This is a genomic window from Paraprevotella sp., assembly GCF_986071375.1.
Genome location: NZ_CFQRNQ010000011.1, coordinates 57,672 through 115,342 on the forward strand (window position 1 = coordinate 57,672; position 57,671 = coordinate 115,342).

General features: G+C 49.2%; 44 protein-coding genes and 1 tRNA gene (2 of these 45 cut by a window edge). 30 read left to right on the forward strand and 15 right to left on the reverse strand.

Annotated elements, in window-relative coordinates; all coding sequences use genetic code 11:
• The 3 genes in view from AC5RDV_RS07515 to AC5RDV_RS07525 are tightly spaced (at most 28 nt apart) and all read right to left on the reverse strand, a layout consistent with a single transcriptional unit that may run on beyond the window.
• Positions 1 to 938: the 5' portion of a hybrid sensor histidine kinase/response regulator transcription factor gene (locus AC5RDV_RS07515; RefSeq protein WP_276787127.1), read on the reverse strand. It extends 1,798 nt beyond the left edge of the window; the window shows 938 of its 2,736 coding nt (coding positions 1–938); its start codon is at positions 936 to 938; its stop codon lies off the left edge, out of view.
• Between the two features lie 28 nt (positions 939 to 966).
• Positions 967 to 2,235, reverse strand: coding sequence for a ligand-binding sensor domain-containing protein (locus AC5RDV_RS07520; RefSeq protein WP_494222150.1), 1,269 nt, complete (start codon positions 2,233 to 2,235; stop codon positions 967 to 969).
• Positions 2,228 to 2,584 (reverse strand): hypothetical protein, encoded by a 357-nt coding sequence (locus AC5RDV_RS07525; protein WP_282747929.1) that lies wholly within the window; start codon positions 2,582 to 2,584, stop codon positions 2,228 to 2,230. The genes AC5RDV_RS07520 and AC5RDV_RS07525 overlap by 8 nt, the downstream gene beginning before the upstream one ends.
• 212 nt (positions 2,585 to 2,796) lie before the next feature.
• On the opposite strand from AC5RDV_RS07525, the gene AC5RDV_RS07530 reads away from it, so the two are divergent.
• The 3 genes from AC5RDV_RS07530 (at position 2,797) to AC5RDV_RS07540 (ending at position 8,518) form a co-directional block, all read left to right on the forward strand.
• Positions 2,797 to 4,239, forward strand: a complete 1,443-nt coding sequence (locus AC5RDV_RS07530) for a carbohydrate-binding protein (RefSeq protein WP_282747928.1) — start codon at positions 2,797 to 2,799, stop codon at positions 4,237 to 4,239.
• A gap of 14 nt (positions 4,240 to 4,253) precedes the next feature.
• On the forward strand, positions 4,254 to 5,687 hold the full coding sequence (locus AC5RDV_RS07535; protein WP_008625877.1) for a family 43 glycosylhydrolase: 1,434 nt from the start codon (positions 4,254 to 4,256) through the stop codon (positions 5,685 to 5,687).
• 122 nt (positions 5,688 to 5,809) lie between these two features.
• The gene (locus tag AC5RDV_RS07540; RefSeq protein WP_345894537.1) at positions 5,810 to 8,518 is read left to right on the forward strand and encodes an FN3 associated domain-containing protein; all 2,709 of its coding nucleotides are present in this window, start codon (positions 5,810 to 5,812) and stop codon (positions 8,516 to 8,518) included.
• 99 nt (positions 8,519 to 8,617) lie between these two features.
• On the opposite strand, the gene bamJ is transcribed toward AC5RDV_RS07540, so the two are convergent.
• The gene (gene bamJ / locus AC5RDV_RS07545) at positions 8,618 to 9,280 is read right to left on the reverse strand and encodes a BamJ family beta-barrel-assembly machinery protein (protein WP_282747927.1); all 663 of its coding nucleotides are present in this window, start codon (positions 9,278 to 9,280) and stop codon (positions 8,618 to 8,620) included.
• A gap of 23 nt (positions 9,281 to 9,303) precedes the next feature.
• Positions 9,304 to 10,845, reverse strand: a complete 1,542-nt coding sequence (locus tag AC5RDV_RS07550) for a glycine--tRNA ligase (protein WP_008625880.1) — start codon at positions 10,843 to 10,845, stop codon at positions 9,304 to 9,306.
• A 99-nt stretch (positions 10,846 to 10,944) separates the two neighbouring features.
• On the opposite strand from AC5RDV_RS07550, the gene AC5RDV_RS07555 reads away from it, so the two are divergent.
• The 4 genes from AC5RDV_RS07555 to AC5RDV_RS07570 all read left to right on the forward strand — a co-directional run bounded on the left by AC5RDV_RS07555 (position 10,945) and on the right by AC5RDV_RS07570 (position 15,740).
• Entirely contained in the window at positions 10,945 to 13,680 is a 2,736-nt protein-coding gene (locus tag AC5RDV_RS07555) for a DNA gyrase/topoisomerase IV subunit A (RefSeq protein ID WP_282747926.1), read from the forward strand.
• Between the two features lies 1 nt (position 13,681).
• On the forward strand, positions 13,682 to 14,584 hold the full coding sequence (locus AC5RDV_RS07560) for a DUF3316 domain-containing protein (RefSeq protein ID WP_282747925.1): 903 nt from the start codon (positions 13,682 to 13,684) through the stop codon (positions 14,582 to 14,584).
• Positions 14,585 to 14,596: 12 nt separating this feature from the next.
• Positions 14,597 to 15,613: a S41 family peptidase gene (locus AC5RDV_RS07565; RefSeq protein ID WP_282747924.1), complete on the forward strand. Its 1,017-nt coding sequence runs from the start codon at positions 14,597 to 14,599 to the stop codon at positions 15,611 to 15,613.
• Positions 15,614 to 15,658: 45 nt separating this feature from the next.
• Positions 15,659 to 15,740 (forward strand) — tRNA-Leu (locus AC5RDV_RS07570).
• A gap of 132 nt (positions 15,741 to 15,872) precedes the next feature.
• Here the strand turns inward: AC5RDV_RS07570 and AC5RDV_RS07575 are convergent.
• The 4 genes from AC5RDV_RS07575 to AC5RDV_RS07590 all read right to left on the reverse strand — a co-directional run bounded on the left by AC5RDV_RS07575 (position 15,873) and on the right by AC5RDV_RS07590 (position 22,709).
• Positions 15,873 to 17,330, reverse strand: coding sequence for a PI-PLC domain-containing protein (locus AC5RDV_RS07575; RefSeq protein ID WP_282747923.1), 1,458 nt, complete (start codon positions 17,328 to 17,330; stop codon positions 15,873 to 15,875).
• Positions 17,331 to 17,483: 153 nt separating this feature from the next.
• Positions 17,484 to 18,764 (reverse strand): Y-family DNA polymerase, encoded by a 1,281-nt coding sequence (locus AC5RDV_RS07580; protein WP_008625890.1) that lies wholly within the window; start codon positions 18,762 to 18,764, stop codon positions 17,484 to 17,486.
• Positions 18,761 to 19,207 (reverse strand): LexA family protein, encoded by a 447-nt coding sequence (locus tag AC5RDV_RS07585; protein WP_040602640.1) that lies wholly within the window; start codon positions 19,205 to 19,207, stop codon positions 18,761 to 18,763. The genes AC5RDV_RS07580 and AC5RDV_RS07585 overlap by 4 nt, the downstream gene beginning before the upstream one ends.
• A gap of 877 nt (positions 19,208 to 20,084) precedes the next feature.
• The gene (locus tag AC5RDV_RS07590; protein WP_282747922.1) at positions 20,085 to 22,709 is read right to left on the reverse strand and encodes an exo-rhamnogalacturonan lyase family protein; all 2,625 of its coding nucleotides are present in this window, start codon (positions 22,707 to 22,709) and stop codon (positions 20,085 to 20,087) included.
• A gap of 192 nt (positions 22,710 to 22,901) precedes the next feature.
• Between AC5RDV_RS07590 and AC5RDV_RS07595 the strand changes: the two genes are divergently transcribed.
• Positions 22,902 to 24,323, forward strand: coding sequence for a glycoside hydrolase family 88/105 protein (locus tag AC5RDV_RS07595; protein ID WP_282747921.1), 1,422 nt, complete (start codon positions 22,902 to 22,904; stop codon positions 24,321 to 24,323).
• A gap of 215 nt (positions 24,324 to 24,538) precedes the next feature.
• On the opposite strand, the gene AC5RDV_RS07600 is transcribed toward AC5RDV_RS07595, so the two are convergent.
• The 3 genes from AC5RDV_RS07600 to AC5RDV_RS07610 form a co-directional block, all read right to left on the reverse strand.
• Positions 24,539 to 25,705: a beta-helix domain-containing protein gene (locus AC5RDV_RS07600; RefSeq protein WP_282747920.1), complete on the reverse strand. Its 1,167-nt coding sequence runs from the start codon at positions 25,703 to 25,705 to the stop codon at positions 24,539 to 24,541.
• Positions 25,706 to 25,757: 52 nt separating this feature from the next.
• Entirely contained in the window at positions 25,758 to 28,451 is a 2,694-nt protein-coding gene (locus tag AC5RDV_RS07605; protein WP_282747919.1) for a TonB-dependent receptor, read from the reverse strand.
• Between the two features lie 162 nt (positions 28,452 to 28,613).
• Positions 28,614 to 30,077, reverse strand: a complete 1,464-nt coding sequence (locus AC5RDV_RS07610; RefSeq protein ID WP_282747918.1) for a hypothetical protein — start codon at positions 30,075 to 30,077, stop codon at positions 28,614 to 28,616.
• Positions 30,078 to 30,167: 90 nt separating this feature from the next.
• Between AC5RDV_RS07610 and AC5RDV_RS07615 the strand changes: the two genes are divergently transcribed.
• The 14 genes from AC5RDV_RS07615 to AC5RDV_RS07680 all read left to right on the forward strand — a co-directional run bounded on the left by AC5RDV_RS07615 (position 30,168) and on the right by AC5RDV_RS07680 (position 43,911).
• Positions 30,168 to 30,989, forward strand: coding sequence for a DUF4595 domain-containing protein (locus tag AC5RDV_RS07615; RefSeq protein WP_130893935.1), 822 nt, complete (start codon positions 30,168 to 30,170; stop codon positions 30,987 to 30,989).
• Between the two features lie 711 nt (positions 30,990 to 31,700).
• A complete protein-coding gene (locus AC5RDV_RS07620; protein WP_008627229.1) occupies positions 31,701 to 32,231 on the forward strand; it encodes an NUDIX domain-containing protein in 531 nt (176 codons plus the stop codon).
• A 124-nt stretch (positions 32,232 to 32,355) separates the two neighbouring features.
• Entirely contained in the window at positions 32,356 to 34,704 is a 2,349-nt protein-coding gene (gene topA / locus AC5RDV_RS07625) for a type I DNA topoisomerase (protein WP_276786705.1), read from the forward strand.
• On the forward strand, positions 34,701 to 35,228 hold the full coding sequence (locus tag AC5RDV_RS07630) for a shikimate kinase (protein WP_008627225.1): 528 nt from the start codon (positions 34,701 to 34,703) through the stop codon (positions 35,226 to 35,228). Before topA ends, AC5RDV_RS07630 begins: the two co-directional genes overlap by 4 nt.
• A gap of 8 nt (positions 35,229 to 35,236) precedes the next feature.
• The gene (gene speA / locus AC5RDV_RS07635; protein WP_282747917.1) at positions 35,237 to 37,129 is read left to right on the forward strand and encodes a biosynthetic arginine decarboxylase; all 1,893 of its coding nucleotides are present in this window, start codon (positions 35,237 to 35,239) and stop codon (positions 37,127 to 37,129) included.
• Positions 37,130 to 37,131: 2 nt separating this feature from the next.
• Entirely contained in the window at positions 37,132 to 37,905 is a 774-nt protein-coding gene (gene argB, locus AC5RDV_RS07640; protein WP_282747916.1) for an acetylglutamate kinase, read from the forward strand.
• 81 nt (positions 37,906 to 37,986) lie between these two features.
• Entirely contained in the window at positions 37,987 to 38,496 is a 510-nt protein-coding gene (locus tag AC5RDV_RS07645; protein WP_282747983.1) for a GFO_1088 family ECF-type sigma factor, read from the forward strand.
• Positions 38,486 to 39,001 carry a PG0215 family putative anti-sigma factor gene (locus AC5RDV_RS07650; protein WP_008627218.1) on the forward strand — a complete coding sequence of 172 codons (516 nt, stop codon included), beginning with the start codon at positions 38,486 to 38,488 and terminating at the stop codon, positions 38,999 to 39,001. Before AC5RDV_RS07645 ends, AC5RDV_RS07650 begins: the two co-directional genes overlap by 11 nt.
• Before the next feature lies 1 nt (position 39,002).
• On the forward strand, positions 39,003 to 39,500 hold the full coding sequence (locus AC5RDV_RS07655; RefSeq protein WP_008627216.1) for a DUF4252 domain-containing protein: 498 nt from the start codon (positions 39,003 to 39,005) through the stop codon (positions 39,498 to 39,500).
• 235 nt (positions 39,501 to 39,735) lie between these two features.
• The gene (locus AC5RDV_RS07660) at positions 39,736 to 40,770 is read left to right on the forward strand and encodes a glycoside hydrolase family 43 protein (RefSeq protein WP_008627214.1); all 1,035 of its coding nucleotides are present in this window, start codon (positions 39,736 to 39,738) and stop codon (positions 40,768 to 40,770) included.
• A gap of 110 nt (positions 40,771 to 40,880) precedes the next feature.
• Positions 40,881 to 41,378, forward strand: coding sequence for a M48 family metallopeptidase (locus AC5RDV_RS07665; protein WP_040602825.1), 498 nt, complete (start codon positions 40,881 to 40,883; stop codon positions 41,376 to 41,378).
• A gap of 147 nt (positions 41,379 to 41,525) precedes the next feature.
• Entirely contained in the window at positions 41,526 to 42,017 is a 492-nt protein-coding gene (locus AC5RDV_RS07670; RefSeq protein ID WP_282747915.1) for a GNAT family N-acetyltransferase, read from the forward strand.
• A gap of 237 nt (positions 42,018 to 42,254) precedes the next feature.
• Entirely contained in the window at positions 42,255 to 43,196 is a 942-nt protein-coding gene (locus AC5RDV_RS07675; protein ID WP_008627205.1) for a CDP-alcohol phosphatidyltransferase family protein, read from the forward strand.
• Entirely contained in the window at positions 43,189 to 43,911 is a 723-nt protein-coding gene (locus AC5RDV_RS07680; RefSeq protein WP_282747914.1) for an IspD/TarI family cytidylyltransferase, read from the forward strand. The genes AC5RDV_RS07675 and AC5RDV_RS07680 overlap by 8 nt, the downstream gene beginning before the upstream one ends.
• Before the next feature lie 19 nt (positions 43,912 to 43,930).
• Here AC5RDV_RS07680 and AC5RDV_RS07685 read toward each other — a convergent pair whose 3' ends face one another.
• A complete protein-coding gene (locus tag AC5RDV_RS07685; protein ID WP_008627202.1) occupies positions 43,931 to 45,052 on the reverse strand; it encodes a nucleotidyltransferase domain-containing protein in 1,122 nt (373 codons plus the stop codon).
• A 409-nt stretch (positions 45,053 to 45,461) separates the two neighbouring features.
• On the opposite strand from AC5RDV_RS07685, the gene AC5RDV_RS07690 reads away from it, so the two are divergent.
• From AC5RDV_RS07690 to AC5RDV_RS07720, 7 genes are all read left to right on the forward strand, one after another.
• Positions 45,462 to 46,229, forward strand: a complete 768-nt coding sequence (locus AC5RDV_RS07690; protein ID WP_253271063.1) for an META domain-containing protein — start codon at positions 45,462 to 45,464, stop codon at positions 46,227 to 46,229.
• A gap of 78 nt (positions 46,230 to 46,307) precedes the next feature.
• Complete coding sequence (locus tag AC5RDV_RS07695; protein ID WP_282747913.1) at positions 46,308 to 48,230, forward strand: TlpA family protein disulfide reductase; 1,923 nt, start codon at positions 46,308 to 46,310, stop codon at positions 48,228 to 48,230.
• 57 nt (positions 48,231 to 48,287) lie between these two features.
• A complete protein-coding gene (locus AC5RDV_RS07700) occupies positions 48,288 to 48,953 on the forward strand; it encodes a DUF5041 domain-containing protein (protein ID WP_472825662.1) in 666 nt (221 codons plus the stop codon).
• A gap of 82 nt (positions 48,954 to 49,035) precedes the next feature.
• Complete coding sequence (locus tag AC5RDV_RS07705; protein ID WP_130893927.1) at positions 49,036 to 50,361, forward strand: TolC family protein; 1,326 nt, start codon at positions 49,036 to 49,038, stop codon at positions 50,359 to 50,361.
• A 23-nt stretch (positions 50,362 to 50,384) separates the two neighbouring features.
• Complete coding sequence (locus AC5RDV_RS07710) at positions 50,385 to 51,476, forward strand: HlyD family secretion protein (protein ID WP_008627193.1); 1,092 nt, start codon at positions 50,385 to 50,387, stop codon at positions 51,474 to 51,476.
• Between the two features lie 4 nt (positions 51,477 to 51,480).
• Positions 51,481 to 53,121: an MFS transporter gene (locus AC5RDV_RS07715; RefSeq protein ID WP_494222151.1), complete on the forward strand. Its 1,641-nt coding sequence runs from the start codon at positions 51,481 to 51,483 to the stop codon at positions 53,119 to 53,121.
• Between the two features lie 22 nt (positions 53,122 to 53,143).
• Positions 53,144 to 54,019 (forward strand): AraC family transcriptional regulator, encoded by an 876-nt coding sequence (locus tag AC5RDV_RS07720; RefSeq protein WP_130893925.1) that lies wholly within the window; start codon positions 53,144 to 53,146, stop codon positions 54,017 to 54,019.
• Here AC5RDV_RS07720 and AC5RDV_RS07725 read toward each other — a convergent pair.
• Entirely contained in the window at positions 54,016 to 54,624 is a 609-nt protein-coding gene (locus AC5RDV_RS07725) for an L-threonylcarbamoyladenylate synthase (protein ID WP_282747912.1), read from the reverse strand. The genes AC5RDV_RS07720 and AC5RDV_RS07725 overlap by 4 nt on opposite strands.
• A gap of 163 nt (positions 54,625 to 54,787) precedes the next feature.
• Between AC5RDV_RS07725 and AC5RDV_RS07730 the strand changes: the two genes are divergently transcribed.
• Positions 54,788 to 57,076: an NADP-dependent malic enzyme gene (locus AC5RDV_RS07730; RefSeq protein WP_130893924.1), complete on the forward strand. Its 2,289-nt coding sequence runs from the start codon at positions 54,788 to 54,790 to the stop codon at positions 57,074 to 57,076.
• 101 nt (positions 57,077 to 57,177) lie between these two features.
• Here AC5RDV_RS07730 and AC5RDV_RS07735 read toward each other — a convergent pair whose 3' ends face one another.
• Positions 57,178 to 57,671: the 3' portion of a CPBP family intramembrane glutamic endopeptidase gene (locus AC5RDV_RS07735; RefSeq protein ID WP_040602831.1), read on the reverse strand. It continues 283 nt past the right edge of the window; only the last 494 of its 777 coding nucleotides appear in the window; the start codon falls outside the window, past its right edge; the stop codon is at positions 57,178 to 57,180.

The window sequence follows — 57,671 nt, forward strand, 5'->3', positions numbered from 1 at the left end:
AGTTCGAGGACATTTTCCCCCTTGGGCAATTTATTATAGTAGGCACGGGGCAGGTCGTTTCCTGTATACACCCAGTCATTATTCACGCCCTTAATCCGGTAAGCATACAATATTTGCCGGGGAGAAGAATAATTCAACGTTGAAAAATCAATTTCAATATCATGGGCATCTGCCCCTAATATGAGTTGATGCGACAAGGCATCCATCCGGCAATTTCCCGGGAAGTCGCCGTCCAAGATTGATTTTCCGGACACCTTCACATCCGTAAGCGCCACATCCACGGAAGAGGCCGTCCCGTCTAACCTGGAAGTTCCCTTGAAACAGGTTATGCCGCCGTCACGCCCGTAATAAAACATACCGTCACGGTAGGAACAGGCATTCCGTTCAAAAGAATGCACTCCCATATTATAAAGCCCGGCATACGATTTCACCACTTCGTTGTCCGGATTGAACTCCAACACATTCTTGGCGGTGGAAATCCATATATGCCCATCCTGGCCTGCCATGATGTCGTTGACCGTTTCATTGATATAGGTATAAAACAAAGAAGAATAGTCCTTGAAGGCATTCGTTTGCGCATCCCAAGCCTGCACGTTACCCTCCATCGTGCCAATCCATACTTTCCGGTGCTTCACATCTGCACAAAGTGCCTCCACATTATTGGACAACAACCCACCGTCCCGTGCCGCGAAATGCCGGACGGCACATTCCACAACCTTTCCGTCCCGGTATGCGGGAACCACACGGTAAAGCCCATGCCCACGGGTTCCCAACCAAAGGTTTCCCCAACCGTCTATCGCCATTGACGAAATATCATGAACGTCTACACGCAATGTCGTCTGGATATCCCCTTCACCGTTGCACACAGCAAGACCATATTCGGTCACAATCCACACATTGCCGTGGGTATCCTCCTTCATCGCCAAAGGTACACCCACGCCTGCCGCCTTTAAGTCTATGACCTTTTTAAGCGTAAAGGATTTTACCCCCCCCCCGCGTTAAAAATACATAAATCTTATGAAAGAATTTCGCGCCGACCCATACCTCGTCCTCTCGTGAGGAAGGAGAAAAGAATGCCGACACATCTCCCAAATCGTTCTGGAATTCCGGTGGAACCATGTCACGATAAAAAGACAAAGAGTTATCTGCCGGATTATACCACCCAAGCCCCAACCGGTCGTAATTGATCCAGAAAAGTCCTGTATTATCCTTAAAAACACCCCGGACGATAGGGCTTATCCCTCCGGTAATACCCTGCAACGGGGGTAAGGACAAGTTAGTGATTTGCGCATCGCTGAATACCAATTGGTAAGCCCCGTTCCCCGATGCAGACAGCCAAATATTGCCGTCACGGTCTCCATAAATACGGTTGAACAGGTTATTGGTCTGGGCTGCCAACTTTTCCGAAGGAATGACGGTCAACCGGCCGTTCTCTGCCCAGGCCACCGTCAGCCCGTAATACCCCAGCATCCACAGACATCCCCAATGCTTGTCCTGATACAGGCAAAAGGCATATTTCAGGTTTTGCATGTCCTTATCCTCTGCCCCGGACAACACATCTCCCACATAACAGACATTTGCCCCGGCATCCAAGTCCATCCGGAACAAGCCTTCACCCCAAGTGGAAAGCCAATACGTCCCGGACTCGTCCTGACAAAGCCGGAAAGGATTGTCCGTCTTGCCCAAACGGGGCATACGCTCAAAGCGGTTAATCGTCCTATTGTAACGGTACAGGCCTTTTTCCCAAAAGCCTACCCATATCGTACCGGCATGGTCCTTGTAGACCATGTTCACGCTCGTGACCGGAAGGCTGGAATCGAACGACTCCACTTCCTTTAAATCCGGACTGACCCGGACCAGTTTCTTATAAGAACCCACCCAGATATACCCCTCGTCATCGGTCACGATGGAACGGATTTCATAGTCTGTCAACAAAGAGTCTGTGAAAGAAATGAAGTGATTGGCCTTCTTGTCCCACGCACACATCCCTTTTTGCGTACCAATAAGGAGTTTTCCGTCCTTCGTCTCGGCAATATCCTTAATATCGTTGTGGGGCAACAATGCCGGGTACATGGGAGAAGAACGAAAGACATGAAGCCCGTAACCGTCGTAACGGCACAGTCCGTCGGTAGTGCCCAACCAAAGCACGCCTTCCCGGTCCTGATGCAAGCAATAGACCTTATTGGAGGGCAACTGCCCCAACAACGGAAACGGTTTCACTGAAATCTTATCCAAAAGGCCGGCGCAAGCCCAAGCCGCATACAATGAAAATAAAAGGAAAAAAACTATACTTCTTTTTTTCATGGTGCCCAATCGCTTTTTCGGTTGCAAAAATAATAAAATATATGTCTACATGCCATATTTCTGCGTTCATTTTTCCCCTTAATTTTTCTGCGCCAAACGATTTTTCAATCTCAGCCGAACGATTTTTCAATCTGCGCCAAACGATTTTCAAATGTGAAGAGCATGTTTTCCCGTCTTCTGGGAACACCCAAAAAGCACAGCTCCCGTCCCACAAAAATCCCCACATAAACGGGGAAACAGGTCTTTCCGCTGTCCTGACGGCCTGAATGATTTTTGCCATTCTTGAACGATAATTCTCCCGAACCGGAATTAGATTGAATTTTGGCCTACTTTGAACAAAAATCGGCCTTGGGTTTTCTTATTTTTCATGAATTTTGCAGCGGTATAAAACAAGAGCGAAAGAACAGGTATGGTTTTGCAAGGTATAAAAGACGTTTTCAGGATAACGATTTATCAGACTGTTCATGTATCATTAAATAAATAGAGAAGACAATGAAAAGGAAGTATGTAAAAGTCATAGCAGCCGTAATAGGGATGGCCATAATGAACGGTCATCCGCTTACGCTCAATGCAAAATCGAAAAAGAACCGGACGGCAACTCCGACGGGCATCACCATCCACGGATATGGAGAGACCGCATCGTTTTCCGTAGATTCCAAGAACTTGCGGACGGATGAGCCCATCCAAGTTTCGGCTACGCACGGTTTTGAAGTTTCTCCCCACGAAATTTCCCCCAACGGTAAAGGCTCTGTTACCGTGAAACTGGTAAGCTCCAAACGGCAAACTGACGGCAAGGTTATCCTGCGGAGCGGCGACACGCGTTACTACGTGGATGTAAAAGGAGAAGGGAAAGACCTTCCGGTCAAAGACTTGTCTGCCACACCCGTCTACAAAGGAGGGGGGCAGGATTCTTTTGAAAAAGAGTTTTCACCTTCTAAAAACGGATATACCATAGAATTCAAAGTGGCCATTCCTGCCGATGGGAACGAGTTCAATCCCTTTGCCATCAATGCCGACGGACAGGGTTTCAAAAGCTATGTCACGTCTACGGCCTTCGGATTGTGCCACTCCACGTCCAAAGCCGACGGGTTCAAGAACCCTTCCACCAACGTGACCGGCGGACGTGGAAAGTTCTATAACAACGACGGCAAAGCACACACCTACCGCATCGCCGTGATGCCGGACAACCGCGCATTCTTCTACCGCGACGGCATTGCCGTGGACACGGTGCGCCTGCACGATTACGGTTTGCAGCCCGAATTCGCAAGCGGTAACGGGGACATCAAGGAAAACCTGCTAAAGAATCCCGGATTCGAAGGTGAATTTGAAGTGTTCGGGGTTAAAAATGCGGAAGACGTGGCTAAGGGCATAGAGGGATGGTACATTGACATACACGACTATTGGTGCAGCCAACAGTTCATCGTTCCTGAAGAAATAGACCAAGCCATAGGTGTCGACAATCATGTGGCACAAATCAAGCCCTACATGTGGGCCAACGGTTGGGGCAACGGCAACATCAACCAAATTGTAGACGTGGCTCCTAATGAAACCTATACACTTACGGCACTGGTCAAAGGAGGCATCCGGGAAAAAGAAGGGACCTTGGCCGGCAGCATGTTTATCGAGGAGATGCAGAACCGTGAAAAGAGAGTCAAAGTGGACATTGCCAGCGATTCATGGGAAACATATTCCTTGGATTATACCACCTCGGCCGATTGTAAGCAAATCCGTGTGGTATTCCAAACGGAAAGTGGAAAATGGGGAGAGCACCGCAGCCCGTTGGAAGTAGACAACGTGAAACTGACCGGCGTATCGCGCCAATATACCCCCAAAATCGGTTTCACCAATCAGGACGCTCAAGTGGAATACTTCACATTCGACACCACAGGAGCCTACGCACCGGCATCTCCTGAAATCACGGTGAATATCAACTAACCTGCAAACGAAGCATGAAGAAACTGTTTTTGACCATCGTATGCTTATGGGCATGGCATGTCCACTGTACGGCACAACTTACCCAATTCCACCCGGGCGAAGTATGGAACGATGCCGAGGACGCTCCCATCAATGCCCACGGAGGCTGCGTGGTGTTCCACAATGGCACATACTATTGGTTTGGCGAGGATCGCACGAAATTCGAATCGAACGGCGTCAGTTGCTACGCCTCCACAGACCTGTATAACTGGAAGCGCGTCGGACTGGCCCTGAAAGCCGACGGAACGCCCCGTGAAGACTTGAACGACATCTCGCAAGGCCGCCTTTTTGAACGCCCGAAGGTCATATACAACCCGAAGACCAAAAAATGGGTGATGTGGAGCCATTGGGAAAAATCGAGCAGCGACTACGGAGCCGCACGGGTATGCGTGGCCGTGAGTGACAGTGTCACCGGCCCTTATACTTTCTATAAGACCTTCCGTCCGAACGGAAACGAATCGCGCGACCAAACGTTGTTCGTGGACAACGATGGAAAAGCCTACCATATATGCTCTACGGCTATGAACTCCAATACAAACATTGCCCTCCTGCGCGATGATTATTTGGAACCGGAGGGGACAAACCTTCAAGTACTGAAAGGCGAAAAGTGTGAAGCTGCAGCCATCTTCAAATGGAAGGACGTATATTACGGCCTGTTCTCCGGTTGCACGGGCTGGAATCCCAACCCCGGAAGGAGAGCCATGGCCAAGGACATCATGGGAGAATGGAAACTCCACGGCAACTTTGCCACCGACCCACTGAAACAAGTCAGCTACCGCTCACAACCTTGCTACGTGTTGAAAGTGGAAGGCCGGAAAGACGCTTTCATCTATATGGCCGACCGTTGGAACCCCAACGACGTGGAACACTCCACTCACGTTTGGTTGCCTGTCAGCATGCGTTCGGGACTTCCTGTCGTCCGTTGGTACGACCAATGGGATTTAAGCGTCTTCGACAAAATGTACCGCTACAAACGGGCTGCGGAAATCGTCTCCGGAAACATCTATGCCTTGTTGGAACAGCAGGCCGACAGGTTGGTGTCCAAACCGGCCAATGGTTTCACCATTGCTGACGACAATGATGAAATCAACCTGAACTTCATCTTCCAGACAACAGGCTCTCCTGATGTGTACAAGTTAAAAGACACGAAAAGCGGCAAGTTCCTGACAAACACTTTCGGTTCCTTACGCCTGAGCAACGAAGAAGCAGACAGCGATAACCAAAAATGGAAATTTATCCGGCAAACAGGCGGATTCTATCGCATACAAAGCCTGCAAGACCAGAAATTCATTTCCGTCTCAGGCAACAACACCTTCGACGGGACTCCTTTATATCTCGCCACCGGAGGAGAACCGCACTACTTCGGAGTGTACTTCGATTCGGACAAATACGCATACCCTACATCTTAAACTATTCAATAAAAACACTTGAAATTAGGTTAATGTTATGTAAGTGCGTATCCGTGATGGCCTCGCACTTACTATCTTTAAAAAAAACTGCAATCATTTTATAAACATCAATTATCAATCTTATGATACAAAACAAATTACGAACTAAGGGTTATATCCTTGGTGTATTCTTGCTCGGCAACAGCTTACAGGGCATGGCCTCTACCGGCAAGACTGATGGCAAACATATAGTCATCGGGACTGTGATTAACCGACAGCCGCAGCTGCCCACAAATATCCAAATCGGGACGGACAAACTGGCTGTCAAATGGGAAAAGACAGATGCAAGCCTGTTCAATACGGCTTTCAAGCAAACGGAAATAAAAGGCGAAGTGAACCGGAAAGGCACAAAGGATACGGTTACGGCTTACGTCTGGGCTTTGCCGGAAAATCTGGTGTACCTAATCGACGCAGGCCGCATCGCCCCACAATCTTCACAAATATTCGAGGCTGCCAAAGCTTTGCGCGGACAAGCCCTGCTCAACGACAAACCGGATCAGAAATATACCTCCGCAACCGATTTATGGGGTTATGTGGAACGCGAACAACACGAGAACCAAAAGGTATATGTCAAAGCCGGGAACGAAGCCGACTGGGCGACCTCTTACCTGAGTGACGGAAAGGATAAGGACGAGGGACTGACCTATAAACTGACCCTCCAACCGGGAAGATATAAAGTGTGGGTCGCCCATGTCCCCAATGTCAAGCTTAATTTTACCAGTTATCTCCGAGTGAACCAAAAGATATACGACACCAAACAGGTTTCCACCACCATAGCGGAAGACTGGGTTCATCCGCCAGTCTGGGTCACCCATGAGCTGAAACTGGCACAGCCTACGACTTTCACTTATGAAAGCAACAAAATCGGCGGAAAGGAATGGGAAAACGGCAGCATCAGCCTGATTGCCGTGGAACAAGTCAGTGCCAATGTCGAACCACCCTTCATTTCACCTTCGGGTGGCGACGTTTGGGGAAGCCAAACCGTAGAATTACAACATAAAGATCCATCGGTGGAAATCTACTATACGCTTGACGGCAGTGAACCAGACAAAAATAGCATAAAGTATTCCATTCCGTTCACCCTCAATAAAACCACAAGGGTAAACGCCATCGCCTACAATACGGAAGGGGCCAGCAAGATGACCTCGGCCGACTTTGCCATCAGTACATGGGCTGTCACGGCAACTCCGTTCAAGCTCGTCGGCGAAAACGAAGTGAAGAACGTAAAAATCAACTGGATGCAAAGGAATGACGCAGACGTATACAAAATATATCGAAACGGCACCTTGATTGGGGAGACCCGGGGAGACACTTACGATGATTACGGGTTGTCTTTAGGGGAAAATTACACCTATCATGTAGAAGGCTACAAAGAGGGTCGAAAGATAGCCATGTCAGAATCACAATCGGCCATGCCCTTCAGACCTTCGCAAGATTGCGACGTATACGACAACCTCAACGGTCAATATCTGAAAAATAGAAAAGGCGGCATCGCCGGAATGAAAATAGGAAACCTTTATTTCTCTTATAGGTTGGAAAGGAAGAAAAAAAACGTAAGTGGACAGGAAAAAGACGGTTGGCTGCTGTCTGAATCTTATTCCAAGACTGGCAAGGAAGGAAGTTGGAGCACACCACGTGAAATCGTATTCTATCCGGGTGTAAACTTCGAAGGTATCGGTTTCCGTTATAATGAAAAGACTGGCAAGGTCGTACTCTCCGCCCATTATGAAGACCAAGGAGGATATACTGCCGCCAAGATATTCCTTGCACAGATTACCCCGAAAGGCGGAATCGAAGTAGGTACCATGGAACGGCCATTAGGATATGACTCCCGCGACCAGGCTTTGTTTATAGACGATGACGGCACGGGCTACCTTCTCTCTGCCACCAACATGAACAGCGATATCAATATCTACAAATTGGATGAGACGTGGACTCGTCCTGTCGCATTAGTCAATACAATATGTAAAGGACAACACCGCGAGACCCCTTCCATCATCAAAAAAGACGGCGAATACTATTTCTTCAGCTCCAAAGCATCCGGATGGTATCCTAGCCAGGCCATGTATGCCTCAGCTGAGAAACTGGACGGGGTATGGACTTCATTACGGGAAATCGGTAACAACTCTACTTTCGGGGCACAGTTCAACAACATCCAAAGAAGGGGTACAAACCACGAAACATTCGGCGTGTGGAGTTACCATTGGGGTGCCCAATACCACCACAAAGACCCAGACGGGAACTTCCCGAGGATTTCCGTAGCCAAATTCAACAAAGGCTATGCTTCCATGGATTATTACCGTTATATCGAATTTTATGATTCATACGGCATCGTCCCCGTACAAAACGGCAGGAATCTCACGCTGAACGCACCGGCCTCTACCACCACGGTTGGTGCCAACCCTCATACGGCATCCTGCATCACAGACGGAGCCGACATGAATTCCTCCGTTTACTTCCAGAGCAGCACGTACCCGTACGTCCTGACCATAGATATGCAGAAAAAGGCCAAGATATCGGAGCTGAACTTGTCTACCAAATTGGTCAATGGTTCGGAAACGGCATATAAATACACAATCGAAGGGAGCGTAGACGGCGAACACTTCCAAACCTTGGTAGACGGAACGGATAACTGGCAAGTAGGGTTCCAAATACTCCCCGTCACGGACTCATCGGTTTACAGATACCTCAGATTAACGGTACTGAGAATCATCAATGTGCATAACAATAATCCGGCCGCTTGGGCCGATGGTGTCTATGAGCTCACCGCATTCGGTACGCCCGTAGAATAAATCGAACAACATTACCCCAAACAAATGGCACGACAGTCACAAACCTGCCGTGCCATTCGTTTTCACATATCCATATAAAATTTATATTCCTGTTACTTCTTATTTCCAGTCCGGAACGTCCTCTCCCGGTTCGTAATATTCTACCAGATTGGCATAAAACGTCAACGTGGAATAAGGCAGCACCGAACCTGCCGACTGACTTCCGTAAGCCAGTTCAGAGGGTATATATACCCACCAGACATCACCTTTGTGCATGTATTGCAAAGCTGTGGCAAATCCGGGCACGGCACTCGAAACTCCCATCTTGGCCGGCACGGCAATCTGATTATCCAGTTCGCCCATGAAAGACTGGGAGAACACCTTACGTTCTTCCACCCATTCTCCGTTCACCATATTCTGGGTAGGCATCAGATAGCCCCGGTAATTGACACGGACCGTGTCGGACCATGTCGGACTGTCCGTTCCCGAACCCCGCTGCTCAATATACACGCAAATCGAATCGGTCAACGCCCCAAGTATATTTTGGGACTTCGTCGTCGACTTGAACATACGCCAATTACAATAGGCTTCCCACTGATTACCATATAGTTTTTTGGCTTGCGCAATGGAGTCCCTTGCCTCGGCAGCTATTTGGGAAAAATATTCAGCATTCCGAGCCGGCCAGTTCGCATAAGCATCATACGTGTCATCTTCTTCTTTACAAGCCCCCAAAGTGCATAAAGAAAAAAGAACGACCGCCAGATACAATAAACCTTTTTTCATTGATGTCCGTCTTTTAGGCAGGATTACATAATCTTTTTCAGCAACGAAGTGATGCTCACACGGTCTTCAATGATACCTTGCAAGTCGGCAATGTTCACTCGCTTCTGTTCCATCGTGTCGCGATGACGCAGGGTCACGGTATTGTCCTTCAGCGTATCGTAATCCACCGTCACGCAATACGGCGTACCAATGGCATCCTGTCGGCGGTAACGCTTGCCGATAGAATCCTTCTCATCGTATTTGCAGTTGAAATGGAAACGCAGGTTGCTGATGATTTCGTGCGCTTTCTCAGGCAGACCGTCTTTTTTTACCAACGGCATGACGGCCAGTTTTACCGGAGCCAATGCCTCCGGCAATTTGAGCACTACGCGAGTTTCCCCGTTTTCCAGTTTCTCTTCCTCGTAGCTGTGGCACATGATGGAAAGGAACATACGGTCCACACCGATAGAGGTCTCAATGACATACGGCGTATAGCTTTCGTTCGTTTCGGGGTCGAAATATTCAATCTTCTTGCCCGAATACTTGGCATGCTGGCTCAAATCAAAGTTCGTACGGCTGTGGATACCTTCCACTTCCTTGAAACCGAATGGCATGTGGAACTCGATGTCACTGGCCGCATTGGCATAGTGCGCCAGTTTCTCATGGTCGTGGAAACGGTAGTTTTCCGCCCCGAAACCTAATGCCTGATGCCAAGCCATACGGGTCTTTTTCCACGTTTCGAACCATTGAAGCTCCGTACCGGGCTTCACGAAGTACTGCATCTCCATTTGCTCGAACTCGCGCATACGGAATATGAACTGGCGAGCCACAATCTCGTTACGGAACGCCTTGCCGATTTGTGCGATACCGAAAGGCAGCTTCATGCGCCCCGTCTTCTGCACATTCAAGTAGTTCACGAAGATGCCTTGGGCGGTTTCCGGACGCAGGTAAATAGTGGAAGAACCTTCGGCCGTAGAACCGACCTCGGTCTTGAACATCAGATTGAACTGACGGACATCGGTCCAGTTGTGCGTGCCGCTGATGGGACACACGATACCCTCATCCAAGATAATCTGTTTCAGTTCATTCAGGTCGCCCGCATTCATCGCATCGCTGTAACGTTGGTGCAACGCATCGCGTTTCTGCTGATGTTCCAACACGCGGGGATTGGTTTCGCGGAACTTCTGCTCATCAAAGCTATCCCCGAACTTCTTGGCCGCCTTGGCTATTTCCTTGTTTATCTTTTCTTCGTACTTGGCAATCTGGTCTTCAATCAATACATCCGCACGATAGCGCTTCTTGCTGTCGCGGTTGTCTATCAAAGGGTCGTTGAATGCGTCCACGTGCCCGCTGGCCTTCCACGTCGTAGGGTGCATGAAGATGGCGGCATCGATACCCACGATGTTCTCGTGCAGCAACACCATGCTCTGCCACCAATATTGCTTGATGTTATTTTTCAACTCCACACCGTTCTGACCGTAATCATACACGGCACCCAATCCGTCATAGATGTCGCTTGAGGGAAACACGAAACCGTATTCCTTACAATGTGACACTATTTTCTTGAATACATCTTCCTGAGCCATACTCTATTCGTAAAATATTGATAAATCTTTCGCAAAAGTACGCCTTTTTTTTCATTAAAATGTTATTTTTGCGTTAAAATAGATATATCATAAACAAATATGAGCGAAGACAAAGACGAGTTGACAGACCTGACTACGGAAACGCCTGAAGAGGACAACAATGCACACTCCAATTACCAACCGGAAACAAATCCCCATGACAGCATTACACACCACTTGAGCGGGATGTACCAGAATTGGTTTCTGGATTATGCCTCTTACGTGATTCTCGAACGGGCCGTGCCCCACATCAACGACGGTTTCAAACCGGTACAACGCCGCATCCTGCACTCCATGAAGCGTATGGACGACGGGCGCTACAACAAGGTGGCCAACATCGTGGGACATACCATGCAATTCCATCCGCACGGAGACGCTTCCATCGGGGATGCCTTGGTGCAGTTGGGACAGAAGGATTTGCTCATAGACTGCCAAGGGAACTGGGGAAACATCCTTACCGGTGACTCGGCGGCTGCTCCGCGTTATATCGAGGCCCGGCTTTCCAAATTCGCCCTCGACGTGGTGTTCAACCCCAAAACCACGGAATGGAAACTTTCATACGACGGACGGAACAAGGAACCGGTGACGCTTCCGGTCAAGTTCCCGCTGCTGTTGGCCCAAGGCGTGGAAGGCATTGCCGTGGGCTTGTCATCCAAAATCCTGCCGCATAACTTAAACGAGATATGCGATGCCGCCGTAAACTACCTGCATGGCGAACCGTTTCAACTTTACCCGGATTTCCTGACAGGAGGAAGTATCGATGTAAGCAAGTATAACGACGGCGGACGAGGGGGCGTAGTGAAAGTACGTGCCAAAATCACTAAGATAGACAACAAGACGCTGGCCATCCGTGAGATTCCATACGGAAAGACCACCACAACCCTGATTGACTCCATTCTGAAAGCCATCGAAAAAGGCAAAATCAAAGTACGCAAGGTAGAGGACAACACGGCTGCCGAAGTAGAAATCTTAGTGCACCTGACGCCGGGAGTAAGCTCGGACAAGGCATTGGATGCTCTCTATGCCTTTACCGACTGCGAAGTCAGTATCTCGCCCAACTGTTGCGTCATCGACGACAAGAAGCCTTGCTTCCTGACCGTCAGCGAAGTACTGAAACGTTCAGTGGACAACACGCTCGGACTGCTCCGCAAGGAATTGCTCATCCGAAAGGGAGAGCTTCAAGAGAGCCTGCATTTTGCCTCGCTCGAAAAGATATTCATCGAAGAGCGGATTTACAAAGACCGCAACTTCGAACAGGCCAAAGATATGGACGCGGCCTGCACACACATCGACGAACGGCTCACGCCCTTCTATCCGCAGATGATAAGGGAAGTGACCCAAGACGACATCCTCAAACTGATGGACATCAAAATGGCCCGGATCCTGAAATTCAATAAAGACAAGGCCAACGACGCCATCGCCCGGATGAAAGATGAGATCGCACGCATCGACCGCGACTTAGACAACATGGTGGAAGTCACCTGCAACTGGTTCCGTATGTTGAAAGCCAAATACGGCGACGAACATCCGCGTCATACCGAACTGCGCAATTTCGATACGATCGTAGCTACCAAGGTGGTGGAGGCCAACGAAAAACTGTATATCAACCGCGAAGAGGGCTTTATCGGCACATCGCTCAAAAAGGACGAATTCATTGCCAACTGTTCCGACATCGACGATGCCATTATTTTCTACCGCGACGGAACTTATAAAGTCATCCGTATCAGCGACAAGACGTTCGTGGGCGAAACGGAAAGAAGCAAGGCTGAAAAGAAAAAAGCCGAAATCATCCATGCCGCAGTTTTCAAACGCAACGACAAACGGACGATTTACAATGTCGCCTACCGGGACGGCAAGGACGGTTTCTATTACATCAAGCGTTTCAATGTAACTTCCATCACCCGCGACCGTGAATACGACCTGACACAAGGCAAACCCTTTTCACGCGTCGTCTACTTCACGGCCAATCCGAACGGAGAAGCGGAGGTCATTAAAATTACCCTGAAACCCGCCCTGAAACTCAAAAAGATATTTGTGGAAAAGGATTTCAGTACTGTGACTATCAAAGGCCGCCAAAGCATGGGTAACATTTTAAGCAAAAACGAGATACAGCGTATCGGCCTGAAATCCCACGGCGGTTCTACCTTGGGCGGACGCAAAGTATGGTTCGACCACGATGTCAACCGCCTGAATTACGACGAGCGGGGAGAATACCTGGGTGAGTTCCACAGCGAAGACCTGATTTTGGTCATCCTGAAAAGCGGAGAGTTCTACACGACCAATTTCGACGTAAACAACCATTATGAACCGGGCATACTCCGTATCGAAAAATTCTCACCGGACAAGATATGGTGTGCCGTTCTCTACGATGCCGACCAACAAGGTTATCCTTACGTCAAGCGTTTTGCGTTCGAACCGAGTACCAAGCCCCAAAGTTTCATGGGAGAAAACAAGGACAGCCGCTTCGTCTTGCTCACGGACGAAACCTATCCAAGGTTGCAAATCACGTTCGGCGGGCACGACAGCTTCCGCGACCCGCAGGAAATTGATGCGGAAAGTTTCATCGGCATAAAGAGTTTCAAAGCGAAAGGCAAACGGCTCACCACGTTCGATACGGCAACCATTACCGAACTGGAACCCATACGCCGGCCGGAACCGGAAACCGAAGAAGCCGTGGCGGAAGAAACGGAAGAAAAAGACACAGAAAAGGAGAATCTGGATCCGGATGCCGGTAAAAGCCAAAGCGACATCATAGATGAGCTTACCGGGCAAATGAAACTTTTTGAAGACGAATAATATGTCTCACTTCTTACCGGCCTATACAACCGTTTCGTCCCGAATGTCCCGCTCCGTCAGAGAGCGGGCACTCATTTTCTTATTAGCCATAGGGACATTTCTTGGTATCAGGCCATGCCAAGCCCAAGATGCCGCCCCCCTTCCGGAAAACCGCTATACGACACACGCCACACTCTTCGGCGCGGGACGCACAAGCCTATACGAGACTTACCTGTCTCCCTCCACTTATACCGGGCCTCACCTGAGCATTCTGCATGAGACCTTACGTAAAACCCACTGGTTAGACGGACGCATCACGACACAAAGCATCCTCGACGGATTTTTTTGTTATACCTCCAACCGGGCCGGAAACTCCGACGAACTGGGGGGCAAGATAAATTATTCCATCGGTTGGCATTACAACTGGGTCGTGGGCGGACGGTTGCGGCTGATGGCCGGAGGAGAAGTCCATGCCGGACTGGGAGCGATTTACAACAACCGTAATTCCAACAATCCGGTACAGGCCAAGGCTGACATCGACATAGACGCATCCCTGATGGCCGTCTACCCGTTCCATATCCGCAAAGTACCTTTCACCGCCCGCTACCAAACCAGCCTGCCGCTCATCGGAGCCATGTTCTCCCCACGCTACGGACAGTCTTACTATGAGATGTCATTAGGCAACTATGACCACAACGTATGTTTTACTTATCCGGGCAATGCGCCGTCCATGCGCCATTTCCTGACATTGGACTTTCCCATTGCAGGATTTACGTTCCGGGCCGGTTATTTGTGCGACATCCGCCAAAGCCGTGTGAACGGGCTGCGCAGCCATATCTGGAACCATAGTTTCATGGTAGGCTACGTGAAGCATTTCAGCTTCGTCAAACGTAAAGAGCCGCAACACCGCCCGTTTATCCTGTAACCCACCATCGGTATGAAACATTACATCTTTTTTATATTCTGCGCCATTCTCGCCCTGCTTTTCTGCCCGAGTTGCATTCGTGAAGAAGAGCCGGACAACACGCCGGTCAATAATTTCGAGACGCTTTGGCGCATTATCGACACCCAATACTGCTTCCATGACTACAAGGTGCAGGAAGGATGCCTGCCGTGGAACGAGGTATATGCCAAATACCGTCCGCACGTACATGACGGAATGACTTCTGCCCAACTATTCGAAGTCTTATGCGACATGCTGTCCGAACTTCGCGACGGCCACGTCAACCTCTATTCTGCTGCCGACGTAGGACGTTACTGGAGTTGGCATGAGGATTACCCGAGTAATTTCAACGACAGCATCCATCAAGTTTATTTGGGTACGGACTACCGTATCGCCGCCGGTATGTATTACAAGATTCTCGACGACAACATCGGTTATATATATTATGGAAGCTTCAGCTCCGGCATCGGTGAAGGCAATCTGGATGAAGTCATGTATTATCTGCGCTTGTGCAACGGACTGATTGTGGACGTACGCAACAATTCCGGCGGCACGCTGACCTACGCCGAACGATTGGCCGAACGGTTCACCAACGAAAAACGACTGGTAGGCTACATCGCCCATAAAACCGGAACGGGACACAATGATTTTTCGTCCCCCGAAACCGAATACATCGAACCGTCGAAAGGCATACGTTGGCAAAAGAAAGCCGTCGTGCTGACCAACCGTTCGTGTTATAGTGCCACCAATACGTTCGTACGCGATATGAAAGAATGCCCCTTGGTCACCATTATGGGCGACCGCACAGGTGGCGGTTCCGGCCTCCCCTTTTCGTCCGAACTCCCCAACGGATGGTCTGTCCGCTTCTCCGCCTGCCCGATGTACGATGCCGGAATGAACCAAATCGAATTCGGTATCGAACCGGACACTTGCGTATCGCTCACACAAGAAGACCTGGCACGCAACAAAGACACAATGATAGAAGCCGCACGAGAATTTCTGAAACGATAATTTGGCCAAGCCGATAAATCTTTCTATCTTTGCAGCCGTCTTACCGCGCCTGTGGTGAAATTGGTAGACACGCCAGACTTAGGATCTGGTGCTTTGCGGCGTGTAGGTTCGAGTCCTATCAGGCGCACAGAAAAAGAATCCTGAACACTTATTGATGGGGTGCTCAGGATTTCTTTTTTTATGGACATCAAAAGCCTCCTTCCGGCTTGGCTTTCGCAATCCCAATCCAACTTGTCTGTACCCAATACCAGAAGCGGCCTTATTGACAAACAACCTTCCGTACCTTGCCGTCAGGGAACTTCACAATGTTAACCGTACCACGACGAAGAGCATCCAAACGTTCTCCGGTGAGCGAGAATATCTGACAATCGTTTCCTATATGTTCAACCTGCACTGCATGAATATCCGACTCCTCATCAAACTTAGCTTGGGCTTCTTCGGCATCCTTCTCGATTTGCCTTATAATTTTATAGGTTCCGGTATAATCCACCGTATAACTTTCCGTGAACAGCCATCCGGCGTACAAACTGTCAATCTCATATTTTTGTTGGTCGATAACCTCTTTTGCCGCAGCCAGTTCATCCTCAAAGTCTGCGGCAACATCTGCACATTCGGTCGCAATAGCTTCCCGAACCTCTTGTAACTTCGTATAAAGTTTATCTATCCTATCTAATGCCCTATCGTACACAGTCCTATTTCTCCGTTCCAACCACTTATAATTGTTAGCAATCAAGGTATCCACCAACTCGCGCCCACGCGTCAGGTACTTTCCATCCACCTCGTTAGGGCTCCGGTCCACACAATAATCCATCAGGATAACCCCCGTAGGTCCCGCTTCATGCGTCTGCAAATACTCTATAATAGCCGCATTCGTGTAGGTCGCATTCTCGCGATAACCATTAGCTGTAGATAGCGACCCGGGATAAGCCGATGCAAAGTTAAATACCCACACCACGTCCGACTCGTCTTTTGTCACATGTTTCGTACTATGATCCAACATTTCGGTTACCGCGCTTACCTTCTTGGCCACACCTCCTTCACTATCTTTCGTATTGGCATAATCCTGCACCCACAAAGGAGATTTATAATCCAATGCCGCGCTCTCCCCTATAATACTGCAAGAAGACTGTGCATTCCAATCCAACCAACCGCACCAACTTTGGAAAAAACCGCCTGTTATCGGTTTGGCGGCATATTGGTCACGGCTCAACAGCAAGATTTTCCCCCGCATGTCCCCCACCGTCAAATTCCGCCGGAACGGCACAAAATAATCCTTCAAATCCTCACGCGACAACAATTCGCGCAACATGGTTTCATACGTGGCTTTATCGTTATCGTAATTGGAGGCATACAAACAATGGATTATCGCAAATTCGGAAGGATGGGCTTTCAACGAATCCCGCAGCAAGTACAAAGCGGCATCAAAACGAAGTTTCGTCTCAGAAATACCATGGTTGATATTCAGATAGTCATCTTTCACCTTCGGGCGGAAATCGAAAGCGCGGATACCGATGGACCACTGTGTGGCCACATCTATGTCTTGGCACTGGGAAAAGGTTGCCAAAGTAACCCCGTTCCCCGTAGCTGCATCATGCGTTCCGGGAATAGAAACTTGGGATACAAAAAGATTGTCCGGCAGACGTTTCATCCAATCTCCAGCTTTCACATGGGCACTCATGCAAAGCATCAGTAATAAAGTAAAGTAAACGTTTCTCATGATTCTCAAAAATTAAAAGGTTCCTAAAAATTGTTTTTCTTTCTATTACAAAGGAAGCAAATGTTTCCAATATCAGAATGACAATCAGGAGAAAAAAAACGGATCAAGGGTTCATTTTAGCATAAAATAACATAAAGAGGTAAACTGAAGCTCTCACACTTTCACTACCAAGACCTCATCCAGATTCGTCGTATAACGTCGCGAAGCGTATTGCCTCTCCGAAGCATATTCCTGTTCAGCCCCCAATGCAGCCACTTTCACCACGTTATGCCCGTTCTTACGGTTTATCTCATCCACGGCACGTATCAATGCCCCACGCTTTCCACGATCCATCTTATCAAACAAATCCGTTTGAACCGCTTCACGCGGTGACAAATCCCAAACGATAACTCCGGATTTCTTATAGTCGAAGCCCCCGTCATGCGCATGCAACCGCAACGCTTCCAAAGCCGCATGCACGATTTCGGCCGTATCCTGTGTCGGTACGGGCATACGTACCTGTTGTTGAATCATATTGCCGGGAACATCTGTCCGGAAACGGCTAGTATAGGCAAACACCGTGACTTGTCCGCAACAAGTACCTTGTTCGCGCAACTTACGGGCACACTCCGAAGCAAAATAAGCCACGGCCTCTTCCAAGACATGCCATTCAGACAATCCATGCCCGGGAAAACTGCGGCTCATGCAAATACTTTTTTTATAAGGCAAGTCATCCAAAGCAATACAGCTCTCGCCCTGCAATTCGCGCCACGTACGGACTCCGGCCACTGAAAATTCATGGCGTACCCATCCTTCGGAACGGCACACGAAATCCCACGCCGTACGGACGCCATGGTATTCCAGAACCTTTTGCATGCGACGGCCTATGCCCCACACGTCGCCGACCGCAAACCGCCTCAAGGCCTTCTCGCGCTTCTCTTCCGTATCTATTAAACATACCCCCTCGTATGCCGGATAACGTTTGGCATATTTGCTGGCCATCTTGGCCAATGTCTTGGTCCCGGCTACACCCAACGAGACTGGTATCCCCACGCCCTTTCCAATCTTGCGCACAATATCCCGGCCATACCCGCGCAGAAACTCCGCATCCCCCATTCCCGTCAAATCAAGTACGGCCTCATCCACACTATAAATATCCAACCGGGGCGTATAAGCCGAAAGCAAAGACATCACCCGCCGGCTCATGTCGCCATAAAGCGAAAAGTTACTGGAAAACACCGCCACCCCATGCCGCGCCACCACGTCGCGCACCTTGAAAAACGGCTCCCCCATCCGGATGCCCAAAGCCTTGCTCTCGTTGCTCCGCGCAATGACACATCCGTCGTTGTTGGAAAGCACCACTACTGGCTTGTCCCGCAAGTCCGGACGGAACACCCGTTCGCACGATACAAAGAAATTGTTGCAGTCCACCAACCCGAACACCCCATCTTTCATCCTTTATGCAGTTTTTTAATGACGTAAGTCACCACGCCCCAAACCCTGAAATCATTTTCTCCCGTAATCTTTATCGGTTGGAACTCTTCGTTGGCGGGGACAAGCCAAGCACAACAGTTTGCCGCATCGAGCCGGAACTGTTTGAGGGTGAACTCCCCGTCAATACAAGCCACCACATAGTCTCCCGTCCGAGCCTCGAGCGACTTGTCCACCACTACCAAATCCCCGTCCTCGATGCCGGCACCGGCCATGGAATGACCAGACACCCGGGCATAGAACGTCGTCTCACGATGCCGCACCAACTCTTTATTCAAATCAATACCGCCCGACATGTAATCCTGCGCCGGGGAGGGAAATCCGGCTCTTACCCCCTCCTCGGAATAAGGAAGAACCTGCGGTACCGACAAGTCGACCGGGCTTATGCTTAGTTTCATCTCATCCATACGGCAAAGATACGATATTTTACCCATTACGGATGCTGCGACACCACGCTTTTCCTTTGTCATCCGTCATTCCTTACCAAGAAAAAACAATCGCACGGCAACCTCACAAGAAGTTACCGTGCGACCCTTATCCTTTCGGGAAAAGACTATCGGAGCATCCTCATTTCAATACTTTCTTGCCGCCCACGACATACACGCTGGGACGCAAACCATCCAAAGCCTTGGAAACAGACACTCCTGCCTTCATCCTCATACCGGAAAGCAACAGAAGATTTTCAAGTCAAAAACGCATAGTTTACATTTTTTGGACCAAATGCACAGCCCAAACATCGGACTGACAATCTGTCAAAACCTCCCTCACGAGAATCGCCCATTGGCAGGTTCCTCCGGCACGAACCGAAAATAAACGATTCTCGCGAAACGGGATACTGACAAAAGGGAAGGACACAAAGGCGTTGGGAAACAAAACGGAACGGAAAGAAGGACTTTGTACGCCCGGATCAAACGTGGCGTAAGCCCCAACCGGAAACCGCTGACTTTTTGCCGGATGTTTTCGTACATGAGAATTCACCAGATAGCTCCAAGAAACGGAATAAAACCCGATTGCACAGGCATTTTTCGCCCTCTCCAATACCGTCACGAGGACTACTTCAAAAAGTTCTGCGGAGAAACATTTTCCGTTTGCAGCCAAATGAAAAATCATTCGCCTGCAAACGATTTGCATATATGCAGGTTTACGTTGCATAAGACCTGCATAACTAAATATTTATGCAGTCCGGATACTTTTTTGAATCGTATTACACCGTATTTTATCTTCCTCGGGAACTCCAAAAACTAACAAAATGTTACTTATACATACACGTCACGCGGATATCAACTATTCGGGAATGACTTCCTGCATGTAAATGGCTGCCAAGCTCCATGTGGCCGCATCGTTGGTACATACCACGGGATTCTCGTCCACCGGTGCTGGGACCTCGGGCACCTCCACACGGCGCACCGTGAAAGGTTTGTCATTGTGCCACACGTGCCACAGCTCATCCCAAGCTTCGGCTGCCAGTTCCCGGCTTCCCGTCTGGGCGGCGGCATAGGCCGTAAGGCGCGTCACGGGAAAAGGATTGTGCGTAATCGTGCGCGCCTTCTCCTTGTATTCCCGGGCAAAGGTGAGCCACGTGCGGTTCCATTCCGGCAAGTCTATCATTTCCATCAGCTCGTTCATCACTTGGAAACCGCCCATGATGGTGGTCAAATGTTCGGTGCGCTGCAAACCGGGGTCTCCCTCGTAGCTCAACACGCCCGTGGCAGGGTCGAAACCCAACACGCCCGGCCCTGTGAAGATGCCGTGGGGCAAGGCCGAGATGCTCTTCATGCCTGCGATGATTTTGTCGCGGTAAGCCGTGTTGCCCGTCCGTTCCCATTCCGTCATCCAGTTTCCGGCGTAGGCCAACCAATCGGGCCCGACACGCAAACGTGCCGGAGCCGTACAGGGATACTTCTCACGCGGAAGAGCCAACCTCATCGGATCGATGTCGTAAAGCTTTTGTTCGGCATCGCGCACTTCGGTCATCAGGTCACCGCTGCGCTCATCCGTGGTCAGATAATAATAGAAACGGTTCCACGCCGCTTGGCTGATGCGTGCCTCCTTCGCTCCACACCCCCAGTGGCTCACGTTGTGGCACGAACCTAACCCGGCCATCGGGCCAAGATGGTACACGTCGCATTCTGTCGTATGACGACTCATGGCCACGGCCATCCGCCAAAGGTCGGCACGGCCTGTCCGCAGGAAACTGTACCACAACCACATGTTAGAGGCCAGTTCCGTGTTATCCCACGCATATCCTCCCACGTCATACCTCCACGTATGGCGCACGGAATCGTAGGTGTGCATAAAGTCACCGTAGTTCCAGAAACCGTACCAGCGATGTTGATCGACAGCCTTCACATAATAGTCCAAATAGTCTTCCAGACGGTCCTCCACCCGTGCCCGCTTCGGGTTGCTCCGGTCGGGCAGGCTCCACACCCCAAAGGCATGCTTGGCGTGGAGGTATTCCGGTGTGCACAACAAGGGGGCGTCTTCGGCCAACATGGATGCCGTCCGGGCTACCGTCTCCTTTCCCCGATAAGCCACAGACGGAACGAGAGTCAGCGTATGGGTGCGCGCCACGCCATAGGGCGTGCTCATCCCTTCCTGCACGTCCTCATAACTGGCCTCCAGGTCGTGCGCCACATCGTCGTAATGCCGCAAGTCCATCGGCCCTGCGTCGGGGTTCCACATCCATACGGTCAGGTTGGCGTTCCGGGTAGCAGCACTGTCCACCTGCAAAGCCGTGGGATAGGATTGCCAAAAATCTTTCAGAGCCACGCCCAATCCGCCGCTTACGTCTCCGGCAAACACATAACCCGGCGCACGGGTTCCCGAGAAAGTCCCAATCCACGGACGGTCGGCATGCGTACGTTTACGGATAGAAAAAGCGTCGGCCGTCGTCTGGCTCAACCGGAAACCGTCCCACACCGCCCAACGGTCGAGAAGATGACGGTTCTTGGCATCGAACTTCTCATAGGCCGGTATGCGTCCGCCACGCATCTGCCTCGCCTGCCAATCCTTTTTCCCATCCAACGACAACACGCGACGGCCCACCAAAGGCTGCACCGGTTCCGCCCATACCCCACCATCGGCCGTGGCGAAAGCTATGTGACGATTGTAAACGGCCTCGCGCATGGGAACCTCGAAACGGATGCCCAGACTACGGATGAAATCGTGATCCATGTCACCATCGAACACAAAGGTATGTACCATCTTGACTTGTTCGCTCCCGGCATAAAAATAAAAGCGTACGGTGAACGGAAGCCATTTCCGCCCCGTGGCATCGTTCGCATAGCGGCCTTCCGCCCGCACCAATGCCCGGACATCCCCGGCACGTTCCACCGTGACGCGTTCCACTTGCCCGCGATAGCCGGTGAAATGCAATACCGCCTCTCCTTCTGCCGACGGACGGTCCTGCGTGGAGCACAGCAAGGCGGCTTGTCCGCCTACCGTCTTCCCTCCGTAGCGGAGGCTGTCAAGCAGGCAACCACCCAGTTTGGGAATATAAGCCTCAACCTTTCCGGTGGACACCCGGAAGAAAGAGGGTGTCTCGTCTACCCGCACCTTTGCCCCGGAACGGTTCTCTTTTTTGGGTTTCTTCAAGATGGTTTCAAAACGGATGTCTTCCGCTTCTTCCGGTATCACGGCGGCCACTCCGGCCCATTTGACCGAACCGTCCGGCCAGTAAGCCAACGGCCAACAGTCCGACGGGATGTCCGTCCCGTCCCCGTATTTCAACACCACACGGCCATCGGCCTCCAGTTCCCCCTTCAGGAACGGAATGCCCAAACTGACCGGACGGTCAGACGAAGGCCGCGTACCGACCCAACGCAAATCGCCCGAAACCTTGTTTTTACCATAAAGTCCCATGGAAAGCATGGACAATCCCATACACAAAATTGAAATCAGGTTTTTCATGATGCTACAATTATCTGCATGCAAAATTCAACATAACTTCCGTAATTTCCAATTTTATCGGAAAATAAATTTTAAAAAACCGCAGGATTATCCTCTTACGTTACGGATTTATTCCTAATTTTGCATTTGGATTACCTGTATTTTTGCGACAATCCGACACAGATTATTAACCTGATTTTATAAACGAGACGCATGAAAACCATCTGCAAAGCCTGCTTCCTTGCCGTAGGCATCCTATCCCTCGGTCACTCCGTCACTGCACAGGAAACTGAAATCAACGACATGACCACTCCGTTGCACTTGCTCCAACCGGAATACAAAGTACCCTATGGCAACCTGACCGTCGAACAAGTCAAGAAAGACATCGACCGGGTGTTCGCCTACATTGAGCAGCATACCCCCGTACGCGTATTGGATACCGACGGAAAAGAAGTGACCGACTACCGGCACATCCCCCACGGCTCCACGCTCGACCGAGGCACATTCCGCATCGGAAGTTATGAATGGGGCGTGACTTACCAGGCACTGCTAGATGCTTCCGAAGTGACAGGAGATGCCCGGTACAAAGATTACGTCGTCCGCCGTTTCAGATTCTTGGCCGAAGTCGCTCCGGGATTCCGCAAGCTTTACGAACAGTACAAAGATACCGACGCACAGATGGAACAAATCCTGCACCCGAAAGCATTGGACGATGCCGGAGCCATGTGTTGCGCCATGATGAAGGCGTGTATCGCCGACCCGTCCTTGCCGCTGTCCGACCTGATAGAAAATTATTTCGCTTTCATCGAACACGGACAATACCGCCTGCCCGACGGCACATTCGCACGCCACCGCCCGCAACACAACACCATCTGGTTGGACGACATGTTCATGGGAGTCCCTTCTTTGGCCTATCGTGGCATTTATAAAAAAGAGGAATCCACAAAATATTTCAACGAGGCGGCCAAGGTCAGCCGTCAGTTCATCGACCGCATGTTTGTACCGGAAAAGGGGCTTTACCGCCACGGTTACGTGGAAGGACTGGCACAACAGCCCACTTTCCATTGGGCACGTGCCAACGGATGGGCCATACTGACCAACTGCGAACTGCTCGACGCCCTGCCCGAAGACCATCCCGACCGCCCGTTCCTGCTCGAACAACTGCGCCGCCACATCAAGGGATTGGCGGCCTACCAAAGTTCGGAAGGTTTCTGGCACCAGCTTGTGGACCGCAGCGATTCCTACTTAGAAACTTCGGCCACGGCCATTTATGTATATTGCATCGCCCACGCCATCAACAAAGGATGGATAGAAGGCATCACTTACGGCCCGGTGGCGCAGCTCGGATGGCATGCCGTCAGTACGCAAATCAAGGAGGGCGGGCAAGTGGACGGTACTTGCGTGGGTACAGGAATGGGATTCGATCCTGCGTTCTACTACTACCGTCCGGCCAACTATCAGGCCGCCCACGGTTACGGTCCCGTCATTTGGGCCGGTGCGGAAATGATACGCCTGCTCGGTCATTGGCATCCACGCACGAACGACAGCGGCTTACATTATTATAAGGTGAAACAAACCAACCCTTCTCCGCTCTTCTACCTCACCGAAGACGGGCAAGGAGAAGCCGTAGAATAAACAGTTACTATATCACCGTATGTGCCCGGCGTGAAAAAGACGGTTTCGAGGACAGCAAAGCATGGTTCGATTACTTGCGTCTGTGGAAAACCGAATTGGACAGCCCGTGCACCGCCAGCGTCCGATAAACAAGAGGCATACGGAAAGACCGAAACAATCCCCCGGTTGCACCACTGTGCATTCCGAGGGATTGTCTTTTAAAATAAAGATATTGCTTATTGAACAGCCGTCACCCAAGCGTCATTCAACCAAGCGAAAGACAAATTACCGGCCACATCGTCCCACGTCGTGGCTATCTGGGCGTTTTCAGCATTGCCTTGTCCTGTCAGGAAATTGGCCGAAAGATATTTTCCACCCGTCACGTCGTTCTTCAACACACCTGCAATCTGTACATTTTTCAACACGGAAGTACCGTTGGCCAAAGCATCGTCGGTCTGCGTCGTTTCAATAGTGAGCGGATTAGGCTTGCCCGCTACCTTCGCGCCGTCGATATCAGCCCGTGTACCGGCACGCAAACGGATGCCGCGCTTGTTCTCGCTGCTGCCGTTGCCCACCAAATAAAGGTTGCGCAAAGTGGGATGAGCCACCGGAGTTGCGTCGAAATTGTCGCCGTTGTTGTCGGCCTCAATCAAACAGTCGCAGGAAGCATCGGTCTGGTAAGCCACAAGGTTGGTAGCCGTGCCGCTCCAACCTTCTGTCCAGTCGAAACTATCGTCCGTGCAATCCACTACTGCGCAATGGTCTACATTCACCGTACCGCCAAAGAACTCCAAACCGTCATCGGCACCTACGTAAGTCTGCACATACGATACAGTGGTGCCGGCACCCACTCCATAGAAAGAAATACCGTTGGCCTCGTGTTCGTCATCCAGGGCAAAACCCGTATATTCCAAACGTACATATTTCAGCACACCGGAATTATCATTGGCATCGTTGCCACCATAAGCGGCATTACCGATTTCAGAAAAGCCCGAACCCGCATTGGTGGGAGCATAACCGCAGATGTGCAAACCACCCCAACCACCGGCAGTCTTATTTTCGGCCGTCATCACGATAGGATTTTCCACTGTGCCCACTGCATTGATTTTGGCTCCTTGCTCGATCAGGATGTAAATAGGATCTTCGCTGTCGGCAGCCGTTATCTTCACACCTTCTTCGATGGTAAGTACGGCGGGCGCCTTTACCTGCAACTGACTGGTCAGCTTGTACTCCGTATTGGCCGTGAGGGTCATGTTTTCCGTCACGATGCCGCCCAAGTTTTCAACACTCGGAGCGGGAGGCGGTGTAGTTCCGTTCTCGTCGTCGTTACAAGCCGTAAACACAGCCATAGAAGCGCACAGAGCCATAGCCCACGTGGAAACTTTCATGAAATTTGTTTTCATCTTTCTCTCTTTTTAAAGTTTTGAATTGAATTAATTTATGCTTTTACTACTTTTATAATGTATACGTCACTCCGAAGCTCAACCCCACACCTTCGTTAAAGCGCTCCACTTCCACCTCGGTATTCTTACTCGGTATCTCCTGACGGAACACCACATCGGTATTCAAAAGATTCTTGGCCGAGAACTTCACGCTCCAATGAGCGTTGAACTTCATATTGGCATTGAAATCCAATGTATGGAGAGCAAGCTGCTTCACATCACCTATACCCTGTATACCCACTGCCTGTATGCGCTCGCCTTGCAAGTTGTAGAGCAAGGCTACAGTGAGCTGGCTTTCCTTTCCGAACTTAGGCGAATAGGTGAGGTCGGCATTCATCAGGTAGGGCGACGCACCTTGCAGCGGACGTTCGGCATTGGTGTAAACCCCACCTTCCGGAAGGTTTACGTTGGTGTACATGTAAGACGCGTTGATTCCCGCTTTCAAGTCTTTCACTATTTCCTTGCGTGCTTCCACTTCAATCCCTGCTGCCAAACCGTCGGACGCGTTCTGGAAAGAATGCATCATGGCTCCGCCGGACGTAGTCTGCGTACGCTCGATAGGACTGTCCAAATACTTGTAGTAGGCCGTGACAGCCACCATGTCGGTAGATGACGGACGAAAGAACTCATAACGCAAGTCTATATTGTAGTTGTAACCGTTGTCCAGGTTTTCATTACCACGTACTTGAGTGCCGCCATAAGACTCCTGATAAAGGAAAGGAGCCATCTCGACAAACGAAGGCCGTGTCACCGTACGCGAAGCCGCCAGACGCAAGCTGTTTTTCTTGTCGAACGTGTACTTAAGATTCAAGGCCGGGAAAAACTCATCGGTGTTCAGGTCGCGCCGCATCTCCATGCCGCCGTCGTTATAGTATTTCACCCACTGACGCGTGCTTTCCATACGTACGCCCAAGTTCACCAACAAGGCCTTCACCGGATAATAGTCGGCCTCGATGAAACCGGCCCAGATGCGGCTACCGGCCGAGTACTCATTGCGTTTCTGATGGCTGCGGTTGATGGTAATGCTACCATTCTGCACGTTCCCAAAGTTCAAGTAACCGTCGGTATGATAGATGTCGGTCACATTAAGAGATTCCATCTCTTTCAAGTTATAATAGAAGCTCGTGCAGGTAAAATCCCTCGTCTTGTCACGCAAGGCCGCACCGAACCTCAACTTGTTTTCATCGGAAAAACGGTACTGAGCCTGTACGTCACCTACCCATTCGTCCTCGTCCAACTTGCCGAAATAGCGCATGGTTTCCTGGGCATTGAGCTTGAACAAATCCCAAGTACCGTCGGACATCTGCCGGAACATCACCTGACGACGGTCGGGTTCCTCACTGGAAGTCTTACTATACGAACCGCTCCAATCCGTATCCCACTTGCCCAACACGTGGTGCCCGGCCAACTGGTAATTCTGCAGTTCATACACATGGCTGTTTTGGTTACTGCCTTTCAAGCGGATACCTTCCTCGTCATGCCCTTGACGCGCCATATAGCTGTCCACCGCATTACGGGCATAAAAGGCCGAAAAGCCCACACGGTCTGCCTTGCGGAACGAATAGCCCACACTGGCCAAACCGGCCATCTTGAGCGTTTGGGTAAAAGAATCGTAATCAAAACGGCTCATCTCCGTACCTGACGCCTCGAAAGTACGGACATAAGCATTATCCAGACTTTCGTTGTCGGTATCAATACCGAAAGTAGCCAACACATCCATCTTGTTGCTCCCCAACCGGAAAGTGCGGCCGGAACCAAAACTACCGTTCAAGTCGGGCATAGCAGAAGACTTATTCACTTCGAATGTGGTGGGGAAGATATTATGATTGCGACTGTACTGCCGGTAATCGGAAAGCGGCAAATCCATGGCCTTCCGGTCCATAGAAGGAGTCTTGAACATCGTATTCGCCCTATCCATCTGATAGAAGTCGCCAAAGACCGTCCCCACCTTACCACCGGTACCGAAGGATACGTTGAAAAAATCCTTCGTGCCGCCTTCTTTGGTACTGATGTCCACATGGGCACCGGAATAGTCGGCAAACGCACTAGCCTCGTACACCTTGCTCACCGTGATGTTCTGCACGGCGGAGGAAGGAAAGATGTCCAACGGTATCAGTTTGTTATCCGGGTTGGGCGAAGCAATGGGAAGCCCATTGAGCGTAGTGGAACTGTAACGGTCACCCAAACCGCGCACAATCAACTGGCCGGCTTCGGCGATGGAGATACCGGTAAGTTTTTTCACTCCTTCTTGCACGTTGGAAATACCTTTGACAGACATTTCACTTGCGCCAAGGTTTTCAATGGAAAGCACCGCGTTCTGGCGTTCAGCCAACAAGGCGCGCTCCAACTCCAAGTTCTTGCGCGCGGTAACGGTCACTTCGTTCAGTTGTTTGTCATCAGTAGACATCTCGACCTTCACGGCCACATCGCCTTTGGCCGGGACCTGCAACGTCAGTTTCTGGGGGAAAAACGAAACATAGGAAACCTCCAAGGTATAGGTTCCCTTCTTCAATCCACGCAAATGAAAATTTCCATTGATGTCGGCCGTAGTGCCGATGTGCGTACCGACAATACGCACGGAAGCACCCATCAGCGGTTCGTTCAATTCTTTGTCGATGACCACGCCCTTGATGTCGCCTGCCTGGGCTACCGCCACGACAGCGGCCATCAACGCTACAGCCAAATTACGCTTTTTCGATAAACTCATTCTTATGCCTCTTTTTGTTCGCTGCAAAAGTAGGCATGTCACATTTCAAAAAGCTTACAAAAGGATGAATCTTCCGAGACAGCACCTCATCGTAACATGTTCTTAATGCACGTGAAAAAACTTCGTATCCGATTCTTCCAAACTATTTCAAAAAAACAAGTTTCACCACTCCATCAAGCCTCCGATGCCCCTGCGGGTCAGTGTGATCCGAAACCTACGATAACCGGTCTTGCCCTGATAACGGTAGCGCATGATGAAATGGACATAATAAACCTTCTCGGCCGCCTGCGTGTGAAACTCACCTTTCCCTTCATTCATATACACCGGTACATGAGGACTGTCCATCCGCCGCAAGAAATCCCGCAGATTGACACGAATGATGTCATTGAACCCTTGCAGCGGGTAATGACTCAAATGCTTCAACTGCTTATCCAATATGGAAATACGGCGACGGTACACGATAACCGTCTCCCGCAAGGCACAATGGCCGGCCTCCAACTCCGACACACGGCCACGCTGCGCACGCACTTCGAGCGGCAATTTTTCTTCGTTCACAAAATCACATCCTTCCTTTCCCCATCCCACCGGCTCGCCGTGCATCACCAGTTTGATTTTATAGTCGTAGAACTTACTGCCCAACTTGTTGGCAAACCAATAATGCATCAGGTCCTTGATGCGGTCTTTGAACATATAACTCACCACCAATGCAATGAAAAGCGGCATGGTGAAATTCCCGTAGGTCTGCTGGAAGGAAAAAGAAACGACCGTGGCAAAAACCATGCTCAGCCCGGCCGCTAACATGAAAAACACTTGCTGAAGGACGAAAGTATTGCTTTTCTTGTCTGCCAATATATACAAATCGCTCTCGATGTACTTCTTCAGTTGCCCGGCCCTGTGCAGGAAATTACGGTTATTATCACTGTTGCCTTCCTCCGGCAACAGAAATCCCCGCTCCCGCTGGTAAGCCAAATCCCCATCTATATAGGTTGCCGCAGCCGCCACCACACGGGTATAATCCTTCGGAAAATGCTCGCGTGCATATTCCATGATACGGAACAGATGCATGTTGACCATACGGCACAGATACTCCTCTCCCAAATCGTAACGCGACCGCAACTCGAAAGCCACACGGTCAAGACCGGCCTTACGGGGTATCTCCCGATAAGCAGCCATAATGCGTGCCAACAAAAGCACAATGCCGTCCAGGCGAACCTTGAAGGCATTCACTTTCGTTTCGCGGTAAAGCCCGACGGCAGCCGTACGCAAGGCACTACGGGTGATACTGCCGAACATCTTTATCTGGTGTTCATACGTTTTTTCATGCTCTTCCGAAGGTTCCTCCGCCAATTCTCGGCAACACATCTGCAGCCGCGACAATGGCAGGGCTTCTTCGTCGGCCACTTCCTCCAAAGTATAGACCGGCGTAATCAGGCGCACCAAAGCCCGGAAGTCCCGGTAGAAATTACTTTTGGGATACGTTTTGGCGTTGATATAAAGGGAGTCCGGAATGAAGATCCACGTATCCATCATGAAGTCGCTCACCGCAGCCGAAGGACTGTAGCGCGAATACCCCACCTTGAACTCCAGGGTATAACGGTCGTGTATCTTTCCATGAATCTCCAACATAATATTACGGACAAATCTACGAAAAAAACATCAGAATGCCACACTAAAAAAACTGATTATTCGTTGTAAAGACATAATTAAAATGATATTATGAACAAGGTATTCAGCACGGTAGTTTTGACAGTTCTGTTATTTGCCAACTGCTCGCCCAACGAGGCATACACTCCGGACACAGAACTCGGACTTCCCCAAAAAGAGAAACCGAAGCGGTTAAGCAAAATGTGGAGTAACAATCCACACAATCCGTTTTTTGAAACATTCGATTACGATTCCATCGGCCGAGTTATCCATTTCACTGCCCAAATAAGATACTCAACGACTTCCGACACCATAGAATTCTTTTACCGTTACGAACCGGAAAATAACCGCATCATAGCTACCGGTGAGTACTACCGGTACGAAGACTTGGACATTGCTCCCCAATTATCGCACATTACCATCGTAGACACTTTGTACCTGAACCCACAAATGAATATAGAATATGCCGTACGGAATGACTGCGTGAACGGAACAAGAAAGCGAAGATGGACATATTACTTTGAATACGACGACAACGGGCAACTCATTACTTCCGTTTTAGGACGGTTTAGGCCAAAAACCACCTGCCAATGGGAAAACGGAAACATAACGCGTATGGATGGTACAATCTACACATATACACATTTGACAAACAACCTGCCAAGTTCCATCCTTCCCGGAGTCAATTCGGATTGGTCACCCCTATCACAATACGGATGGTTCGGCAAACATCCGCAGAATTTGCCTTATAAAATGGAATCGGAAGGCAACCCTGATACAAAATTCGTCTATAATTACCGAATGGAAAACGGACTCATCTCATTCAGTACATGTACACATTCCAACCATGGACATTTCGTTGAAGAAGACACCACATATTATGAATGGAAATAGGGCTGCCAGCACCGTCCCGCCCCACACGACCTTTGACGGACAGGCAACCGCACGAGCCGGAGTAGACCGGCACATTTCTTATTTGACAATATGACAACATTTTTACCCCCCCCTCATGGACAATATGAAAGAAAAGAGAGTGTTTCATGAACGGTCGAGTAGCCGTTAAGCATTCAAAACAGGAGCAAATGAAGAGATTTCCAGATACATATTTTTAGGATTGGGGCTATATTTTTGCATTCATTAAGCAAAAAGGCATTTTGTTTGGCTGAGAGAAATTTTTCGTTCGGCTGAGAAAACGTTTTTTTTCTCAGCAAGACGGGATACCGTTATCCATATGTCGGCGGAAAACGCTCCTGAAAACGGAAAAACAAACTGCTGAAAACACCTCTTTTTCCGCTATTTGGAGAGAAAAGAAGCACAAAAATGCAATGTCCTTTTGCAAGGCGGAGCACCCTGCGGGCTTACACACCCCTCATCCAAGAGCGTAGGACACCATGGTCCGGCTGACTTTTTGGAAGCAAAAAATCCTTTGGAAATGACACTTCGGTTTCTCACAATGGTGCGAGAATCGCGTATTTGCAACGAAATTCCGGTTGGAATGCGAATAAACGAACCACTCAAAACCGGAATTGACGTTTTGACAAACCGGATTTATTCCGTAGCTTTGCAATCCAAGAGAAAATAAACTTAAAAAAACAGACTGTCATCATGATGCACGAACATCCTTTCGCACAATTCCACTTCTGCCCGAAGTGCGGCTCACCGCGCTTCGTGGAGCATAACGAAAAATCGAAACAATGCGAAGACTGCGGCTTCGTTTACTATTTCAACCCAAGTGCAGCTACAGTAGCGGTCATCCTGAACGAACGGCAGGAACTGCTGACATGCCGGAGAGGAAAGGAACCGGCCAAAGGCACGCTCGACCTGCCCGGCGGATTCTCAGACTGTTTCGAGAGCAGCGAGGAGGGAGTAGCACGGGAAGTCAAAGAAGAAACCGGACTGGAAGTAACCCACACGGAATTTCTGTTTTCCCTGCCCAACACTTACCTGTATTCCGGATTTCTGGTACACACCGTAGATTGTTTCTTCCACTGTACGGTGGCAGACAGCAGCCTGGCCCATGCCATGGACGATGCAGCCGAACTGTTGTGGATTCCCATGAAAGAATTGCGCCCGGAAGACTTCGGTCTGGCATCCGTGAGAAAAGGCATCGAAAAGCTGTTGGCACAATGCCCTTAATCCCCTCTCCCAAAGGGAGACTTGGCGCATGCTATTCCATTTATTCAAAAAAATTGTTATATATAAGGTGTAATCTATCTTTTTTTTCTACTTTTGCTGCCGAAATTTTATAAAGGTACAGACCATGCAGAAAAATTTGGTGATCGTGGAGTCTCCTGCCAAAGCCAAAACCATCGAAAAGTTTTTGGGAGCAGACTACAAAGTATTATCCAGTTACGGGCACATCCGTGACTTAAAGAAAAAAGAGTTCAGCATCGACACGACGAACTTCGCACCGCAATATGAGATACCTTCCGAAAAGACCAAACTGGTGAACGAACTGAAAGCGGAAGCCAAAAATGCCGGAACCGTCTGGTTGGCTTCCGATGAGGACCGTGAAGGAGAGGCTATCTCATGGCATTTGTATGAAGTGCTCGGCCTGAAACCGGAACAAACCAAACGTATCGTGTTCCACGAAATCACCAAACCTGCCATCCTGCAAGCCATCGAACACCCGAGGGACATCGACCTCAATCTGGTAAACGCCCAACAGGCACGGCGGGTACTCGACCGTATCGTGGGCTTCAAACTCTCTCCGGTACTTTGGAAGAAAGTAAAGCCCGCGCTCTCGGCCGGACGCGTGCAAAGCGTGGCCGTACGCCTGATTGTGGAACGCGAACGGGAAATCCAACAGTTCAGAAGCGAAGAAAGTTATCGCGTAGTAGCCCTTTTCACGCTTGCCAATAGCAAGGAAGGCACGGAAATCAAGGCCGAACTGAACCAACGCTTCAAAAACAAGGAGGAAGCCACCCGTTTCCTGGAAAACTGCAAAGACGCGGCCTTTACCATCCGCGACATCGCTACCCGGCCGCAAAAGCGTACACCGGCGGCTCCGTTCACCACTTCCACGCTACAACAGGAAGCGGCTCACAAGCTCGGTTTTACCGTGGCACAAACCATGATGATAGCCCAACGCTTGTATGAATCCGGGCGCATCACCTACATGCGTACGGACTCTGTCAATTTATCTTCGCTGTGCATCAATGCCAGCACGGCCGTCATCAAGGATTTGATGGGCGAACGTTACGTCAAGAGCCGCCAATTCCATACCAAAACGAAGGGGGCGCAGGAAGCCCATGAAGCCATCCGCCCCACCTATATGGACCAGACGGAAATAGAGGGCACGCCACAGGAACGCCGTTTGTACGATTTGATATGGAAACGTACGGTCGCTTCCCAAATGGCCGATGCAGAAATAGAAAAGACCACCGCTACCATTCAGATAAGCGGGCAAGACGCTGCTTTCGTTGCCACAGGAGAAGTCATCAAATTCGACGGATTCCTGAAGGTATACCGGGAAAGTTTCGACGAAGACCCCGAAAATGAAACGGCAGAAGGCAACCTGCTGCCCCCGATGGAGACCGGGCAGCAACTGGAACGGAAAGAGATACAAGCCCTGCAACGGTTCACCCAACACCCTCCACGCTACAACGAAGCAAGCTTGGTTAAAAAACTGGAAGAATTGGGCATCGGACGTCCTTCCACTTACGCGCCGACCATCAGCACCATACAGCAACGCGAATACGTGGCCAAAGGGGACAAGGAAGGAGAAGAAAAGGAACTGGTCATTCTTACGTTGAAAGGAAACTGCATCAGCCAACAAGCCAAACAAACCGTCATCGGAGCAGAAAGGGGCAAACTGGTCCCAACAGACGTGGGGACGGTGGTCAACGACTTCCTTTTGCAATATTTCCCCGAAATCATGGATTACAACTTCACGGCCGAGGTGGAAAAGAAGTTTGATGACATCGCAGAAGGAAAAACGGAATGGACGCAAATGATGAAAGACTTCTACGGCGACTTCGAACCGGAGGTGGAAAAAACCCTCAATGCCAAATCCGAGCATAAAGTGGGCGAACGTTTGTTGGGCACAGACCCGCAAAGCGGAAAGCCTGTGTTTGTCAAAATCGGACGTTTCGGCCCGGTGGTGCAAATCGGAACGGCAGAGGACGAGGAGAAACCGAGGTTCGCCCAGATGAAGAACGAGCAAAGCTTGGAAACCATTACCTTGGAAGAAGCCCTCGAACTGTTCAAACTTCCTCGCGACCTCGGCACTTTCGAAGGCACGACCGTATCCATCGGTACAGGACGTTTCGGACCTTACGTCTTGCATAACAAGAAATATGTATCGCTTCCCAAAGGCAACGACCCGATGAGTGTCACCCTCCAAGAGGCCATCAAACTCATCCTTGAAAAACGGAAGGCCGAAGTGGAACGGCATTTGAGAAAATTCGAAGAAGAACCGGAATTGGAAGTTCTCAACGGGCGCTACGGCCCTTATATCGCCTATAAAGGCAATAATTACCGCTTGCCGAAGACCTTGGCAGAACGGGCCAAAGAGCTGACTCTTGAGGAGTGCATGGCCGTGGTCAAGGAACAAGACGAGAAACCTAAAACAACGGCACGTAAAAGAACTTATAGCAAGAAAAAATGACACGTATCATCTTAATCGGTTACATGGGAGCCGGAAAGACGACCGTAGGAAAGGCATTGTCACAAAGCCTGGCTCTCCCGTTTTATGATTTAGACTGGTATATCGAAGAACGCTACCGCCGGACCATCCCCCAAATATTCGCGGAAAACGGAGAAAACGGATTCCGCGAGATTGAACAGAAAGTCCTGCACGAGGTAGCTGAGTTCGAGAATGTCATCATCTCCTGCGGTGGAGGAACGCCATGCTTTTTCGACAATATGGAATACATGAACCGGCAAGCTCAGACGGTATACTTGAAAGCCTCTCCCGACGTGCTGTTCCAACATCTGAAAATGGGAAAAGTGGAACGCCCCCTGCTGAAAGACAAAACGGAGGATGAAATGAAACAATATATCCGGGATTCCCTCGCGGTACGCGAACCCTTTTATAGCCGGGCACAATATACATTAGATGTCAATTTATTAGAGAACTACGATAAAATAAAGGACTCCGTCCGTTTGCTTCGTGAACTATTAAACCTATAAAGAACGTAATGAGAAAATGGCGTATTGAAGACTCCGAAGAATTGTACAACATCAACGGATGGGGAGTCAACTATTTTGGAATCAACGAAAAAGGACACGTTTACGTAACCCCGAGAAAGGATAGCGTGAAAGTCGATTTGAGGGAACTGATGGACGAATTGGCCATCCGGGACATGTCGGCCCCTGTATTGGTTCGTTTCCCCGACATCCTGGACAACCGTATCGAGAAAACTAGCAACTGCTTCGAGAAGGCAGCCAAGGAATATGACTACAAAGGAGAGAATTTTATCATTTATCCCATTAAGGTCAACCAAATACGTCCCGTAGTAGAAGAGGTCATCAGCCATGGCAAGAAATTCAACTTAGGCCTGGAAGCCGGCTCCAAACCGGAACTGCATGCGGTCATTGCCGTCAATACCGACTCAGCCTCTCCCATCATCTGCAACGGTTACAAGGACCATAATTACATAGAACTGGCTCTATTGGCCCAAAAGATGGGCAAACGCATCTTCCTGGTGGTAGAGAAACTCAATGAGCTGAACACAATCTACGAGGTTGCCCAGAAACTCAACGTAAGGCCCAATATCGGCATCCGTATCAAATTGGCTTCGTCTGGCAGCGGGAAATGGGAAGAAAGTGGCGGCGACGCCAGCAAGTTCGGCCTGACATCCAGTGAACTGTTGGAAGCGCTCGACATGTTGGAAGCCAAAGGCATGAAAGACTGCCTGAAGCTTATCCATTTCCACATCGGTAGCCAGATTACCAAGATACGCCGCATACAGACCGCCCTGCGCGAAGCTTCGCAATTTTACATCCAACTCCATCATTTGGGTTATGATGTAGAGTTCGTGGATTGCGGCGGCGGCCTGGGAGTAGACTACGACGGTACACGCTCCAGCAATAGCGAAAGTTCTGTGAACTACTCCATCCAGGAATATGTGAACGACTGTATCTATACTTTCGTCGATGCGGCCAATAAAAACAACCTTCCGCATCCGAACCTGATTACGGAAAGCGGACGGTCTCTGTCCGCCCACCATTCGGTGCTCATCATGCAAGTACTGGAAACCGCCTCCCTTCCCCGTATGGACGAGAATTTCGAGCCTTCGCCGGAAGCTCACCAACTGGTAAAGGACCTGTATGAGATTTGGGACAACCTGAACCCGCGTACCCTTCTGGAAGACTGGCACGATGCCCAACAAATCAGAGAAGAATCACTGGACCTGTTCAGCCACGGCATCGTAGATTTACGGACACGTGCCGACATCGAAAGCATGTATTGGAGCGTCACACGTGAAGTCAACCTTTTGGCACAAACCCAGAAACATATACCGGAAGAGCTTATGACGCTCGACAAACTGTTGGCAGACAAGTATTTCTGTAACTTTTCGCTGTTCCAAAGCCTGCCGGACACATGGGCCATAGACCAACTCTTCCCCATCATGCCGATACAACGGTTGGACGAACGTCCGAACACGCATGCCACGATACAGGACATCACCTGCGATTCGGACGGGAAAATCGCAAACTTCGTAACCAACAGCCATATTTCCCACAGCCTGCCGGTGCATACGTTGAAGAAAGGCGAAAACTATTACCTCGCCGTGTTCCTGGTCGGCGCTTACCAAGAAATATTAGGCGACATGCACAACCTGTTCGGCGACACCAATGCCGTACACGTTTCCGTGACGGACAAGGGATATACTATCGACCAAATCATCGACGGGGAAACCGTAGCCGAGGTGTTGGAATATGTCCAGTATGAACCGAAGAAACTAGTTCGCCGTCTCGAAATATGGGTATCCAAATCCATCCAAAGCGGAAAGATTTCGCTCGAAGAGGGTAAAGAGTTCCTGAACAACTATCGCTCGGGACTTTATGGTTATACTTATTTGGAATGAACATGAAAGAGAAACTCACCATCATCAAAGTGGGCGGCAAAATCGTAGAGGAAGAAGACTCGCTCCGCCAACTGTTGGCAGCTTTCACGGCCGTTGAAGGCAATAAGATTTTAGTACATGGCGGAGGACGTTCTGCCACCAAAGTCTCAGCCCAATTAGGAATAGAAAGCCAAATGATCAACGGTCGCCGCGTCACGGACGTAGACATGCTGAACGTAGTCACCATGGTGTATGGCGGACTGGTCAACAAAAACATCGTGGTACGCCTTCAGGCGCAAGGTGTCAACGCCTTAGGCTTGACCGGTGCCGACATGGATGTGATACGTTCCCACAAACGTCCGGTGAAGGATGTGGACTACGGTTTCGTAGGAGACGTAGACGCAGTTAACGGTACGCTTCTGGCCGACCTGGTCCGTAAAGGCATCGTGCCCGTCATGGCTCCCTTGACGCACGACGGGCAGGGACATATCCTGAATACCAATGCCGACACCATTGCCGGGGAAACCGCCAAAGCCATGGCCGATGCGTTCGATGTCACCCTGATGTACTGTTTTGAAAAGAAAGGCGTATTGAGAGACGCAGAAGACGATGACAGCCTCATCCCTCATATCAACGAAAGCGAATTTAAACGTTATGTGGAGGAAGGCATCATACAAGGCGGAATGATTCCGAAATTGGAAAACTCATTTGAAGCCATCCATGCCGGAGTAAGCAAAGTCATTATCACTTTAGCCACAGCTATCGACGGCGTATCCGGCACAGTTATAGAGAGATAGGACAAGACGAAAAAAATATTTCAAAAAAAATGGCGGGTGAGTGTAACTTTTCAGGCACTCGCCCGTCATTATTACAGAGAGATGAAAGAAATCAGTTTTCGGAACGATATATTGCCCCTGAAAGACAAACTCTATCGGTTGGCTCTTCGTATCACATTCGACACGGCAGAAGCGGAAGACATCGTTCAAGAAACACTGATAAGGGTGTGGGACAAACGCAACGAATGGTCGCAACTGAACTCTATCGAAGCTTATTGCCTGACCATTTGCAGGCACCTTTCCTTGGACAGAAGCGAAAAAAAAGAAGCGCAGCATATCGCCTTGGACGAAAGCCTGCATGGCCGCCCCGATACTTCCACTCCATACGACAGCCTGACGGCTCGTGAAGGGATCGGACTTCTCCAAAAACTGTTGAAGGAATTGCCGCAAGCCCAACAGGACATCGTCCAACTGAGAGAAATAGAAGGCAAAAGCTATAAAGAGATTGCAGCGATTCTGAATCTGAGCGAAGAACAGGTGAAAGTCTATCTGTTCCGTGCCAGACAACGAATCAAGCAAAAGTACACAGAAATACAAGGATATGGACTATAAGTACATAGAACAACTTCTGGAACGCTATTGGCGATGCGAAACCTCATTGGAAGAAGAAGCCATACTGAAAACCTTCTTCAACCAAACCCATATACCAAGCCACCTCATGCCTTACAAGCCACTCTTTGTAAGCGAAAAGATGTGGCAGGAAATAAAATTGGGTGAGAATTTTGACGCAAGAATCATGGCGCACATAGAGAAGGACGAACCGGTGAAAGCACGTAGAATAACGTGGGTACGCCGGATGATGCCCCTCTACAAAGCCGCTGCATCCGTAGCCATCATCCTCACGTTAGGCAATGCTGCACAAAGTTCTTTCCACCGTGAAGCCGCCGTGGAGAATGACTATAACTATGAGAATTACCAGGATTCATACAATGATCCGGAAATGGCTTACAATCAGATATCCGATGCCTTACAAATGGTGTCGCAAAGCCTGAGCGAAGCATCCAAACAGGATTCTCTCCTGCAAATGCAGCCTAAAGAGGCACAAAAAGAACAATAAAATGAAACGCGTTCTTTGCTTATTGTTAATAGCATGTTCAATCCACACGTGGGGGCAGGATTTTGCGTCTAAGTTCATGGAACAATGTTCCAAGGAAAACGGTGAAATACAATGCCAGACTGTCAGTCCGAAAATGATGGAGAAACTCGTGGACACCATGACGGCCCCGAATGGAGACAGAGATGAAGAGGTTCCGGGATATCTCCTTTCCAAACTGAAAAGTGCCCGAATCATCACGGCAACAAAACAAAGTGAGAAGTTTTTCCGAAAAGCCGAACATCTCATAGAAAAGAACAAAAACAGATTTACCCCGTGGGTAGAGAACCAACCCGGACAAAACAATAAAATCTTTGTCCGTAAACACGATGAAGTGATACGGGAACTGGTAGTGCTGAACCTGAATCCGGATGAGAAAACACTGACCATCGTCAATCTTACAGGAGATATGGACGATCGGTTCATGAAAATGCTTTCATCGGGGACACTCAAACAAGATTAATGGAACATTTTATGCTTTTTCTATATAAACAAGTTAGTGCTTAATAAAACGCAATGAAACTGTGAAGTTTCAATTCTCTCAAATTTTTTCATAACATACTAACGACGAAAAGGGCTGCCTGTGGAGGTGGCCCTTTTTCATTTTTACGGATTTTGCATGCCCAAACCTTGATTTTTACTCAAGATTATACTATCTTTGAAGCGAATTCTAATTTTATAAACCTGGCCATTATATTATGTTGAGAAGATTTGTAATTGCTGCAGTGGCCGTATGTGCATTGGGAACAGTACACATTCAGGCACAAAAAAACGAGTTCTTCCGTCCCAAAGAAGTTTGGAACGACACGGAAGGCAACCCCATCAACGCTCACGGAGGCGGTATCTTATACCATAGAGGTACATACTATTGGTACGGTGAATACAAGGTCGGCAAGACTGTCCTGCCCGCCGACGCGACTTGGGAACGCTATCGTACGGACGTAACCGGAGTAAGCTGCTACTCCAGTAAGGACTTACTGAATTGGAAATTCGAAGGAGTGGCCTTGAAAGCCATTACCGACGACCCTAACAGCGACATCCACCCGACGCAAGTACTCGAACGCCCCAAGGTAGTTTACAACAAAAAGACCAAAAAGTTTGTCATGTGGATGCACATAGACAGCCCGGATTACAGCAAGGCTGAAGCCGGTGTGGCCATCGCTGATTCACCGACAGGTCCGTTTAAATATCTGGACGGATTCCGTCCGAACGGTACGATGAGCCGTGACCAAACCGTATTCGTAGACGATGACGGAACTGCTTACCAGTTCTCTTCATCGGAAGAAAACCAAACCATGCACATCAACCGGTTGACCGACGATTACACCAAACCGGACGGAAAATACGTACGCCGCTTTGTCGGCATGGCAAGAGAAGCACCTGCCGTCTTCAAGCACGGAAATAAGTATTATATGCTTTCTAGCGGTTGCACCGGTTGGGATCCCAACAGTGCTGAATTAGCTGTAGCCGATTCCATCATGGGAGAGTGGACAGTTTTGGGAGACCCTTGTACGGGACCGGATGCCGAAAAGACATTCTACGGACAAAGCACTTTCGTCATCCCCGTGCAGGGCAAGAAAAATGCCTATATCGCGTGCTTCGACATGTGGAAAAAGAAAGATCTGCAAGACAGCCGTTACATTTGGTTGCCTATGATGATTGACAAGCAGACCAACAAAATTACGATTCCATGGCATGCTGAATGGAATCTGGATGTCTTCAAAAAGAAATAGGCAAAGTTACACATATTAAATGCCTGACTTCCCCGCCACGATTCTCACCGCAAGAAACGTTTGGCGGGGATTTTGGAACCGTGATATGCCTTCATGACAAACCCAACAAAATGATGATAGACGGTAATTTTAAGATAACTACCGACCAACTGACCCTCACATTTACAGAGGGACAGCGGCAGGACTTTTTCATCCGGCATACTCCCCACCGCGTGGAAATCATCTATCCTCCGCAAACGGATTTCGAACACTTGCAACCTTGGCTTTTCAAGGTCGTCACGGAGGCATTGCGCAAGCAAGCCAAGGCCATACTACTGCCACGGATTGAGGAGTTGGCTTCCAGTCACGGATTCCATTACACCCGGCTCAGCATCAATTCGGCCCGTACACGTTGGGGAAGCTGCTCCAACAAAGGACATATCAACCTGTCGCTATATCTGATGATTCTCCCTCTTCGGTTATCCGATTACGTACTGCTCCACGAGCTTTGCCACACCCAAGAGATGAACCACGGCCCTCGCTTTTGGACCTTAATGGACAAAGTGACCCAACGGCAATCCGGCACGCTCAGAAACGAGTTGCGCCACTACCCGTCTCCTTTCCGATAGAATAACATCGAGACGGAAGAAAGCCTCTGCCTCTCCTTAACGTCCTCCAACACGCCATCCACCTTCCCAAAGTCTTTATAAAAACCGCCTTCATTTGACCAATCAATGGAAACCAATCCTTACCACCCGACCAACGAAAGAAAAACCATGCATATCCGACTTGTAAAATTTGACAAGAAACGTTTCCTATACCTATTGCTTCTGGCTGATGAACAAGAATCGATGATAGACCGCTATATAGAACGAGGCGACTTGTTCATCATGGAAGAAAGAGGCGAAGCAAAAGCCGTAGCCGTAGTCACTCGCGAAAAACAAGGAGTTTATGAACTTAAAAACCTTGCCGTAGCTCCCGCCTGCCAACGCAAAGGTTACGGACGGATGATGGTGGAGCACGTATGGCATTACTATGCAGACTGCCACACCCTGTTGGTCGGCACGGGCAACAGCCCGTTAACTCTACCATTTTACCGTAGTTGCGGATTTACCTATTCACACACCCTGCCCGATTTCTTCACCCGGCACTATGACCATCCCATCATAGAAGGAGGCATACTGCTGAAGGACATGATTTACCTGAAACGGGAAAGACAAAACCCCAATCGGGACAGTGCAGCCCCTACTTCAGATACGGAGCCATAAAAGACCATGGCGTTTCAAGAAAACCGACAAACCTCCCCAAATGCCTCTTCTCTATCCCCTTGCCTCATTTTGCGTTTTCCTCTCGCCTTTTACGTAAAATACCCACAAAAACAAAGGTTTCGTTCTTTTATTCCGGCCTTTTTCCACTGACAGCTTGCAGATTCCGCTTTTTTTTACGAATATTGCAACACTTTTAGAAAGAAAGGGAAAACCAGAACTTTAGGAGGCTCACAAAATATGACATCATCCACACTGAAAGAACGTGTACAAGACACGCTGAAATCAGAAGACACGGAAGGGACGTTCGAACTTTACGTCACGCGCACTCCGGGTTATCTTTGGGCTTTGCTGTTCAAGAAACTACATATCCATCCCATCGCCGTCACGCTGCTCTCCATCGTCATCGGAGCATTGGCCGGTTACTTCTTCTGGTGGGACGACCTGTACATGAACCTCATCGGTATGTTTCTTCTGATATGGGCCAACTGGTACGACTGCGCCGACGGGCAACTGGCTCGCATGACGGGGCAGAAAACGCTAATCGGACGTATCTTGGACGGCTTTGCCGGCGACGTATGGTTCTTCTCCATTTATTTTTTCCTGTGCCTGCGCCTCACTGGCGAACCGGCTCCGTGGGGGCAACCATGGGGGATATGGATTTGGCTGATGGCCGCTTTCTCCGGTTTCCACTGCCATGCCAAACAATGTGCCGTGGCTGACTATTACCGCAACATCCACCTTTATTTCCTCAAAGGGGCATCGGGAAGCGAATTGGACAACTATGCCCAACAACGCGCCCTGATGCGATCGTTACCCTGGAACCGCAAGGAATGGTTTCACAAGATATACCTCTATTTTTATGGAAACTACACGCGGGGACAGGAGCGGCAAACGCCCAAATTCCAAAAGTTCTATGCCCTCGTCCAGCAACGTTATCCGGACGAGGTACCGCAAACGTTGAAAGAACGATTCCGTACAGCGAGCCTTCCTTTGATGAAATACACGAACATCCTGACTTTCGATACACGGGTTATCGTACTGTTCGTATCGCTGTTTATCGACATGCCCTGGCTCTTCTTCGTTTTCGAGATTATCGTACTCGAAGCCTTGCGTTACTACACCCGCCATGTACATGAAACTTTTTGTGACCGGTTCACAAAGGAGATAGAAAATGGATAAGCCACTCAACGTCGTATTACTGTTAGCCGGAGGACATGGCTTCCGCATGCACACCGACCGCCCCAAACAATTCATAGAGATTGCAGGTGAGCCGGTCATCTCCTACACCCTGCAAGCGTTCCAACGCCATCACGAAATCGACCGTATTTATGTGGTCTGCAATCCGGAATGGAACGATTTTGTAAAAACGACGGCTCGAAACGGCAGAATAAGCAAGCTGCATACGCTGTTCCCGGCCGGAGACACTAGCATCGACTCCCTGAGAAACGGTATCGCAGGCCTATATGCAGAACTGGGGGAACAGAACCCTACCGTCCTGACCCACGAAGCCGTACGCCCTTTGGTATCTGACGAAATCATCAGCCTCAACCTGGACACTTTCCGCACGCATGGAAATGCCGTCACTGCCGTCCGTAGCCAAGAGGCTTACATGGTAAGCCCCGACGGTATTTCTTCGGAAAAGTGCATTCCACGTGAGCTTCTGCACCGCGCACAGACCCCGATAACCTTCAGCCTGAACGACCTGACAGAAGCCTTCCGCAGGGCAAGCCAAATCCGAATCAGCCGCAGCCAATCCCTGTATACCCTGATTACGGAAGTTTTCCCTCTAAAAAAACTCTACATCTCATCCGGCTCCGAACTCAACTTCAAGCTTACGTTGCCCGAAGACATCGAAACCTTGAAGGCTCTTCTGACTTATCGGAAACAAAAGTGAACCGCAAGCCGTTGCCCGATTATTTTTTTGCCGGAAAATAACCGTGACGCGACCGCCACACGTAATGCCATATTTTAAACAAAGGACTCCAAAGGACTTCACCGGGATAATCCGTCAGGAATCCCATGTTACGCGACACCTTGCGACGGAAACGGCCGAAAGGTGTCTCATTTGCATCATGCCGGATGCGTTCATCATGTTGCCCGAAATTTCCGGCCTTCATGATTTCGGCCAACAGGCGCTGCCCCCGTCCGGGCGATGACGGCACCAACAGATGTTCTTCCTCCAGCCCGAAAACCGTTTGCAATACATACATCACCGCGCCGGCAAAACGTTTGAGATGCAAACGCTCCAAGCACCGCACGGCTTCCTCCCGCTCCGCTTCGGAACAGGGTTGCCTCAGCACAAAGTGGTAGTCCAATAATTGGCGCAAACCGATGCCTTCATCGAACAAATGACGGTAAACATGCACCAACAGGTACACACGGTTCATCGCCAAAGTGGGCACGGCCACCTCGCCCACCCGTTCGGGTAACTGCACCTTATGGAGCAATGACAACGTTTTCCATTCCTTAAAATAACGTTGTAGCCTGAGGTTCATCCCCCAACTGTTCATCCATGAAGGCGTAAAATGCAATTCAATCTCAGCCTCTTTCAATACGGGAAAGTCCACATGATGATAAACCACCTCCACGCCGGGGCAATACTTCCGGGCATAATCCACCACCATCTTGCGTCCGTCGTTCATCCACAGGTCGATGTCGCCGGGCGTGCGATGCAGCGGGCGGGGATAAAACAAGGAATTACCCTGTCCTTTCAGCAGGACGGTGCCCATTCCTTCTTTCAAAAACTTGTCATACACCATCACGAGCGTCCGGTTGAGCCTGCGGTTGCGTGTTTCTATTTGCTGCACCAGTCCGATCCAAGGCATCACGACATCCACCGGAGGCTTCTGGATGACGGATAAACGCTCCACGCCATCCAACACGATGGCAGCCACGGCTTGTTTGCAAGCCATGTCATACACTGCCGCCCATCCGTCCTTGTCTAAAGCCACGTCACGGTCGTGGCACGTCCCGATTCCTAAACGCAGAAGCTTGAAGAAGGCTTCGTCAGCCTGCATATATCTTGTTTTTCCCATCTTTATTTATCAGTATTTTTCACACCTTGTTTTCACAAACGCCTCTGCAAAGATAACATTTTTCCGATGCAAATCGGCATTCCAACGCAAAGTTATTTTAAATCACTCATTATAAATAAATTATACGACATCCAAAGACCTTAATTTCAAACTCAGCAGAACGGAAAATCAATCTAAGCCAAACAATTTTTCATTCTAAGCCAAACGATTTTTCAATCAAAGGAGATTGAAACGGGCCAATCAGCACAACGCTTTTACACAGAAAATTTCTCCGGCCCCTCACAATAGAAAACAATCGTTCCTGTAAATTAAAACAACTTAAAAAGATGAGGATACAAGGAAAAAGAGGTATATTTGCAATTTACAATACTAAATCAACTCAAAAATGAAAATGAAAAAATCAAGCGCAATGGGAATAGCCATTCTTACCATTGTTTTAGCAAGTGGTTGCGGAAGCAGCAAGAACACCCTACAAACCAGTGCCTTGGAGGGCGAATGGAATATCATTACCGTAAATGGCAAAGAGGCTATAGCCGACAAAGAACCATATATAGGAATGGACATGAAAGAGAACCGGATATACGGCTGTGCCGGGTGCAACCGCATCATGGGGTCCATCCAAGTGGATAAAGACAAAGCCGGACGCTTGTCTTTCGGGCAAGTGGCTTCCACACGGATGCTTTGCAGCGACATGGCAACCGAACGTGCCGTATTGGAAGCTTTGGGCAATGTGACCGGTTATAAAGGTACGGAAAAAGAACTGACCCTGACAGACGGCAACGGCAACGCCCTGTTCACACTGAGCAAACGTCCCGCCGCCACTTTGGCTTCCTTGAACGGCAAATGGAATATCACGAAGGTCTACGACGAAGCGGTAGAAGATATCGAAAAAACGGAGAAAACACCGTTCCTTGAATTCAATGCCGACAAAAAGACATTGCACGGCAATGCCGGATGCAACATCGTAAACGGGGGCATCGAACAGGAAAAGGAAAAACCCGCTTCACTGAAGTTCGACAAGTTGCTTTCCACGATGATGGCCGGCCCGGGCATGACGGTAGAAGGCAAAGTGCTGGAAGCCATGAACAAAGTGAGAAGCTTTATCGTCAAAGACGAGCATACGGCTGCCCTGTTGGATGAAAACGGCGCGGAAGCGTTGACGTTGGTGAAACAATAAAGGCGCCTATACCTGAAAATATTAACCGGGGGATGCCTGATTATCCAAAAGGGCATCCCCTTTTTAAACATCAATATCATGAATCATTTCTTTATGCATGCTCCCAAGTGGAGAACCGGAGCGGGCGTACTGACCCTCTTGGCATGGCTCACGTCCTGTGGCCCGAACAACAAAGCAGTGGAATACCCTTTGATTGAAACGGCCAATACCAACGCACTTGACATTGCAAAGGTGGAACTGACGGACTCAGCTACCATCCTGCACACCGACGCGTATTACCGTCCCCACAACTGGATTCGCATTTCTTCGGAGTCGTACCTGCAAGCCGGAGGAAAACGGTATATGCTGACCGGTGCCGAGGGAATCACTCCGGACTCACTTTTCTGGATGCCCGAATCGGGCGAAGCTTCATTTACCCTCTGCTTCGAGCCGCTCCCTTCCGGCACGACATCATTCGACTTTATCGAATCCGACTGCGAGGACTGTTTCAAGCTCTTCGGGATAGACCTGACGGGGAAAAAAACATTCGACATACCAGATAACGTACCCGAAAGCTTGCGGTTGGTCGACTGGGATGCGGAAGTGCCCGAACCGATTTTCAAAACGGGCACCACGACCGTCAACGTCCATTTCCTGCATTATCGTCCGGAATTAGGCAAAGAGGCCAACCTCTATGTCAACACCCTCTTCGGGACGCAACAGCCTTATACGGCAACCGTCGACCCCGAAACGGGCAAGGCTTCGTTCAGCTTCCTGCAATGCGGAACGGTGCAAGCAGCCGTAGTCCTCAACAACAGTATGGCAGGAAGCGCATGGTTAGCTCCAGGCGAAACGACCGAACTATATGTGGACATGCGTGTATTGGGGTATTACCTTTCGCTCCGCCGTGAGGAAAAGAAAAAAACGACATATCCGGCTACTTTCCAACGACTCTATTCCTCGGGCACGTATGCCAACCTGAATAACGTCGACAACCAATTAGACAACAGTCCTTATTATAGCATGAACTTGCTTACTGGAGAATTTGCAGACTACCGCATGACCTCGGCCGAATATGCCGCCCATGTCGTGGACACCTACAAGGCTCTCGAAGACAGCATCGCCCAAAGCAACCTTTCTCCGCTCAAAAAGGAAATGAAACTGCTCGCTCTTCGACAGGATGCCTTCTCGGCCATGGCACAAGGCAATTACCTGCGCGAACATAACTACCGATACATAAACCATCAATGGGATTACAACTTCAAAGTGGAAGGTATCGAACCGCTGAAACCGGAGGATGCCAAGACCATCTGCCAACTGTTTGACATCAACGATTCCAAACTCTTGATGGGAATCTACCTTTCGGACTATGTGCGTGCCGCCAGTTCATCCTCTTTCGACTGGCCGCAACTGGCCGGTATCCCAAAAGGACTGGTAAAGGACTTGCGCCAAATCGCCGGTTACCCAGCCAAAGCGGAGAATGTCGCGCTCACCGATGCGGACTTTGCCCAAATGAAAGCCATGGACAACCCGTTCTACCTCGAAGCGTTCACCCTCATGCAAAAGAAGGCCAAAGACGAACTGGCCGCAGTGGAAGCCAAGTCGAAAGTGGAAACCACGCCCGACGTGCCCAAAGAACGGTTGTTCGACGCCCTCATCGCGCCCTACAAAGGCAAAGTTGTGATTGTAGACTTCTGGAATACATGGTGCGGCCCGTGCCGTGCGGCCATCCAAGCCAACGAACCGCTCAAGTCCTCCAACCTGAAAAGTGACAACCTCGTATGGGTTTACATTGCCAACGAGACCTCTCCCATCGTGAAATACAAGACCATGATTCCGGACATCCAAGGCTTGCACTACCGCCTGAACCAGGAACAATGGAACTATCTGTGTGACAAATTCAAGATAGACGGCATCCCCTCCTACGTGTTGGTGGACAAGTCGGGGGCATACAAGCTGCGTAACGACTTCCGCGACCACAGTTTGATGATAAAGACGCTAATAGAAGAATTAGAAAAATAAAGGATATCACATAAAATTTAAAATATGAAAAGATTTTTATCTGTTGGATTGCTATGTATGTCTTTATTTACCACCATACAAGCTCAAACCACACATACAGTAAAGCACATGGAAACTCAATTGCAGGATGTACTCAATGTGCTCGAAGACATGGACATCCACATACACCGTTTCGATGTGAGCCAGTTCCTCGATGCCACATATCAAATGGAAATCTACGTGGATGAATATAAAAACCACCAAAAAACAGGCAGAACACACCACTTTGATTTGGGAAAGAATATCTGCTCTTTAGACGAAATACCGGAAGAACACAAGGAAGGTTTCCGAAAGGCCTACAAAATCCCTAACGGGGAAAAAGAGTGGGACAACATCAAGGAGATTTCCATTTATATACGACAAGATGAAAAGAACGATTCCACTGCAGAAATCCGCATATCTTGCCCCAACGTCGGCACGCAAGGTTTCAGATTCACCTTACATCCTGCCGACGGACGGGATTTCTACAGCTACCATACACGACCATTTGCCTTCCATGCCATACAAACAGCCGATGAAATGAAAATACCCCTCTTGCTATATGGCTCGGCATGGGCTGAACCGGGCACGACCTTCTTCCGTTTCTGCGGTGAAAACGAAATAGACCCGGAAATGAAAGCCGAAATACTTCGCCATATCCCACACTATTATATAATAGGTATAAGGCTGAACAAGAAAAGGTAAATATGAACATAAAAGACCTATTTATGAATACCCCTGTTTATCCATAAGCCGCTAACTTTGCGACAAACATAGGGGAAACATCATGAAAAGGCTATTGTTCATATTTTCTATATTTTGCCTGCCTATTGCCAAAGGGAACTCACAAGAGACCCTGACATTAGAACGTTGCCTGCAATGGGGCATCGAAAACAACTTGTCCTTACAAAACAGACGGAACGAAATCCGGAAAAGCCAGTACGGCATCTCTGAAAACCGGGCTAAACTCTTGCCGCAAATCAACGGATTCGCAAATTTCAACGACAACCCGCGACCTCCGGTTTCCGTAACGGACGGCTCATCGTACGGTGTACCCTATAACGTGACCCACACCCTGCAATACAGTGCCAATGCGGGCGTACAATTACAAATGCCCCTCTACAACCAAACGGTCTATACAGCCGTATCCATCGCTAAAACCATGGATGAGATTAGCCGCTTATCATACGGAAAAGCACGCGAAGACCTCATCATGCAAATCTGCAAAATATATTATCTGGGACAAACCACAACGGAACAGATTTCACTCATCAAGGCCAATATCGCACGATTGGAAGAACTGAGAGACATCACACAAGCCTTTTACGACAATGACATGGCATTGGACGTAGATGTCAAACGCGTCAATATCAACTTAGAGAACCTTCAAGTGCAATATGACAACGCACAAGCCATGTTAATCCAACAGCTCAACATGCTGAAATACATTCTCGACTATCCGGAAGAAAAAGAAATTGCATTAGTCCCGGCCAACACCGAAACGATTTCACAAGACTCGTTCAACGGCCTGTCTGAAGACTTATACGAACTCCGAATGCTACAATCCCAAGAACGCCTGGCAGAGCAACAGAAAAAAATAATCAACCACGGCTATATACCTTCACTTAGCCTGAGCGGAAGCTGGATGTATTCAGCATATACAGACAAAGGCTACCATTGGTTTCACTCTGGCCCGTCCAACCACTGGTACGATGCCCTGAGCCTGGGGCTCTCATTACGTGTGCCCATTTTTGACGGTTTGGACAAACGTTACAAGAAACGTAAAGCCCTCTTGGATATTGAAAACATCAAACTTACCCAAGAAGACACACGGAAAAACTTGCAAACCCAGTACCTGAACGCCACCAGTGACCTGCTGAACAATCAACGTAATTTCAAAAAACAAAGAGACAACTACTTGTTGGCCGAAGATGTTTACGAAGTCACCTCCGACCGCTATCGGGAAGGCATCGCTTCCATGACAGAAGTCCTACAAGACGAGATGCGGATGAGCGAAGCACAAAACAACTATATCAGCGCACATTACAACTACCGGATTACCCGGCTCACGCTCATGAAACTGAGCGGACAATTGGACTCCTTAGTTAAATAAAAAACATAAACCCTATTGTAAAAATGGAAGCAACAGATACGAACAAGACAACTGGGACTCATCAGGAAAAAGCCCAAAAACTAAGAAAAGTGAGACGTTGGCAAATTGCCGTCAGCCTGTTGGGTATTGCCGTCATGGTTTGGGGGGTCATCGAAGTCATTTTCCTCTTCATCGGATACAAACACACGGAAACTAGCAACGACGCACAAATCGAACAATATATATCCCCCGTAAACCTACGCGCATCGGGATATATCAAAAGAATCTATTTCACCGAACACCAAGACGTACACAAAGGCGATACGCTATTGGTTTTGGACGACCGTGAATATAAAATCAGAGTAATGGAAGCCGAAGCCGCACTAAAAGACGCCTTAGCCGGACAAACCATCATCGGAGCAAGCTTACAGACCACCCAAAACACCGCTTCCGTATATGACGCATCCATTTCGGAAATAGAAATCCGTCTGGCCAAATTGGAAAAAGACCGCCAACGCTATGAAAATTTGGTAAAACGTAATGCCGCCACCCCCATCCAATTGGAACAGATTGAGACCGAATATGAGGCTACCCGCAAAAAATTGGAAGCTACCAAACGCCAACGCATGGCCGCCCTCTCCGGCGTGAACGAAGTATCGCACCGCCGCCAAAGCGCAGAAGCGGCGATACAACGAGCCACAGCCGCATTAGAAATGGCCAAATTGAACCTTTCCTATACCGTAGTCGTAGCCCCGTGTGACGGGAAATTGGGACGTAGGGCCTTGGAAGAAGGGCAATATATCAGTGCCGGACAGACAATTACCTATATCTTGCCTGATACGCAAAAATGGGTCGTCGCCAACTACAAAGAAACGCAAATAGAAAACCTCTCGGTCGGACAAGAAGTTTCCATCACGGTAGATGCAGTGAGCCAAAAGACTTTCAGCGGTAAAATCACCGCCATATCCGGTGCCACCGGCTCCAAGTATTCTTTGGTTCCGACGGACAACTCAGCCGGCAACTTCGTGAAAATACAACAAAGGATTCCGGTCCGGATAGACTTCACCAACTTATCGAAAGAAGACAACGAAAAACTGGCGGCCGGCATGATGGTCATCGTAAAAGCTAAATTCTGAGCCTATGCCTTCTTATCCGAAAAATTATCCGTTCTATAATTGGGTACCCAAACCTCTCGGTATCCTCATTTTGGTATTATTGTTCCTACCCATTCTCACGGCAGGAGGAGTATACTCTGTCAACAGTACCGAAATGATGAGCGGATTAGGCATTATCTCCGAACACATCCAATTCACCAACTTTGCCACCTCTATCGGCATGGCCGCCTTTGCACCTTTCCTTTACCGCCTGGTCCTCATCCGACGTGAGAAAATGATGTGCCTCGCCGGCTTCTCGCTCATGTATATCTTCAGTTTCATCTGCGCCAAGACCGACAGTGTATTTTTATTAGCCTTGTGCAGCCTGCTCATGGGATTCCTACGCATGGTACTTATGATGGTTAACCTATTCACACTGATTCTTTACGCAGGAGGCATTGAAGCTTATCTCAAAATCACCCCGGGCATGGAACCCGAAACAGCAAACGGTTGGGACAAACTTGACATTGAACGTAGTGCCGCCCAACCTGCAATCTATTTGTTCTTCATGATTTTGGGACAGATTGGCACCTCTATCACTGCTTGGATGGCTTTTGAATACGAATGGCAATATGTCTACTACTTCATGATGGGTATGCTGTTGCTTAGCATCTTGGTGATTTTCATCACCATGCCCTATCACAAGTTCCAAAGCCACCGCTTCCCCATCAACATGAGACAGTTCGGCAATGCAACTGTACTCTGCACCATGCTGCTGTGCTTCACCTACATCATGACCTACGGGAAAGTCTTGGATTGGTATGACGACCCGACCATCCGTTGGGCCACAGTGGGGGGAGTAATATCAGCCGGACTATTCATATATTTGGAAAGCATGCACCGCAATCCCTATTATATCTTGGGAGTATTGCGCCTGCGCACCATCCGTATGGGCATCCTTTTCTATTTTCTGCTCATGTTCCTTAACTCCAGTGCCATGTTTGTCAACGTATTCACCGGCATCGGCATGAAATTGGACAATTGGCAAAACGCCACGTTAGGCAACTGGTGCATGGCGGGTTACGCCATCGGCGGCCTGCTCACCATCGGGCTGAGCGTAAAAGGCGTGCACTTCAAATACCTGTTTGCCGGAGGTTTCCTCTTACTCGGACTTTCAGCCATGTTCATGTATTTCGAGGTTCAAAGCGCCGGACTATACGAACGGATGAAATACCCCGTCATCATACGCTCCACTGGAATGATGATGCTATACTCCCTCATCCCAACGTATGCCACCCAACGTATGCCCTACAAATACTTGTCCACGTGGATTTGCACAATGCTCACCGTACGGATGGTGTTAGCACCTAGCATAGGGGGAGCTGTCTACAGCAATTTGCTACAAGAACGGCAACAACATTACATTACACGTTACGCTCAAAACGTAGACATGCTAAATCCAGATGCCTCTACCTCGTTCAACGGCACACTTCAGGGAATGTACTACCAAGGGAAAAGCAAAGCGGAAGCTATCAATATGGCGGCAACTTCCACCAAAGGCCGCATTCAGGTACAAGCCACACTTTCGGCCGTCAAAGAAATGGCGGGGGGGACACTCTATGCTTGCCTTTTCTGCACAATTTTCACCTTAATCATACCGTATCCCAAACGAAAATTGCTAACTTAGCGAAAAGTTTAGCAAGCCATGTATGGAAAACCATAAAGAACGTTTAGTCCAACTAAACCGCAGCTTAACTGCAGGACATAACATTTGCAGTTCGGAAGGATTTCTCACTGATTTCCCCCCGATTTTAAAGACCTCGTTTGAAACAAACGGAGTCGGGTTAATTGTATGCCTGCAAGGACATTTTTCATTTTCACTGAACCAAAAAGACTTTCAAGCACAAGCAGGCGAGACGCTCTTCATCCCGGAGAATTCAACTTTCCGCGCATTACAGTCCACCAATGACTTGAAGATTTTCATCCTCATCTACAAAACAGATACGCTTCGTAACATCATGGGAAACTTAGTCGTATCCATGTACCTCTACATGAAATTCGTGCCGGAACCCTGCTATGTCTGGAATACTGGAGAAGAAGCTGAAGTTATCCGCTATATGCACCTGCTCAATAGTACCCTGCACACTGAAAACGATTCATTCAACCTTTATGAACAAAAACTGCTTTTATTAGCCCTGACCCATCGCCTCTGTTCCATCTACAATCGTAAACTTGTCGCCAAATTAGATTCTATCGGTCACAAAAACGAAATATTCATGCGCCTCATCCAACTCATAGAACAACATTACACCCGAAAAAGAAGCGTGGATTTTTACGCTGACAAATTATGCTTGTCCCCTAAATACCTTTCCGCATTATCTAAATCTATTTGTGGATACACCGTACAAGAACTCGTATTCAAGTCCATTATCTGCAAAAGCATTTCACTGCTCAAAAATACCCAAAAGAACATCCAGGAAATCTCCAATGACCTACACTTCCCCAACGCATCTTACTTCGGTACCTTTTTCCGAAAACAAACCGGACTATCCCCCCAACAATTCCGTAAAAGTATGACTTTCTAAAACAAAAGTTCTCCTTTGCCTTGCCGGACAATTTCGAAAGCATCGTCCACACAGTCCACCACCGTTGAAGCCTCGCTACCTCCATATCCCCCGTCAATGACCAAAGCCACACGGCCTTCGTATTTCTCATGAATCAACTCAGGATCGATAGAGTATTCGATAATCTCGTCCTCATCATGCACCGACATCGTGAGGAGTGGATTCCCCAATCCCTCCACCAATCCACGCGCAATACTATTGTCCGGCACACGGATACCCACCTCTTTCTTATTCTTATATATTTTAGGAAGCCGGCTGCTCGTGGGCAGAATGAACGTGAACGGCCCCGGCAAGTTTTTCTTCAAAAGTTTGAAAGCAGCATTGCTGACTTGCGCATATTCGCTGATGTTGGACAAGTCATAGCAAATAATCGACAAGTTGCTCTTCTGTGGATTCACTCCCTTCAGTGCACAAATCCTCTCCACCGCCCGTACGTTCAGGGCATCGCATCCTATGGCATATACCGTGTCGGTAGGATAAATAATCAACTCACCGTCTCTCAGCATTTTGAGGGCCTTGACCATCTCACGGGGGTTCGGATTTTCCGGATAAATTCTAATTAGCATGCTTTCTTTCCTTTTTATAGTTTACAAAGGTATCATTTTCTTTTGGTTTTGCAGCAAAGAGCTTACAATATAATGAAAAACGCGATTGTAACACGTCAAAATATAATTTTATTAGTATCTTTGTCCGGTATTAGCGAAAGAATATATTCCAAATCATAACAAAATGGCAAAAATAACCAAAGAAATGGCTTTGCGCTATCATGAACAAGGCAAGCCTGGAAAAATCGAAGTGGTGCCTACCAAGCCCCACAGTACACAAACGGACCTTTCACTGGCTTATTCGCCCGGCGTGGCAGAACCCTGTCTCGAAATAGAAAAGAACCCGCAGGATGCCTACCGCTATACAGCCAAAGGAAATCTTGTAGCCGTAATTTCCAATGGTACTGCTGTCCTCGGATTGGGCGACATCGGTGCATTGGCCGGCAAACCGGTAATGGAAGGAAAAGGACTACTTTTCAAGATATACTCAGGCATTGATGTGTTTGACATCGAGGTAAACGAAAAAGACCCCGAAAAGTTCATTCAGGCCGTAAAAGCTATTGCCCCGACTTTCGGCGGCATCAATCTGGAAGACATTAAGGCACCCGAATGCTTTGAAATCGAACGCCGCTTGAAAGAAGAACTCGACATCCCCGTCATGCACGACGACCAACACGGTACGGCCATCATCTCCAGTGCCGGACTGTTGAATGCGTTGGAAGTGGCAGGAAAGAAAATCGAAGACGTGAGAATCGTTGTGAACGGAGCCGGGGCTTCGGCCGTATCATGCACAAAACTGTATGTATCGCTCGGCGCACGGTTGGAAAACATCGTCATGTTGGACAGCAAGGGTGTGATTTCAAAAGACCGTACCGACCTGAACGAGCAGAAGCGTTACTTCGCCACCAGTCGTACGGACATCCATACGTTGGAAGAAGCCATCAAGGGTGCCGACGTATTCCTTGGTTTGTCACGCGGCAATGTGTTGAGCAAGGACATGGTACGCAGCATGGCTCCGTCACCCATCGTGTTTGCATTGGCTAACCCGGTACCCGAAATCTCGTATGAGGATGCCATGGATTCGCGTCCCGACGTGTTGATGGCTACTGGACGTTCCGACTACCCGAACCAGATTAACAACGTCATCGGATTCCCTTATATCTTCCGTGGCGCGTTAGATACCGGCGCCACGGCCATCAACGAAGAAATGAAACTGGCCGCCGTACGGGCTATCGCAGGCATTGCCAAACAACCCGTGCCGGACGTAGTGAACGAGGCTTACCACGTGAACAACCTCACCTTCGGCCCTTCATATTTCATTCCGAAACCGGTAGACCCGCGCCTCATCACCGAGGTGTCCATGGCTGTGGCCAAAGCCGCCATGGAAAGCGGAGTGGCCCGCAAGCCCATCGAAAACTGGGACGCTTACACCCTCCACTTGAAGGAACTGATGGGATATGAGTCGAAACTGACCCGCCAGTTGAGAGATACGGCCCGCCGCAATCCCCAACGCGTAGTGTTTGCCGAGGGTATCCATCCCAACATGCTGAAAGCCGCCGTAGAGGCCAAGGCTGAAGGCATCTGCCATCCTATCCTGTTGGGTAACGACGAGCGTATCGAGAAATTGGCGAAAGAACTCGACCTCAGCCTGGAAGGCATCGAAATCGTTAACCTGCGCCACGACCGCGAAGCTGAACGCCGCGAACGTTATGCCAAGATATTGGCCGAGAAGAAAGCCCGCGAAGGTTATACATTCGAGGAAGCCAACGACAAGATGTTCGAGCGTAACTATTTCGGCATGATGATGGTAGAGACTGGCGAAGCGGACGCATTCATCACGGGCGTGTATACCAAATACTCCAACACCATCAAGGTTGCCAAAGAAGTCATCGGCATACAACCGGAATACAACCATTTCGGTACCATGCACATCATGAACAGTAAGAAAGGTACGTACTTCCTGGCAGACACGCTTATCAACCGCCATCCCGACACGGAAACGATGATAGACATTGCACGGCTATCCGAAAAGACCGTGCGTTTCTTCAATCACGAACCGGTCATCGCCATGTTGTCCTATTCCAATTTCGGGACGGACACATGCGGAAGCCCGGCCAGCATCCATAAAGCCGTAGAGTATATGCAGGAGAACTACCCGAACCTACCCATCGACGGGGAGATGCAGGTGAACTTCGCCATGAACAATGAACTTCGCGACCGTAAGTACCCGTTCACTCGCCTACAGGGCAAGGAGGTCAACACCTTGGTATTCCCGAACCTGAGTTCGGCCAATGCCGGTTACCAGTTACTCCAGGCCCTGAATGGAGACGAAATTGAAATGATAGGCCCTATTCAGATGGGATTGAACAAACCGATTCATTTCACCGACTTCGAAAGTTCCGTACGCGACATCGTGAACATCACGGCCGTAGCGGTTATTGATGCCATCGTGATGAAGAAAAAGAACCAGTAACCAACAGGTTTATACCAAAAGAAATCAGGACGCACTGCCTTTTCCTTAGCTGTGCATCCTGATTTCTTTTAGTATAAACAGGATTAATATTTACCCCTTTCCTAACTGAACACCTTGTCCAAATAACGGTAACCCACATATCCGCAAACCGCAGCTGCCAAAGCCCAAACGGAAGCTGCGACGGCCCCGCCGCACAACTCCACCAAAGTCGTATCCGAATCTCCTGTACACCAAATCATGGCAACACCCACAAAATTATTGAAGACATGTGCCGCCACCGGAATCCAGATCGTTCCCGACCGCCAATACAACCAACCCAAAACCCAACCAAAAACTACAGCTCCCGGTATTTGTGCAGGATTGCCATGTATGACTCCGAATATCAAGGCTGAAAGCAAAATGGCCATCCACGGACGCATCCTGTGCCGGATAAGATGCCGCTGGATTCCCATCCGGAACACCAGTTCCTCGGTAACAGGCCCGACTAAAACAATGGCCAAAACTCCCCAAGGGTTATACACAAGCGTGGCAAATACATCCTTATTCAAGTCCTCTAATGTCAAAGTCTCCAATAACAGGTTCACAATAAAAATGA

Bases quoted from the DNA above. Each gene is read 5' to 3' on its own strand.
- AC5RDV_RS07595 (WP_282747921.1), top strand. From the start codon at position 22,902: ATGAAAACCATCTGCAAAGCCTGCTTCCTTGCCGTAGGCATCCTATCC.
- AC5RDV_RS07610 (WP_282747918.1), bottom strand. From the start codon at position 30,077: ATGTTGGAGATTCATGGAAAGATACACGACCGTTATACCCTGGAGTTC.
- AC5RDV_RS07660 (WP_008627214.1), top strand. From the start codon at position 39,736: ATGTTGAGAAGATTTGTAATTGCTGCAGTGGCCGTATGTGCATTGGGA.
- AC5RDV_RS07540 (WP_345894537.1), top strand. From the start codon at position 5,810: ATGATACAAAACAAATTACGAACTAAGGGTTATATCCTTGGTGTATTC.
- AC5RDV_RS07670 (WP_282747915.1), top strand. From the start codon at position 41,526: ATGCATATCCGACTTGTAAAATTTGACAAGAAACGTTTCCTATACCTA.
- AC5RDV_RS07630 (WP_008627225.1), top strand. From the start codon at position 34,701: ATGACACGTATCATCTTAATCGGTTACATGGGAGCCGGAAAGACGACC.
- AC5RDV_RS07580 (WP_008625890.1), bottom strand. From the start codon at position 18,764: ATGAAAGATGGGGTGTTCGGGTTGGTGGACTGCAACAATTTCTTTGTA.
- AC5RDV_RS07695 (WP_282747913.1), top strand. From the start codon at position 46,308: ATGAATCATTTCTTTATGCATGCTCCCAAGTGGAGAACCGGAGCGGGC.
- AC5RDV_RS07620 (WP_008627229.1), top strand. From the start codon at position 31,701: ATGATGCACGAACATCCTTTCGCACAATTCCACTTCTGCCCGAAGTGC.
- AC5RDV_RS07730 (WP_130893924.1), top strand. From the start codon at position 54,788: ATGGCAAAAATAACCAAAGAAATGGCTTTGCGCTATCATGAACAAGGC.
- AC5RDV_RS07720 (WP_130893925.1), top strand. From the start codon at position 53,144: ATGGAAAACCATAAAGAACGTTTAGTCCAACTAAACCGCAGCTTAACT.
- AC5RDV_RS07685 (WP_008627202.1), bottom strand. From the start codon at position 45,052: ATGGGAAAAACAAGATATATGCAGGCTGACGAAGCCTTCTTCAAGCTT.
- AC5RDV_RS07550 (WP_008625880.1), bottom strand. From the start codon at position 10,845: ATGGCTCAGGAAGATGTATTCAAGAAAATAGTGTCACATTGTAAGGAA.
- AC5RDV_RS07585 (WP_040602640.1), bottom strand. From the start codon at position 19,207: ATGGATGAGATGAAACTAAGCATAAGCCCGGTCGACTTGTCGGTACCG.
- AC5RDV_RS07690 (WP_253271063.1), top strand. From the start codon at position 45,462: ATGGGAATAGCCATTCTTACCATTGTTTTAGCAAGTGGTTGCGGAAGC.
- AC5RDV_RS07715 (WP_494222151.1), top strand. From the start codon at position 51,481: ATGCCTTCTTATCCGAAAAATTATCCGTTCTATAATTGGGTACCCAAA.
- AC5RDV_RS07600 (WP_282747920.1), bottom strand. From the start codon at position 25,705: ATGAAAACAAATTTCATGAAAGTTTCCACGTGGGCTATGGCTCTGTGC.
- AC5RDV_RS07665 (WP_040602825.1), top strand. From the start codon at position 40,881: ATGATGATAGACGGTAATTTTAAGATAACTACCGACCAACTGACCCTC.
- AC5RDV_RS07605 (WP_282747919.1), bottom strand. From the start codon at position 28,451: ATGAGTTTATCGAAAAAGCGTAATTTGGCTGTAGCGTTGATGGCCGCT.
- bamJ (WP_282747927.1), bottom strand. From the start codon at position 9,280: ATGAAAAAAGGTTTATTGTATCTGGCGGTCGTTCTTTTTTCTTTATGC.
- AC5RDV_RS07525 (WP_282747929.1), bottom strand. From the start codon at position 2,584: ATGGCAAAAATCATTCAGGCCGTCAGGACAGCGGAAAGACCTGTTTCC.
- AC5RDV_RS07530 (WP_282747928.1), top strand. From the start codon at position 2,797: ATGAAAAGGAAGTATGTAAAAGTCATAGCAGCCGTAATAGGGATGGCC.
- AC5RDV_RS07555 (WP_282747926.1), top strand. From the start codon at position 10,945: ATGAGCGAAGACAAAGACGAGTTGACAGACCTGACTACGGAAACGCCT.
- AC5RDV_RS07700 (WP_472825662.1), top strand. From the start codon at position 48,288: ATGTCTTTATTTACCACCATACAAGCTCAAACCACACATACAGTAAAG.
- AC5RDV_RS07590 (WP_282747922.1), bottom strand. From the start codon at position 22,709: ATGAAAAACCTGATTTCAATTTTGTGTATGGGATTGTCCATGCTTTCC.
- speA (WP_282747917.1), top strand. From the start codon at position 35,237: ATGAGAAAATGGCGTATTGAAGACTCCGAAGAATTGTACAACATCAAC.
- AC5RDV_RS07725 (WP_282747912.1), bottom strand. From the start codon at position 54,624: ATGCTAATTAGAATTTATCCGGAAAATCCGAACCCCCGTGAGATGGTC.
- topA (WP_276786705.1), top strand. From the start codon at position 32,356: ATGCAGAAAAATTTGGTGATCGTGGAGTCTCCTGCCAAAGCCAAAACC.
- AC5RDV_RS07675 (WP_008627205.1), top strand. From the start codon at position 42,255: ATGACATCATCCACACTGAAAGAACGTGTACAAGACACGCTGAAATCA.
- AC5RDV_RS07645 (WP_282747983.1), top strand. From the start codon at position 37,987: ATGAAAGAAATCAGTTTTCGGAACGATATATTGCCCCTGAAAGACAAA.
- AC5RDV_RS07560 (WP_282747925.1), top strand. From the start codon at position 13,682: ATGTCTCACTTCTTACCGGCCTATACAACCGTTTCGTCCCGAATGTCC.
- AC5RDV_RS07575 (WP_282747923.1), bottom strand. From the start codon at position 17,330: ATGAGAAACGTTTACTTTACTTTATTACTGATGCTTTGCATGAGTGCC.
- AC5RDV_RS07710 (WP_008627193.1), top strand. From the start codon at position 50,385: ATGGAAGCAACAGATACGAACAAGACAACTGGGACTCATCAGGAAAAA.
- AC5RDV_RS07565 (WP_282747924.1), top strand. From the start codon at position 14,597: ATGAAACATTACATCTTTTTTATATTCTGCGCCATTCTCGCCCTGCTT.
- AC5RDV_RS07615 (WP_130893935.1), top strand. From the start codon at position 30,168: ATGAACAAGGTATTCAGCACGGTAGTTTTGACAGTTCTGTTATTTGCC.
- AC5RDV_RS07680 (WP_282747914.1), top strand. From the start codon at position 43,189: ATGGATAAGCCACTCAACGTCGTATTACTGTTAGCCGGAGGACATGGC.
- AC5RDV_RS07705 (WP_130893927.1), top strand. From the start codon at position 49,036: ATGAAAAGGCTATTGTTCATATTTTCTATATTTTGCCTGCCTATTGCC.
- AC5RDV_RS07650 (WP_008627218.1), top strand. From the start codon at position 38,486: ATGGACTATAAGTACATAGAACAACTTCTGGAACGCTATTGGCGATGC.
- AC5RDV_RS07655 (WP_008627216.1), top strand. From the start codon at position 39,003: ATGAAACGCGTTCTTTGCTTATTGTTAATAGCATGTTCAATCCACACG.
- argB (WP_282747916.1), top strand. From the start codon at position 37,132: ATGAAAGAGAAACTCACCATCATCAAAGTGGGCGGCAAAATCGTAGAG.
- AC5RDV_RS07535 (WP_008625877.1), top strand. From the start codon at position 4,254: ATGAAGAAACTGTTTTTGACCATCGTATGCTTATGGGCATGGCATGTC.